The sequence below is a fragment of the Pseudomonas sp. SDO55104_S430 genome (assembly GCF_054070595.1).
This window is the reverse complement of the sequence record NZ_JBSVXG010000021.1, coordinates 1-48,436: the sequence shown is the minus strand read 5'-3', so window position 1 is coordinate 48,436 and position 48,436 is coordinate 1. Positions and strand designations below refer to the sequence as shown.

Annotated in this window: 40 protein-coding genes; 20 read left to right on the top strand and 20 right to left on the bottom strand. The window is 61.2% G+C overall.

Annotated elements, in window-relative coordinates; all coding sequences use genetic code 11:
• The first annotated feature begins 246 nt into the window (after positions 1-246).
• The 3 genes from ACW9JE_RS06795 to ACW9JE_RS06785 all read left to right on the top strand — a co-directional run bounded on the left by ACW9JE_RS06795 (position 247) and on the right by ACW9JE_RS06785 (position 3,172).
• Positions 247-1,566: an MFS transporter gene (locus ACW9JE_RS06795; RefSeq protein ID WP_224536318.1), complete on the top strand. Its 1,320-nt coding sequence runs from the start codon at positions 247-249 to the stop codon at positions 1,564-1,566.
• A gap of 322 nt (positions 1,567-1,888) precedes the next feature.
• On the top strand, positions 1,889-2,299 hold the full coding sequence (locus ACW9JE_RS06790) for a heme utilization protein (RefSeq protein ID WP_457432301.1): 411 nt from the start codon (positions 1,889-1,891) through the stop codon (positions 2,297-2,299).
• A 243-nt stretch (positions 2,300-2,542) separates the two neighbouring features.
• The gene (locus tag ACW9JE_RS06785) at positions 2,543-3,172 is read left to right on the top strand and encodes a flavin reductase family protein (RefSeq protein ID WP_457432300.1); all 630 of its coding nucleotides are present in this window, start codon (positions 2,543-2,545) and stop codon (positions 3,170-3,172) included.
• Here ACW9JE_RS06785 and ACW9JE_RS06780 read toward each other — a convergent pair whose 3' ends face one another.
• Together ACW9JE_RS06780 and ACW9JE_RS06775 are read right to left on the bottom strand one after the other, a co-directional pair.
• Positions 3,173-3,403 (bottom strand): hypothetical protein, encoded by a 231-nt coding sequence (locus ACW9JE_RS06780; RefSeq protein ID WP_224536323.1) that lies wholly within the window; start codon positions 3,401-3,403, stop codon positions 3,173-3,175.
• Positions 3,404-3,443: 40 nt separating this feature from the next.
• Positions 3,444-3,797: an antibiotic biosynthesis monooxygenase family protein gene (locus ACW9JE_RS06775; RefSeq protein ID WP_457432299.1), complete on the bottom strand. Its 354-nt coding sequence runs from the start codon at positions 3,795-3,797 to the stop codon at positions 3,444-3,446.
• A 336-nt stretch (positions 3,798-4,133) separates the two neighbouring features.
• On the opposite strand from ACW9JE_RS06775, the gene ACW9JE_RS06770 reads away from it, so the two are divergent.
• Positions 4,134-5,066 (top strand): AraC family transcriptional regulator, encoded by a 933-nt coding sequence (locus ACW9JE_RS06770; RefSeq protein ID WP_457432298.1) that lies wholly within the window; start codon positions 4,134-4,136, stop codon positions 5,064-5,066.
• 125 nt (positions 5,067-5,191) lie between these two features.
• Here the strand turns inward: ACW9JE_RS06770 and ACW9JE_RS06765 are convergent, their stop codons facing one another.
• From ACW9JE_RS06765 to ACW9JE_RS06740, 6 genes are all read right to left on the bottom strand, one after another.
• Positions 5,192-6,247: an ABC transporter ATP-binding protein gene (locus ACW9JE_RS06765; RefSeq protein ID WP_224536328.1), complete on the bottom strand. Its 1,056-nt coding sequence runs from the start codon at positions 6,245-6,247 to the stop codon at positions 5,192-5,194.
• Positions 6,248-6,265: 18 nt separating this feature from the next.
• On the bottom strand, positions 6,266-7,114 hold the full coding sequence (locus tag ACW9JE_RS06760; RefSeq protein ID WP_224536330.1) for an ABC transporter permease: 849 nt from the start codon (positions 7,112-7,114) through the stop codon (positions 6,266-6,268).
• Positions 7,111-8,019: an ABC transporter permease gene (locus ACW9JE_RS06755; protein ID WP_457432297.1), complete on the bottom strand. Its 909-nt coding sequence runs from the start codon at positions 8,017-8,019 to the stop codon at positions 7,111-7,113. The genes ACW9JE_RS06760 and ACW9JE_RS06755 overlap by 4 nt, the downstream gene beginning before the upstream one ends.
• A gap of 193 nt (positions 8,020-8,212) precedes the next feature.
• On the bottom strand, positions 8,213-9,316 hold the full coding sequence (locus ACW9JE_RS06750; RefSeq protein WP_224536335.1) for an ABC transporter substrate-binding protein: 1,104 nt from the start codon (positions 9,314-9,316) through the stop codon (positions 8,213-8,215).
• 202 nt (positions 9,317-9,518) lie between these two features.
• A complete protein-coding gene (locus tag ACW9JE_RS06745; RefSeq protein ID WP_457432296.1) occupies positions 9,519-10,967 on the bottom strand; it encodes an aldehyde dehydrogenase family protein in 1,449 nt (482 codons plus the stop codon).
• Positions 10,964-12,601, bottom strand: a complete 1,638-nt coding sequence (locus ACW9JE_RS06740) for a 5-guanidino-2-oxopentanoate decarboxylase (RefSeq protein WP_457432295.1) — start codon at positions 12,599-12,601, stop codon at positions 10,964-10,966. The genes ACW9JE_RS06745 and ACW9JE_RS06740 overlap by 4 nt, the downstream gene beginning before the upstream one ends.
• Before the next feature lie 158 nt (positions 12,602-12,759).
• Between ACW9JE_RS06740 and ACW9JE_RS06735 the strand changes: the two genes are divergently transcribed.
• A complete protein-coding gene (locus ACW9JE_RS06735; protein ID WP_457432294.1) occupies positions 12,760-13,641 on the top strand; it encodes a LysR substrate-binding domain-containing protein in 882 nt (293 codons plus the stop codon).
• A gap of 164 nt (positions 13,642-13,805) precedes the next feature.
• Here ACW9JE_RS06735 and ACW9JE_RS06730 read toward each other — a convergent pair whose 3' ends face one another.
• Complete coding sequence (locus tag ACW9JE_RS06730; protein ID WP_457432293.1) at positions 13,806-14,420, bottom strand: NAD(P)-dependent oxidoreductase; 615 nt, start codon at positions 14,418-14,420, stop codon at positions 13,806-13,808.
• A gap of 84 nt (positions 14,421-14,504) precedes the next feature.
• Positions 14,505-15,383, bottom strand: a complete 879-nt coding sequence (locus ACW9JE_RS06725) for an MBL fold metallo-hydrolase (RefSeq protein ID WP_457432292.1) — start codon at positions 15,381-15,383, stop codon at positions 14,505-14,507.
• 227 nt (positions 15,384-15,610) lie between these two features.
• On the opposite strand from ACW9JE_RS06725, the gene ACW9JE_RS06720 reads away from it, so the two are divergent.
• Together ACW9JE_RS06720 and ACW9JE_RS06715 are read left to right on the top strand one after the other, a co-directional pair.
• Positions 15,611-16,516: a LysR family transcriptional regulator gene (locus tag ACW9JE_RS06720; RefSeq protein ID WP_224536347.1), complete on the top strand. Its 906-nt coding sequence runs from the start codon at positions 15,611-15,613 to the stop codon at positions 16,514-16,516.
• A 249-nt stretch (positions 16,517-16,765) separates the two neighbouring features.
• Positions 16,766-16,942 (top strand): hypothetical protein, encoded by a 177-nt coding sequence (locus tag ACW9JE_RS06715; protein WP_170948630.1) that lies wholly within the window; start codon positions 16,766-16,768, stop codon positions 16,940-16,942.
• A 20-nt stretch (positions 16,943-16,962) separates the two neighbouring features.
• On the opposite strand, the gene ACW9JE_RS06710 is transcribed toward ACW9JE_RS06715, so the two are convergent.
• Positions 16,963-17,859: a helix-turn-helix domain-containing protein gene (locus tag ACW9JE_RS06710; RefSeq protein WP_224536348.1), complete on the bottom strand. Its 897-nt coding sequence runs from the start codon at positions 17,857-17,859 to the stop codon at positions 16,963-16,965.
• Between the two features lie 190 nt (positions 17,860-18,049).
• Here ACW9JE_RS06710 and pobA point away from each other — a divergent pair, with 190 nt between their 5' ends.
• Together pobA and ACW9JE_RS06700 are read left to right on the top strand one after the other, a co-directional pair.
• On the top strand, positions 18,050-19,234 hold the full coding sequence (gene pobA / locus ACW9JE_RS06705) for a 4-hydroxybenzoate 3-monooxygenase (RefSeq protein ID WP_457432302.1): 1,185 nt from the start codon (positions 18,050-18,052) through the stop codon (positions 19,232-19,234).
• Positions 19,235-19,313: 79 nt separating this feature from the next.
• Complete coding sequence (locus ACW9JE_RS06700; protein WP_457432291.1) at positions 19,314-20,831, top strand: MDR family MFS transporter; 1,518 nt, start codon at positions 19,314-19,316, stop codon at positions 20,829-20,831.
• A 122-nt stretch (positions 20,832-20,953) separates the two neighbouring features.
• On the opposite strand, the gene ACW9JE_RS06695 is transcribed toward ACW9JE_RS06700, so the two are convergent.
• The 3 genes from ACW9JE_RS06695 to ACW9JE_RS06685 form a co-directional block, all read right to left on the bottom strand.
• On the bottom strand, positions 20,954-21,829 hold the full coding sequence (locus ACW9JE_RS06695; RefSeq protein WP_224536377.1) for an ATPase: 876 nt from the start codon (positions 21,827-21,829) through the stop codon (positions 20,954-20,956).
• 105 nt (positions 21,830-21,934) lie between these two features.
• Positions 21,935-22,927: an NAD-dependent epimerase/dehydratase family protein gene (locus ACW9JE_RS06690; RefSeq protein WP_224536351.1), complete on the bottom strand. Its 993-nt coding sequence runs from the start codon at positions 22,925-22,927 to the stop codon at positions 21,935-21,937.
• An 88-nt stretch (positions 22,928-23,015) separates the two neighbouring features.
• Positions 23,016-23,915, bottom strand: a complete 900-nt coding sequence (locus tag ACW9JE_RS06685) for a LysR family transcriptional regulator ArgP (protein ID WP_224536353.1) — start codon at positions 23,913-23,915, stop codon at positions 23,016-23,018.
• Between the two features lie 96 nt (positions 23,916-24,011).
• On the opposite strand from ACW9JE_RS06685, the gene ACW9JE_RS06680 reads away from it, so the two are divergent.
• The 5 genes from ACW9JE_RS06680 (at position 24,012) to ACW9JE_RS06660 (ending at position 30,324) form a co-directional block, all read left to right on the top strand.
• Positions 24,012-24,413, top strand: coding sequence for an ACT domain-containing protein (locus tag ACW9JE_RS06680; protein ID WP_224536354.1), 402 nt, complete (start codon positions 24,012-24,014; stop codon positions 24,411-24,413).
• A gap of 5 nt (positions 24,414-24,418) precedes the next feature.
• On the top strand, positions 24,419-25,021 hold the full coding sequence (locus ACW9JE_RS06675) for a LysE/ArgO family amino acid transporter (RefSeq protein WP_224536356.1): 603 nt from the start codon (positions 24,419-24,421) through the stop codon (positions 25,019-25,021).
• A 210-nt stretch (positions 25,022-25,231) separates the two neighbouring features.
• Positions 25,232-25,828: a superoxide dismutase gene (locus ACW9JE_RS06670; protein ID WP_224536357.1), complete on the top strand. Its 597-nt coding sequence runs from the start codon at positions 25,232-25,234 to the stop codon at positions 25,826-25,828.
• A gap of 847 nt (positions 25,829-26,675) precedes the next feature.
• Entirely contained in the window at positions 26,676-28,727 is a 2,052-nt protein-coding gene (locus tag ACW9JE_RS06665; protein WP_224536359.1) for a putative bifunctional diguanylate cyclase/phosphodiesterase, read from the top strand.
• 241 nt (positions 28,728-28,968) lie between these two features.
• Positions 28,969-30,324 carry an imelysin family protein gene (locus ACW9JE_RS06660; RefSeq protein WP_224536361.1) on the top strand — a complete coding sequence of 452 codons (1,356 nt, stop codon included), beginning with the start codon at positions 28,969-28,971 and terminating at the stop codon, positions 30,322-30,324.
• Positions 30,325-30,411: 87 nt separating this feature from the next.
• Here ACW9JE_RS06660 and ACW9JE_RS06655 read toward each other — a convergent pair whose 3' ends face one another.
• Complete coding sequence (locus tag ACW9JE_RS06655) at positions 30,412-34,587, bottom strand: dermonecrotic toxin domain-containing protein (protein ID WP_457432290.1); 4,176 nt, start codon at positions 34,585-34,587, stop codon at positions 30,412-30,414.
• 199 nt (positions 34,588-34,786) lie between these two features.
• On the opposite strand from ACW9JE_RS06655, the gene ACW9JE_RS06650 reads away from it, so the two are divergent.
• The 5 genes from ACW9JE_RS06650 (at position 34,787) to ACW9JE_RS06630 (ending at position 42,860) form a co-directional block, all read left to right on the top strand.
• Positions 34,787-36,214, top strand: coding sequence for a di-heme oxidoreductase family protein (locus tag ACW9JE_RS06650; RefSeq protein ID WP_457432289.1), 1,428 nt, complete (start codon positions 34,787-34,789; stop codon positions 36,212-36,214).
• 24 nt (positions 36,215-36,238) lie between these two features.
• Complete coding sequence (locus tag ACW9JE_RS06645) at positions 36,239-37,303, top strand: imelysin family protein (RefSeq protein ID WP_224536368.1); 1,065 nt, start codon at positions 36,239-36,241, stop codon at positions 37,301-37,303.
• Between the two features lie 14 nt (positions 37,304-37,317).
• Positions 37,318-38,418, top strand: coding sequence for a DUF1513 domain-containing protein (locus tag ACW9JE_RS06640; protein WP_457432288.1), 1,101 nt, complete (start codon positions 37,318-37,320; stop codon positions 38,416-38,418).
• Positions 38,419-38,619: 201 nt separating this feature from the next.
• Complete coding sequence (locus ACW9JE_RS06635; RefSeq protein WP_224536371.1) at positions 38,620-39,768, top strand: efflux RND transporter periplasmic adaptor subunit; 1,149 nt, start codon at positions 38,620-38,622, stop codon at positions 39,766-39,768.
• 14 nt (positions 39,769-39,782) lie between these two features.
• On the top strand, positions 39,783-42,860 hold the full coding sequence (locus ACW9JE_RS06630) for a multidrug efflux RND transporter permease subunit (RefSeq protein WP_457432287.1): 3,078 nt from the start codon (positions 39,783-39,785) through the stop codon (positions 42,858-42,860).
• 784 nt (positions 42,861-43,644) lie between these two features.
• Here the strand turns inward: ACW9JE_RS06630 and ACW9JE_RS06625 are convergent.
• The 5 genes from ACW9JE_RS06625 to colR all read right to left on the bottom strand — a co-directional run bounded on the left by ACW9JE_RS06625 (position 43,645) and on the right by colR (position 47,362).
• The gene (locus tag ACW9JE_RS06625; RefSeq protein ID WP_224542008.1) at positions 43,645-43,863 is read right to left on the bottom strand and encodes a hypothetical protein; all 219 of its coding nucleotides are present in this window, start codon (positions 43,861-43,863) and stop codon (positions 43,645-43,647) included.
• A 2-nt stretch (positions 43,864-43,865) separates the two neighbouring features.
• The gene (locus ACW9JE_RS06620; RefSeq protein ID WP_457432286.1) at positions 43,866-44,579 is read right to left on the bottom strand and encodes a lipopolysaccharide kinase InaA family protein; all 714 of its coding nucleotides are present in this window, start codon (positions 44,577-44,579) and stop codon (positions 43,866-43,868) included.
• 4 nt (positions 44,580-44,583) lie between these two features.
• Entirely contained in the window at positions 44,584-45,252 is a 669-nt protein-coding gene (locus tag ACW9JE_RS06615) for a class I SAM-dependent methyltransferase (protein ID WP_224542004.1), read from the bottom strand.
• Between the two features lie 150 nt (positions 45,253-45,402).
• Entirely contained in the window at positions 45,403-46,689 is a 1,287-nt protein-coding gene (locus ACW9JE_RS06610; RefSeq protein ID WP_457432285.1) for a sensor histidine kinase, read from the bottom strand.
• Positions 46,679-47,362: a two-component system response regulator ColR gene (colR, locus tag ACW9JE_RS06605; protein ID WP_224541999.1), complete on the bottom strand. Its 684-nt coding sequence runs from the start codon at positions 47,360-47,362 to the stop codon at positions 46,679-46,681. The genes ACW9JE_RS06610 and colR overlap by 11 nt, the downstream gene beginning before the upstream one ends.
• A 217-nt stretch (positions 47,363-47,579) precedes the next feature.
• Here colR and ACW9JE_RS06600 point away from each other — a divergent pair, with 217 nt between their 5' ends.
• Entirely contained in the window at positions 47,580-48,323 is a 744-nt protein-coding gene (locus ACW9JE_RS06600; RefSeq protein ID WP_457432284.1) for a phosphatase PAP2 family protein, read from the top strand.
• The last annotated feature ends 113 nt before the right edge of the window (positions 48,324-48,436 follow it).

Below are 48,436 nucleotides of genomic sequence, written 5' to 3'. Positions count from 1 at the left end.
GACCGAGTTGCCGCTGAACCTGTGGGAGCGGGCTTGCCCGCGATGAGGCCAGTTCAGGCACAAAAAAACCAAATGGAATGAGCAATTTTCCGCTCACCCTCCCTCCAATATAAGCGGATTTCCGCTCATCAAATCTCCCCACCCCCTCTAAACCGGCCCTCTCCCCCTTGGCACAGCTCCTGCTATAGCCCCTGCAGGCCGCGTTCGCACGCGCTCCACAAAAACAACTAAACGAAGGATCCTTCAATGGATAACTCCAATACCCTGCCCCTTGGGTCGGCCGCCGCGCCGGTCAAAGAAAGGACCACTGCCAGTCGCATCAAATCGATCTTCAGCGGTTCCGTCGGCAACATGGTCGAGTGGTATGACTGGTACGTCTACGCCGCCTTCTCGCTGTACTTTGCCAAGACCTTTTTCCCTGCCGGTTCCTCAACCGCACAGCTGATGAACACCGCTGCGATTTTCGCCGTGGGCTTTTTGATGCGTCCGATCGGTGGCTGGCTGATGGGCCTGTACGCTGACCGTGCCGGTCGCAAAAAAGCGCTGATGGCGTCGGTGTACCTGATGTGCTTCGGTTCGCTGCTGATCGCCCTGAGCCCTGGCTATGAGAGCATCGGCATCGGCGCGCCGATCCTGCTGATTTTCGCCCGCCTGCTGCAGGGCCTGTCGGTCGGCGGCGAATACGGCACCTCCGCCACTTATCTGAGCGAGATGGCGACCAAGGAGCGTCGCGGCTTCTACTCCAGCTTCCAGTACGTGACCCTGATTTCCGGTCAGCTCATCGCGCTGGCGGTGCTGATCATCCTGCAACAGGTTCTGACCACCGAAGAGCTGTACGCCTGGGGCTGGCGCATTCCGTTTGCCATCGGCGCACTGTGCGCAGTCGTTGCGCTCTATCTGCGTCGCGGCATGGAAGAAACCGAGTCGTTCGTGAAGAAAGACAAAGCCAAGGAAAGCGCGATGCGCACCTTGCTGCGCCATCCGAAGGAACTGCTGACCGTTGTCGGTCTGACCATGGGCGGTACGCTGGCGTTCTACACCTACACCACTTACATGCAGAAATACCTGGTGAACACCGTCGGCATGAGCATCTCCGACTCCACCACCATTTCCGCCGCCACGCTGTTCCTGTTCATGTGCCTGCAACCGATCATCGGCGGCCTGTCGGACAAGATCGGCCGTCGTCCGATCCTGATCGCCTTCGGCGTGCTGGGAACGATCTTCACCGTACCGATCCTGATGACCCTGCACACCATCCAGACCTGGTGGGGTGCGTTCTTCCTGATCATGGCCGCGCTGATCATCGTCAGCGGCTACACCTCGATCAACGCTGTAGTGAAAGCTGAACTGTTCCCTACCGAAATCCGTGCCCTGGGCGTCGGCCTGCCGTACGCACTGACCGTATCGATCTTCGGCGGCACCGCTGAATACATCGCCCTGTGGTTCAAGAGCATCGGTATGGAAACCGGCTACTACTGGTACGTCACCGGCTGTATCGCCATTTCGTTGCTGGTGTACGTCACCATGAAGGACACCCAGAAGCATTCGCGGATCGTGACGGACTAAGTCCAGCCGCGCTTCACCAAATGGGGCAGACCGTCGGGGGTCTGCCCCTTTTTCGTGTCTGGAACGCCTGTATGAAAATTCCTTCATCCCCATGGAAGTCGGATTAATCACGAGTTAATGCCCGCCCTCCATCCTTGATCCTGCCTGATCGATTAATTGCCCTTCGCTCACTCAATGTTTGAAAGCGAAAAAGGCCAACGGCCTTAATATCTAATTAATCGATTGTTACTACCATTATTTTGCGCTTTTTAATCAGTTTAATTGGCGTAGCATGAAACCCATGCCCAAGACAAAAAACGCCAAAGAATCTGGAGAAATGAAAATGAAAACCAAACTGTTCCTCGCCATCGCCCTGTCCGTACTCGCCGCCAACACCTTCGCCGCCGACGGTTTCGACCGCACAGGCTCCGCCGTTGCAGCGGATGGCTATGACCGCACCGGTTCTGCCACTGTTGCTGCTGACGGCTACGATCGCACCGGTTCGGCTACCGTTGCCGAAGACGGTTACGACCGCACCAATGGCGCCACCGTTGCCGAAGACGGTTACGATCGCACCAACGGCGCTACCGTCGCCGAAGACGGTTACGATCGCACCAACGGCGCTACCGTCGCTGAAGATGGTTACGATCGCACCAACGGCGCTACCGTTGCCGAAGATGGTTACGATCGCACCAACGGCGCTACCGTTGCCGAAGATGGTTACGACCGCACAGGTGGCGCGTCCATCAGCTGATTCACCTCGTGTGACAGCAAGCCCGGCTTCGGCCGGGCTTGGTCGTTTCTGGAGGGCTGAAAAAAGGACCTGTAGGAGCGAGCATGCTCGCGATGGACGTTAACGATGACGCGGGCTGCCTGAAACCCCGCGGTGCCCTTGCATCCATCGCGAGCATGCTCGCTCCTACAGGGGGATTTGATCGCTGGAAAAATGTCGTGCGGCCTTGCACCATGGGCGACTTGTGAACTCAAGGATTGCCCCATGCCCGACGACATCCACTTCTACGAACCCGCCCACGGCCACGGCCTGCCTCACGATCCGTTCAATGCGATCGTCGGCCCGCGCCCCATTGGCTGGATCTCTTCACAGGATGCCGAAGGCCGGTTGAACCTGGCGCCTTACAGCTTCTTCAACGCCTTCAACTACATTCCGCCGATCATTGGTTTTTCCAGCATCGGGCGCAAAGACAGCCTGAACAACATCGAGCAGACCGGCGAATTCGCCTGGAATCTGGCGACCCGGCCGCTGGCCGAGCAGATGAACCAGAGCTGCGCCAACGTCGGTCCCGAAGTCGACGAGTTCGAGCTGTCGGGCTTGACCCCGGTGGCCTCGAAAATCATTTCGGTGCCACGGGTCGCCGAAACCCCGGTGTCCTTCGAGTGCAAGGTCACGCAGATCATTCAGTTGCAGCGCGCGGACGGGAACGTGGTGCCGAGCTGGCTGATCCTCGGCGAAGTGGTCGCCGTGCATATAGCCAAATGGCTATTGAAGGATGGGATATACGACACCGCCGCGGCAGAACCGATTCTGCGCGGCGGTGGCCCGGCGGATTACTTCCAGTTGGGACCTGAGGCGTTATTCAAAATGTATCGCCCCGGGGCGAAGCGATGATTACCAGATCAGTCCGCCATCTTCGCTGACGCCCTTGAGGTGAGTCAGTTGCAAAGCCGCCGCTTCGTCGGCAGCCATGGCGGTCTTGAAGGTCTGCTCTTCCAGCAGCTTGTTGAAACGAGGCGCACCGGAGCCGTCGATGGCTTTGGTGGCGATTGCCGCGTAATACCCGCCTTCGCGAGGGACTACAGCCGATACGGCTTCGAAGTGTTCAAAGGCTTTGCGTGCCATGTCGCGCATCCTGGCTGATTGAGAATGCGCCATTAAACCCTCAACCAGCCAGTTTGTGTACCGCCGCCCCGGATTGACGCAGGGCCTGCGCCTCCGACACTTCCCTGAAGGTATGGAAATCCAGGCTGTTGACCACCAGGTCCTGCACCAGCTCGGCAAACACCTCCATGGCCGGGGTGCTGAAATACGCGGTCATGCTCTGTTGATTGGTCCAGAAGCCGGACACCAGCCACAGGTCCGGATCACCTTGCGAGTGCTGCAGGGCGAAACTCAGGCAGCCCGATGCCGCGCGGGACGGTTCGATCAGCGCGCTCAGGCGCACACCCAGCTCTTGCGAACGCCCGGCGCGTGCCCGGACAAAAGCCATATGACTGACGGGGATCTGCTTCGACATGTTCAATCCTCCCGGGGAGTTGCGTGGCAGCCGTGGGACGGGCTGCGACAGGATCAAAGGTTAAGGGGTGCTGCACCTGCGTCGTTAGTCGATTCCTGCCGCTGCATTGCACGATCCTGCGAGCGTGTCGGGGCAACCTGTAAAAATATGTAAAACTCGGTCACGGTTCCGTCACACGAGTTTCAAGCAAGTTTCGCCCTCTACGCCCTGCCATGTCCGGGCCGATTTACAACCCCGTGCAGAATCAGGCAAGCATGAGGCAGGATGTGTCTACCGCTCTCGCTTGCACAAACTTATTCTCGGCCCATTACCGACGCGTTAACGAGGATGCCAGGCATGTCGTCATTCGATCAGTTTCAAGCCCCGCCACCGGATGCCGAGATGGAAAAGCAGCGCGCGGAATTGGCGGCGATCATCCGGAGTCACACCGCCGAAGACGGCAATTACGCCACCGCTATCGGTTCGCTGTTCATGTCGCGCCACAGTCAGAACCACGAGTTCGCCCCGGTGCTCGCGCAACCGGCGCTGTGCATCATGGCCCAGGGCCGAAAGGAAGTGCGACTGGCGGACGAGTACTTCAATTACGATCCACTCAATTACCTGGTGGTCTCGGTGTCGATGCCGCTCAGCGGGCGGGTGGTCAATGTCACCGCCGACGAACCCATCCTCGCCGTAAGGCTGGACATCGACCCGGCGGAAATCACCGCATTGATCGCCGATGCAGGCCCCATGGGCGTCCCGGCGAGGCCGACCGGTCGCGGGCTGTATGTGGAGCGCCTGGACAGCGCGATGCTCGATGCGGTGCTGCGCCTGGCGCGCCTGCTCGACACACCGAAAGACATCGCCATGCTCGCGCCGCTGATTCGCCGGGAAATTCTCTATCGCCTGCTGCGCAGCCAACAGGGCCACCGGCTGTATGAAATCGCCATCGCCAACAGTCAGAGCCATCGCATCAGCCAGGCGATCAAATGGCTTAATGGCAATTACGAACAGCCGTTGCGCATCGATGATCTGGCCAAGGAAGTGAACCTGAGCGTGTCGACTCTGCACCACCGCTTCAAGGCGATGACGGCGATGAGTCCGTTGCAGTATCAGAAGCAACTGCGCTTGCAGGAGGCGCGGCGGCTGATGTTGGCCGAAGGACTGGAGGCTTCGGCGGCGGGGTATCGGGTCGGCTATGAAAGCCCTTCGCAGTTCAGCCGGGAGTACAGCCGGTTGTTTGGTGCGCCGCCGTTGCGGGATTTGGCGCGGTTGCGGTTGTCGGTCTAACGGATTGCCTCCCCCTTGTAGGAGCGAGGCTTGCCCGCGAAGGCTATTTCGGATTCAACATTGATGTTGGCCGATATGACGCTTTCGCGGGCAAGCCTCGCTCCTACAAGGGGAGGTGGCGAGCATTACGCCCCAAGCACCCGACAAGCCCCAGCCGGCAAGGTCACCGACACCGGATGTCCAACGCCCAAACCAACCCCCTGATTCGGTGTACTCAGCGCCGTAAAGGTCACCCCGGAACATTCGACGGTGGTCTCGATGGTCGCGCCGATATCCCGCACAAACGTCACCTTGCCCAGCAACCTATTCCCCGCCGAAGCCTGCGGCGCGGACAGTTGCAGATCCTCAGGGCGAATCAGCATCTTCACCTTCTCCCCCACCACAATGCTGCTGCAGATCGGCACCTGCAGAGCGTCGCCGCCCGGCAGACTGACCTTGCCGTCGCCCAGCGCGGTGGCCGGGAAGATGTTGCCGGAGCCGATGAAGTCGGCGACGAATTCGTTGGCCGGGTGCCGGTAAATCTCGATCGGTGTGCCCACCTGCTGCACCCGATGCTCACCCAATACCACCACGATATCGGCCATGGTCATGGCCTCGCGCTGGTCGTGGGTGACCATGATGGTGGTGATGTTCAGGCGTTGTTGCAGCTGACGGATTTCCACCTGCATCGATTCACGCAGCTTGGCGTCCAGCGCCGACAGCGGCTCGTCGAGCAGAAGAATTTTCGGGTGCGAAGCAATCGCCCGGGCAATCGCCACGCGCTGGCGTTGGCCGCCGGACAGCTTGGCCACCGGGCGATCGATCATCGGCTTGAGCTGGATCAGTTCCAGCAACTCCACCACCCGCTTGTGCTGATCCGCCTTGCTGACGCCGCGCAGCTTCAGCGGATAGGCGATGTTCTCCCCCACCGTCATGTGCGGGAACAGCGCCAGGGATTGAAAGACCATGCCGAAATTGCGCAGGTGCGCCGGGGTGTGGCCGATGTCTTCACCGTCCAGACGGATCTCGCCGCCGGTCAGGGATTCCAGCCCGGCGATCATCCGCAGCAAGGTGGTTTTGCCGCAGCCCGAAGGACCGAGGAAACACACCAGCTTGCCCTCGGGCAAATGCAGGTTCACATCGGTTACCGCGCAGGCCGAGCCGTAATGTTTCTCGACGTTTTCCAGAATCAGACCAGACATAAGAACTACCTCAAGAAATCAGAACGAAACGCCACCTTCACCGACCAGCTTCTCCAGCGCCCAGATCAGGACGAAGTCGATCAGCACGATCAGCACGGCAAACGAAAATACGGTGGGATCCAGGGACGACACGGTGCGGCTGTACATCCAGATCGGCACGGTCATGACGTCGATGGTGTAGAGGAAATAGGTCACGGTGAATTCGTTGAACGAGACGATGAACGCCAGCAGCATGCCCGCCAGAATCCCCGACTTCATCAACGGCACCACCACATCGACAATCGCCCGCATGGGCGAGGCACCGAGCATCTGCGCGGCTTCTTCCACTTCGGTGCCGATGGAGAGCATGGCCGCCGTGCAGTTCTTCACAACGAAAGGCAATGCGAGGATCACGTGGGCGATCACCAGCCGCGAGGTGGTCATGTGGAACGGCAGGCTGTCGAACACCAGCAGCAGGGCCAGGCCCAACACCACCATCGGGAACACCAGCGGCAACGACATCAGTTGCAGCGCCACGGCCTTGCCACGGAACTCGCAGCGGGTCAGCGCATAGGCAGCCGGCACCGCGATCAGCGTGGCGAAGATCATGGTCAGGCACGACACCAGCAGGCTGGTGGCCATGGCCTGGCCGAGACTCAGCACATCGCTGGCGTCTGGCGAGACAAAGGTGTGCCAGGCGGCCTTGTACCACTGCAGGCTGTAGCTGGCGGGCGGGAAGTCGAGGTTCGACGAACCGCTGAACGACATGACGATCATGGTCAGGATCGGCAGCACCGCCAGCAGCAGGATGAAACCCGACAGGGTGCCGGCGAACTTGCCGGTCTCGCCCGGCAGCAGCGACTGGCGCTTTTTGATCAGGGTACTCATTGCGAAGCCTCCAGCATGCGCCGACGACGGCCAGTGATGTATTCGGACAGCGTCATGATCACCAGGGTGGTGACGATCAGCACCACACCGGCGGCGGACGCGGCGGGCCAGTTCATCAACGGGGCGATCTGGTCATGCACCATCACCGCCAGCATCGGCACGCGACGGCCACCGAGTAGCAGCGGCACCACGAAACTGCTGGCGTTGTAGGCGAACACCAGGGTCGCGCCGGTGATAATCCCCGGCAGGCTCATCGGCAATACCACCTGGCGGAACACCTGAAAGCGACTGGCGCCCAAGGTGGCAGCGGCTTCTTCGTAACTGCGGGCGACGCCGCGCATGGCGCTGGCAATCGGCAGTACGGCCAGCGGGAAGGCGGTCTGCACCAGGCCCATCAATACGCCGTTCTGGTTGTACAGCAGCATGATCGGTCGCTTGATCAGGCCCAGGCCCATCAGCGCCTGGTTGAGCATCCCGCCCGGGCCAAGAATCACCAGCCAGCCGTAGCTTTGCAGCAGCAGGTTGACCAGCAGCGGCAGCAGCACGGCGGCGAGGAAGATCCGCCGCACGAAGGGCGAAGTCAGGCGCGACATGGTGTAGGCCACCGGGATCGCCAGGACTACGGCGATCACCGCGCTGATCAGCGCCAGACGCAGGGTCAGCAGCAGGGATTTGAGGTAGTAGGGTTCGAGCAGTTGGGCGTAACTGGCCAGGCTGAACCCGGACCATTCCGCGCCCTTGGTGCCCACGCTCATGCGCAGTACCAGAAGGCTCGCGGCAATCAGCACACCCAGAAACAGCATCGACGGCGTGAGGAAAAACCAGGCACGGGCCGTCGGCGAAACACCGCGAGCGGCGCGCACGGGAGCGGCACTCACCGGATGGGTCAGAGGTTGGTGTTCCATAGCAAGGGTCTCGTCAATGGAAAGCAATGGCTGACACAAGACTCGAAACCACATCGTCCCCGTGTGGGAGCGGGCTTGCTCGCGAAGAGGCCGTGTCAGTCGACATCAATGTTGAATGTCATACCGCATTCGCGAGCAAGCCCGCTCCCACATTGGATTTGTGGCGATAACAAGGCTTGTGTTCGTCACTCGATCAGGAAGAAAAGATTTCCGTGTAACGACGAATCCATTGGTCATGCACGGTCGCCAGGAAGGCGTTGTCATGCATGATCGCCTTCTCGGAGATCTGTTCAGGCGTGAGGATGAACGGACTCTTGCGCGCTTCGGCGGAGATGATCGCCTTGGCGTTGACCGGGCCGTTGTAGATGTCTTCGGCCATCTTGCCCTGCACCAGCGGGTCCAGAGAGTGGTTGATGAAGGCATAGGCCAGATCGGTGTCGCCCGGACGGTTTTTCGGCATCACCGAGAGCATCAGGTCGGTGTAGAAACCTTCCTTCATGCCGAAGGTGGCGCCCAGGCCGTAGTTCGGGTCGCGGATCTGTTTCGGGAAGAAGGCCGGTGCGTACAGGCCGCCCATGTCCAGGGAACCGGTGCGGAACAGCTCGGCGATCTGGTTCGGGTTTTCGCCCAGGGTCACCACACGATCCTTGAGCTCGGCGAGCTTCTTGAAGCCAGGCTCGATGTTGTGCTCGTCACCACCGGCCAGCTTGGCGGCGATAATGATCAGGTCCATGGCCTCGGTCCAGTTCGGCGGCGGCAGGAAAATGTTCGGCGAAAGCTCGGCGTCCCACAGGGCAGCGTAGCTGTCCGGCGTCTCTTTGATGGTGCGGGTGCTGTAGACCAGGCTGTTGCACCAGAGCAGGTAACCGATGCCGTGGCCATTGGCGCCGGTGCGGTATTTCTCCGGTACATCGACCAGGTTGGGAATGCGGTTGAGGTCGGGTTTTTCCAGCAGGTCGGCGGCGGCCAGACCTTCGGCGCCGACACCGGCCAGGGTGATGATGTCGTACTGCGGACGATCACCGCCGGCCTTGAGCTTGGCGACCATTTCCGAAGTGCTGCCGGTGCGGTCGGCGACGACCTTGCAGCCGTACTTGTCTTCGAAAGTCGCGGCGATGTTGCGCAGTGCGGCCAGGCCCGTGTCATCGGACCAGGTCAGCAGGCGCAGGGTCTTGCCGGCAAAGCGGGTATCGCTGGCGCTGGCCTTGATGAACGGCATGCTCATGGCGGCCGCGGCAACCGAGGCGACGCCTACGGTTTTGATGAATTGACGTCTGTTCAGATCGTGCTCGCCCATTACGGACTCCCATTATTTTTGTAAGTATGAGACTGGTAGCAACCGTGCATCTGTGCGTCGGATCAGCCTCTTCAGCCCCAGTTCATGGGGGCTGTGGCTGAGCCGGCGGGTTCATCCTGAGGTCGTGCAAAACACCTGACTATCGATAAAAACTCATTGGAGCCATGACTACAGTGCATGCCTGTGGGAGCGAGAGGCGCCGTCAGACGGCGCGCACCACGTGCTTGATCTCCTGGAACGCCTGCAAGCCCCACGGCCCCAATTCGCGGCCGATGCTGCTCTGCTTGTAACCACCCCAGGCGGTCTGCGGGAAGATCACCTGCGGTGCGTTGATCCACACCAGGCCCGCCTGCAAGGCATTGGCGACGCGATCGGCCGTCTCTGCATTGCCGCTGACCACACTGGCGACCAGACCGAACTCGCTGTCGTTGGCCAGAGCAATCGCCTCGGCTTCGGAGCTGAAACGGCGCACGCAAATCACCGGGCCGAAGATCTCTTCGCACCACAGCGCACTGTCCAGAGGCACGTCGGTGAAGACCGTCGGCTGCAAAAAATATCCGCGCGGCAAATCCACGGGACGGTTGCCGCCGCATATCAGTTTCGCCCCGGCACTCAGGCCGAGATCGATGTGACCGAGCACCCGCTGGTACTGCGCCTGGTTCACCAGCGCGCCCATCTCCACGTTCGGATCGAACGGGTCGGCCACGCGAATCGCTTCGGCGCGGGCCTTCAGACGGGTCATGAATTCATCGGCCAATTCATCGGCGACCAGTACGCGGCTGGTGGCGGAACACATCTGCCCGGCGTTGAAAAAACCGCCACCGCAGGCCACTTCCACCGCCAGTTCGATATCGGCATCGGCCAACACCAGCAGCGAGGATTTACCGCCCAATTCCAGGCTCACGCCCTTGACGGTTTCCGCTGCGCGCTGCATCACCTGCACGCCCACCGCGTTGCTGCCGGTGAAGGAAATCTTGGCAAGGCGCGGGTCCGCTGACAGCGGCGCGCCCACGGCCAGGCCAGTACCGCAGACCAGGTTGAAGACACCGGCAGGCAAACCGGCTTGCGCGATGATCCTTGCCAGTTCCAGCTCCGGCAGCGGCGTCACTTCCGAAGGCTTGAGTACCACGCAGCAGCCGGCGGCGAGGGCCGGGGCAAGTTTCCAGGCGGTGGTGACCATCGGAAAATTCCACGGCACGATCAGGCCGACCACACCGCAAGGTTCGCGGCGCAGGCGGGCGCTGAAGTCATCGCTCGGCAGTTCGACGTTGCTGTCCTGTTTCGCATCCAGCCCTTCGGCCAGACCTGCGTAGTACTCGAAGGTGGCGATCACGTCATCGACGTCGATGGCCGCTTCGAATTGCGGTTTGCCGTTGTTGCACGACTGCAGGTGCATCAACTGTTCGCGATTGGCCGCAACACCCGCGGCGATCTTGCGCAGGATCGCGCCGCGCTCGGCACCTGTGGTTTTCGACCAGCCGGCAAAAGCCCGGGTCGCCGCGCTGACGGCCTGCTCGACCGCTTGTTCATCACCGCCGACGACGGTGGTCAACAGCGCTTCGGTGGCCGGATTGATCACCCGCAGGTGTTCGCTGCCGGCGGACCATTTGCCGTCGATGTACAGGCCATCCAGCGTCGTAGGAAAACTCATTTCGACACCGCCTGGGTCCAGGTCGCCTGGTCGATTTCGATCAGGGTCGGGCCCTGGCGATCAGTGGCGGCACGCAGGGCGCTGCGCAACGTGTCGACGCTGCCGACCGCTTCTGCGGCGCACCCCAATGCCTTGGCCACACCGATGAAATCCGGGGTGTAGATGTCGACGCCCACCGGCTCGATGGCGCGGTTGACCATGTACTTCTTGATCTCTTCGTAGCCCTGGTTATTCCACAGCAGGACGATCACCGGGGTGCGGGCTTCGACGGCGCTGGCCAGTTCCGGCAGGGTAAATTGCAGGCCGCCGTCACCGATCAGGCAGACCACCGGTGGACGCGCGCCGTTTTCAACGCTGCCGCCGAGCCAGGCACCAATCGCCGCCGGCAAGGCGTAGCCCAGGGTGCCGTAGCCGGTGGACGAGTTGAACCAGCGGCGCGGACGCTCCGGGTTGAAGGTCAGGTTGCCGGTGTACACCGGTTGAGTCGAATCGCCGACGAAGACCGCGTCCGGCAATTCGTGCAAGACGGTTTCCAGAAAACGGGTCTGGGCCAGGGTCGGCGCATCCCAGTTGGCGGCCAGTTCGTCACGCAGACGGGCGGCGCGTACCTGGCCCCAATCGTTGCGGCGTTCGGCCAGGGATTTGTGCGACAAAGCGCTGAGCAAGGCCTGGGCGGCGTTGCGCGAATCGGCGACCAACGCGACGTGCGGCGGGTAGTTGCGCACGGTCTGGTCCGGGTCGATGTCGATGCGCAGCAGCTTGCCGGGAATCTCGAAACCGCCGGCGAAGGTCACGTCGTAATCGGTCTCGGCCAGCTCGGTGCCGATGGCCAGGACCACGTCGGCTTCGGCCACCAGCGCGCGGGTCGCGACCAGGCTCTGGGTGGAGCCGATCAGCAGCGGGTGAGCGGATTCGAGCATGCCCTTGGCGTTGATGGTCAGTGCCACCGGAGCGTCCAGCAGCTCGGCCAGTTCGGTCAGCTCGGCCGCCGCATCGATGGCACCGCCACCGGCGAGGATCAGGGGACGCTGAGCGCCGGCCAGTAGCTCGGTCATGCGGCTCACGGCAGATGGCGCGGCACCGGCGCGGTCGATGTTGACCGGCAGGCTGTCCAGCAGGTCGTCGGCCTCCTCAACCAGCACGTCCAGTGGAATCTCGATGTGCACCGGACGCGGACGACCGGCCTGGAACAGGGCGAAGGCGCGGGCCAGCACACCCGGCAGTTCCGAGGCCGACATCAGGGTGTGGGAGAACGCGGCGACACCGGCACACAGTGCGCTCTGGTTCGGCAGTTCGTGCAGCTTGCCGCGACCGCCGCCCAATTGATTGCGCGTCTGCACGCTGGAGATCACCAGCATCGGGATCGAGTCGGCGTAGGCCTGACCCATCGCGGTGGTGATGTTGGTCATGCCAGGGCCGGTGATGATGAAGCACACACCCGGCTTGCCACTGGTGCGGGCATAACCGTCGGCCATGAAGCCGGCGCCCTGTTCGTGACGCGGGGTGACGTGGTTGATGCTCGAACGGGCCAGCCCGCGGTACAGCTCGACGGTATGCACACCCGGAATGCCGAACACCTGCTCGACTCCGTAACCTTCGAGTAACTTGACCAATACTTCGCCGCACGTCGCCATCTGTATGCCCTTCTTGTTCGTTTGAGACGCCGGACCTGCGCAGTGTTTATGATGAATTGGCAGGTCCAGGGATGGCCTCATTGAACGGGCGGCACGTAGCCCTAACAATGGATAAAAAGTCATACTAGCCATGTCCTCACGTCATACCTTGGATACCAATGAAACGACTGCCTCCCCTGCCGGCGCTGCACACCTTTCTGATTACCGCGCAGTGCTGCAACTTCACCCGGGCCGCCGAACAGCTGCACATCACCCAGGGCGCAGTGAGCCGACAAATCGCCGGGCTGGAAGATTTTCTCGGTTATGAATTGTTCGTTCGTCAGGCCCGTGGACTGGACCTGACCGCCGAAGGCAAGGATTGGCTACCGCGGGTACAGCAGATTTTCGGCCTGATCGACGAGGCCGTGGAACAGGTCGGCGAGAAGCGCGAAACCCTGCAACTCAAGGCCCCAACCTGCGTCATGCGCTGGCTGTTGCCGCGCTTGCTGCAATGGCAAAAGGAGCGGCCGGACGTGCCGGTGGAACTGACCACCACGGTCAAGCACGGGGTCGATTTTCATCGCGAGCAATTCGATGCTGCGGTGATGTATGGCGCCCCGCCCGACAGTGCGCTGGAGTCGCAACTGCTGTTCGATGAGCAACTGACGCCCGTGTGCTCGCGGCCGATGCTCGAAGGGTCGCTCGCCTTGCAGACGCCGGATGACTTGCAACAGCACCTGCTGCTGCACCCCACTCGCGATGAACGGGACTGGAAGGCCTGGCTCAAGGCGGCGGATGTACACCTGACCAACGTCAGCAAGGGTCAGCATTTCGAAACCCTGGACCTGGCCATGTCGATGGCGTCCCAGGGCACCGGCGTGGCGATTGGCGACTGGTCGCTGATCGGCGATGACCTGAGTGCCGGGCGGCTGGTCATGCCTTTCGATTTGAAGGTGAAAACCGGATTGGCGTATTACCTGGTCTTCCCGGAAAAACCTGCACCGTCGCCGAAATTGCGGGAATTGATGGGGTGGTTGGTGGAGCAGGCTCAGGCACGGTGAATGGTGCTTTGCCTGTCAGGCCGTCATCGCGGGCAAGCCCGCTCCCACAGGTTTTGCGCCGGTCACACATTTTTCATTCGACACAAAACCTTGTGGGAGCGTGGCTTGCCCGCGATGGTCTTTAACGATGACACGGGGTATCAGATGCGCCCTGTCCGGTGTTTTCAGTAACCGACAGTGAAACGCTGACGCGAGTGCTTCGGCGCTTCGATTTCATCCAGCATCGCGATCGCATAATCGGCAAAAGTGATCCAGCTGCGCCCTTGGCTGCTCACCAGCAAATCATCCTTCCCGACCCGGAATGTCCCGGTGCGTTCACCCTCGACAAACTCCGCCGACGGCGACACAAAGGTCCAGTCCAGATCCCTTTCCTGACGCAGGTTCTCCAGGAACACCGCCCCCGCGCCCGCCTCGGCCTTGTAGGCCTCGGGGAAGCCTTCGCTGTCGATCACCCGCGTGCCGTCGGGCAGCAACAGTGACCCGGCACCGCCCACCACCAGCAGGCGTTTGACCCCGGCGGCCTTCACCGGCCCGATCACGGCGCTGGCGGGCAGCGTGGCGAAATGCGCTGCGCTGATGACCACGTCATGCCCGGCGACGGCTGCTTGCAACGCGGCGCCATCCAGCGCATCGACCGCCTTGCTGACCACGCCTGCACGCTGACCGATCTTCGACGGATCACGGGCGATGGCGGTGACACTGTGACCGCGACGCAGGGCTTCTTCCAGCAGTTGGCTGCCGGCACGGCCGGTGGCACCGATGATTGCGATTTTGCTCATGACTCTCTCCAGTGGATTGAACATCGATTGCTTGTGTAGGAGCTGCCGAAGGCTGCTTCTACACAGATCAAGGGCAACAGCGGGTTACCACTTCATCTCGCCCTTCGCGACTTTGGCGCTCAGCTCCAGAGAGCTTTCTTCGCCCAATTTCGGATAGCGCTTTTTCATGGCCGCGATCAGCGCCGCGGAATCCTTGGCCTTGGCAGTTTCTTCATCGAACGCCTTGATGTAATCCGCGGTGAACTGCACGGCCACCAGGGAACGGGCGCTGTTACCGAGGTAATGACCGGGCACGACGGTTGTCGGCTTCAGGGTTTCGATGGAATGCAGCGTAGCCAACCAGTCGACATGGGACTGCGGTGTCTGGGTGTCGGCCATCCACACGTGGATGTTTTCTGCCACCACCACACCGCCGAGCACCGCCTTGATCGACGGAATCCACACGAAGCTGCGATCCGGCTGTTTGCCCTCGAGCCCCACCACCTGCAACTTCTGCCCTTCGAGCATCAGGCTGTCGCCCTCGAGCACCTCGGGCACGATGGTTTTGGTCGGCACATCGGCGCCCATTTTCGGCCCCCAGAACGCCAGCTTGCCGTCGACGGTGTGCTTGATGTGGTCGACGGTCGGCTGCGAGGCCAGCACCTTGGCCTTGGGGAATGCGGCGGTCAGGGTGTCGAGGCCGAAGTAGTAATCGGGATCGCCATGGCTGATGTAGATGGTGGTCAGTTGCTTGCCGCTGGCGCGGATTCTCTCCACCAACTGCTCGGCCTGGGATTTGCCGAATTGCGCGTCCACCAGGATCGCGTCCTTGTCGCCGCTGACTAGCACCGAGGTCACCGGGAAGATCGCCTTTTCGCCGGGGTTATAGACGTCCAGGGTCAGCGTCGATGCGCTGGCGTGGGCGGCGAAAGCCAGGGCCGCTGCAGTCAGCAAAATACGCTTGATAGAAGAGATTCCGATCATTTGTTGCTCCGTAGTCCAAGAAGATCGCCACTCCCCCTGTAGGAGCGAGCATGCTCGCGATGCACCCGAGAACACCGCTGGGTGTCAGGCTGCCAGCGTCATCGTTCACGACCTTCGCGAGCGTGCTCGCTCCTACAGGATCGGGGAATGAGGCAGAGCTTAGTTGCCCGGATCGATACAAAAAATGCGATGCTCAGACATAGTTTATTTCTGAAATCGGGCAAATCATGGATCGTCTACAAGCAATGCGGGTGTTCGTCACGGTGGTCGACCTGGGTAGCCAGTCGGCCGCCGCCGAGCATCTGGAGCTGTCTCGGCCGGTGGTGTCTCGCTATCTGGCGGAGCTGGAAGACTGGGTCGGCGCACGCCTGATGCATCGCACTACGCGCAAGTTGAGCCTGACCGCCGCCGGCAGCGAAACCCTGCCCCGTTGCCGGCAGATGCTGGAGTTGTGCAACGATTTGCAGGCTGCGGTCAGCGAACCGGAGGATGCGCCGCGCGGCCAGTTGCGCATCAGCGTCAGCACCTCGTTCGGCCAGGCGCAACTGGCCGATGCCATGGCTGCTTATGTGAAGCGTTATCCCGGTGTCAGCATCGACATGCAGATGATCGATCGCACGGTGAACCTGGTGGATGAGCGCATCGATCTGGCGATTCGCACCAGCACCGAACTGGACCCCAACCTGATCGCCCGGCGCCTGACCGTGTGTCGTTCGGTGATCTGCGCCTCACCCGCCTACCTGCGCGAGCACCCGGCACTGCAAAGGGTCGAGGACCTGAGTAGGCACAACTGCCTGACCCATTCCTACTTCGGCAAGAGCCTGTGGCATTTCGAACAGGACGGCGAGCAGGTTTCGGTGCCGGTGCAGGGCAACATCAGCGCCAACGAAGCCAGCACCCTGCTGCGCGCGGCGATGGCCGGGGCCGGCGTGGCGATGCTGCCGACCTATCAGGCCGGGGTGCATATCCACAGCGGCGAACTGGTGCGCCTGCTGCCGCAAGCCGAACCACGGCAGATGAACGTGTATGCGGTGTATGCCTCGCGCAAGCACATGCCGGCGGCGTTGCGCAGCTTGCTGGATTTTCTGGTGGAGAGATTTCCCGAAGAGCCTGCTTGGGATGCCGGCCTGTAAACACATCCGCCTGTGGGAACACATCCCCTGTGGGAGCGGGTTTGCCCGAGGTGGCGGCATGACATTCAACCTTTTTGTTGACTGACCCACCGCATTCGCGAGCAAGCCCGCTCCCACAAAGTGGTCCCACAGGGTTCATCAGTGTTCTGAATACCGCGTCACATGCACACCCCCAACACACTGGCAACTCGCCGCCCCTGACCTATGCTCAAGGTAATACCCAAGGGTATTCGTTCAGAGGTCTACGCCATGAACATCAGAACAAGAAGGTACCTCGCCATTTTCATCACCTGCGCGGTCACGCTCGGGCTTTATGGCGCGGCAGCCTGGCGCGTCGAGCAGTTGCGCAACCTGCCCCGTGACTACGCCAGCTGCAATTTCGAGCGTTGCATTCCCCACAACGCCACCCTTAACGCCCTGCGCTGAACGATCTTTCGAAGATCGCTTCAGCTCGGGTTGTCCTGATCGGCCTTCAAGCGGTCGCGGAATGCTTTGGGCGAGATACCGACACGGCGCCGGAACAGGCGCGTGAAGTTGGTCGGATCGGAAAAGCCCAACAGGTCGGACATTTCATAGATCGTCATGCTGGTGTAGGTAAGCAAGCGCTTGGCCTCCAGCAATTGCCGTTCGTGCATGATCTGCAAGGCCGGCTGCCCCGCCAGTTCGCGACACGTGCCATTGAGGTGCGACACGGAAATACCCAGTCGATGGGCCAGATCCTCGACCTTGACGTGTTGACGGTAAGTCTCTTCCACCAGTTGAATGAAACCGTTGAGGTATTCCCTCGCCCGCTGCGGACGCTGGTTGGCGGTATGGCGCTGGATCACCTGGCGGCTGACCCAGACCATGATTACGCTGACCAGAGAATGCATGAGCATGTCCCGCGCCGGCTGATGGCTGGTGTACTCGGCTTGCAGGGCGGCGAACAGGCTATGCAGGTAATCGGCGTCCTGCGCGGCCGGATAGCTCTCGGCATGGGCCAGCGCATTCACCGAATGCCCGAGCTGCGCCTGCAGGTGAGCGATCAGGGGCGCGGCCAGGGTCACCACAAAACCTTCGACGTCTTCTGAAAAACGGAATCCGTGCACCGACAGCGGTGGCAGGATCTGGATCGCCGGTTCCGTCAGATGCGTACGTTTGCCTTCGATTTCAAGCTCTGCCTGACCTTTGAATACGAAGAGCAACTGGCACAAATCGGCGTGGCGGTGAGGTTTGATTTCCCATTGATGTTCGCGGCTGCGTTTGGAGATGGTTTCACAGTGCAGCAAGTCGGGGGTCGGCCAATCCAGGCTTTCACCGTAGAGCTTGAACACTGGAATCGAAGGCAGGTCAGGCTTGTTCATCACTTCAATCCAGGCCTCGGAGTTGATGACGGGCGATAATCGCACCGATTGGCAGAATGTACAGGTATCGGCTCAGTTTTCACCTTCAATTGACAGACTCGCAAGTGAAAAATGCAAGCACTCGATCCACAAAAAACACTCACCGACCCAGGTGGTGTAAAGCTTGCGAGACATAAAAATAATGAAAACGCTGAAAACTCAAGTTGTCATTATCGGCGCCGGTCCATCCGGACTTCTGCTCGGTCAGTTGCTGCACAACGCCGGCATCGACACCCTGATCCTCGAACGCCAGACACCCGACTATGTACTCGGTCGCATCCGTGCCGGGGTCCTCGAACAGGGCATGGTAGAGCTGTTGCGTGAGGCTCGTGTGAGTCAGCGCATGGACGCCGAAGGACTGGTCCACGGCGGCTTCGAACTGGCCCTCGATGGTCGTCGCGTACACATCGATCTGCAAGCACTCACCGACGGCAGGACCGTGATGATCTACGGCCAGACCGAAGTCACCCGGGACCTGATGGCCGCTCGTCGGGAGGCCGGCGCGAAGACGATTTACCAGGCCGCCAACGTCGTGCCCCATGGCATGAAAACCGAAGAACCTTTCGTCACCTTCGAGAAGGACGGCGAGTTGTATCGCCTGGATTGCGACTACATCGCCGGCTGCGACGGTTTCCACGGCGTGGCGCGGCAGTCGATTCCCGCCGAGTGCCTGAAGGTCTTCGAACGGGTCTACCCCTTTGGCTGGCTGGGGATTCTGGCTGACACCCCGCCGGTCCACGACGAACTGGTCTACGCCCGCCACGAACGGGGTTTCGCACTGTGCAGCATGCGTTCGGCCACACGCACCCGTTACTACCTGCAAGTCCCTGCCGAGGAGAAGGCCGAAGACTGGTCCGATCAGCGCTTCTGGGATGAACTCAAGACCCGCCTGCCGCAACCGCTGGCGGACAATCTGGTGACCGGACCGTCCATCGAAAAAAGCATCGCGCCGCTGCGCAGCTTTGTGGTCGAGCCCATGCAGTACGGGCGCATGTTCCTGGTCGGCGACGCCGCGCACATTGTCCCGCCCACGGGTGCCAAGGGCTTGAACCTGGCGGCGAGCGACGTCAGCACGCTGTTCAATATCCTGTTGAAGGTTTACCGCGAAGGCCGTGTCGATCTGCTCGAGAAATACTCTGAAATCTGCCTGCGCCGAGTGTGGAAAGCTGAACGGTTTTCCTGGTGGATGACCTCGATGTTGCACCGCTTCGAGGAGCACGACGCCTTCAGCCAGCGCATTGCCGAGTCGGAACTGGAATACTTCATCGACTCCGAAGCCGGCAGAAAAACTATTGCAGAAAATTACGTCGGGCTTCCTTATGAGGCTATCGAATAGCCTGCTACCGACTTACACTGGCGAGCATCCCCGCTCGCCCGTGCCCCGTGCGGGACTCTCACTGCCCGCAGGTTCTCCCGTGACCAATCTCAACCACCCCGAAACGCCCAAGCCCGCCATCCGCAGTGTGTTGATCGCGCTGATGATGGCGATTTTTCTCGGTGCCCTGGACCAGACCATCGTCGCCGTGTCGATGCCGGCCATTTCCGCGCAGTTCAAGGATGTCAGCCTGCTGGCCTGGGTGATTTCCGGCTACATGGTGGCGATGACGGTGGCGGTGCCGATCTACGGCAAGCTGGGCGACCTGTACGGGCGGCGCAAGTTGATGCTGTTCGGCATGGGCCTGTTCACCCTGGCCTCGTTGTTCTGTGGCCTGGCTCAGAACATGGAGCAACTGGTGCTGGCGCGGATATTCCAGGGTATCGGCGCCGGCGGGATGATTTCCGTCAGCCAGGCGATCATCGGCGACATCGTGCCACCGCGGGAACGGGGTCGCTATCAGGGTTATTTCAGCAGCATGTACGCAGTGGCCAGTGTGGCCGGGCCGGTCCTGGGCGGCTACATGACCGAATACCTGTCCTGGCGCTGGGTGTTTCTGATCAACCTGCCGCTGGGGCTGGGTGCGTATTGGGTGGCGCGACGCAATCTGGTGGGTCTGCCGATTCCACAGCGCAAACCGATCATCGATTACCTCGGCACGCTGCTGATGATCATTGGCCTGACCGCCCTGCTGCTCGGTATCACTCAAGTCGGACAGGGGCATTCATGGCGCAGCAGTGAAGTGCTGGGGCTGTTTGCCTGTGCGGTGGTGGTGCTGGCTGTTTTCGTCAGGCATGAGCGTCGAGCACGGGAGCCGTTGCTGCCGATGCACTTGTTCGCCAATAGCAACGCCCTTCTATGCTGGTGCACGATTTTCTTCACCAGTTTCCAGGCGATTTCGTTGATCGTGTTGATGCCACTGCGCTTTCAGAGCGTCACCGGCGCCGGTGCCGACAGTGCGGCCCTGCATCTGCTGCCGCTGGCGATGGGACTGCCGATCGGTGCTTATTTCGCCGGGCGTCGAACTTCCGTGACCGGTCGCTACAAGCCGCAGATTCTCGCCGGAGCGATCCTGATGCCAATCTCGATCCTGGGCATGGCCTTCAGCCCGCCCCAGGCTTTTTTGCTGAGCAGTCTGTTCATGCTGCTCAGCGGAATTTCTTCGGGCATGCAATTTCCCACCTCGCTGGTGGGTGCGCAGAACTCAGTGGATCAACGGGACATCGGCGTGGCGACCAGCACCACCAACCTGTTCCGCTCTCTGGGCGGTGCAGTGGGCGTGGCGTTGATGTCGGCGCTGTTGCTGGCGTTGCTGCAGGATTCGAGCTTCGCCCACCTGACCGGCTCGGCGCTGGTCGGTGAAGGACACTCGGGCAATGTCCTGCTGGACGGCCTGAACGCAGCGCCGGGTGATGCGCAGGATGCCTTGCGCGGCGAACTGCTGCTGACCTTCCGGCATTTGCTGATGGTCAGTGCGGGGGTGGCGTTGCTGGGGTTGGCGGCGGCGGTGGCGATGCCGAACAGGATGTTGCGGGGGCGGGAAGACAAGGTTCGATAGTTAAAGCGAGTCGCCTGCATTCGCGAGCAAGCCCGCTCCCACATTTGACCGCGCTCTTACATGGAAACGGAGTCGAAGGTGGGAGCGGGCTTGCTCGCGAAAGCGATTGATCGCAGATCAGCCTACTGCCGGGCGCGCAGCTGCTGCTGCAGATTCTGAATCTGCGCCTGAAGGGTGTTGATGTTGCGGGTCACCTGGCCACGGAAAGCGTCGAACTCAGCCGTGTTGGTCGAGCCCTGAGGCGTCGCCGGGCGGTTGTCCTGCTCGCTCTTGAGCACCACGATTTCCTGCTCCAGGCGCTCGATGGCCGCGCTTGGATTACCCTGCTTTTTCAGAGCGGTGATATCCGCGCCAAGGCTCTTGAGCTGGGCATCGAATTTATCGGTCTCCGCCGGGGCATTTTTCAGTGCGGTCAGTTCGCTGGTCACGGTTTTGAGCTGGGCCTGCAATTGCGCATTGGCGGCCTGCTGTTCGGCGTTCTGCGCGGCGGCCTGGGCCAGGCGCTTGTCCAGCTCGCTGGTCTGCGCGCTCATCTGCGCCAGTCTCTTGTCCAGATCCGAGGCCTGACCGGCCACGCCCTGTTGCTGCTGCCCTTGATCACGCAGTCTGGTTTCCAGCTGTTTGATCTGCAGCTTGAACGCTTCGCTATCAGTGGTGACGTTGGTCTGGCTGGCGACCACCTTGCCGGAAATGTCCTGCAAGCGCCCCGCCGCTTCCTCGCTGATCCGCGCGAAACTTTCCTGGGTCGCGACCAGTTGCTGCTCCATCAGCGAGATCTGCTGAAAGCTCCACCAGGCCAGGCCCGCGAAGGCAAAGAACAAGGCGCCGACCAGCGCCCACAGCGGCCCGGTGCTCGCGCCCTTGACCTTTACGACCGGTGCCGGCCGTGAGTGCACGGAATTGCGCGCGGTAACCGGATAATCATCATCGTCATCGAGGCTGTCGGCACGCAGGCTCGGTACATCGAAGTCGTCGTTGGCATCATTACGCATGGCTATTGAGTCAACCTCTATGAATCGGTGATGGCGTTGTGATGTGAGTATACCCCGCAACCGCCGCAACGATTGACCCTCAACCCCCAAGTCGGTTCAGTGTCGGGCCGATCAGCGGAACGCCTGGGCTTTCCACCAGGCGCAGAACTCGTCGAGGGCAGTCCACAGGCTGACCTTCGGGTCGTAGTCCAGATAATGCCGGGCGCGGCTGATGTCGAGGGTGAAATTTTTGTTCATCACCTGCATGCCCAGGCGCGACAGCGTCGGCTCCGGGCGCCCCGGCCACAGCTTGCAGGCGCCTTCATTGAGCGCCGCCACGGAGTAGGCCAGGCCGTAGGAGCGATAGCGCGTGACCTGCGGCACTTCCATCGCTCGCATCACGTAATTGACCACGTCCCACAGCGGAATCGGCGTGCCGTTGCTGATGTTGTAGGCACGGCCCAGGGCCGAGCCGCTGGCCAGCAGACTGCTGAGCAGGGCTTCGTTGAGGTTTTGCACGCTGGTGAAATCGACCTTGTTCAGGCCGTTGCCGACGATCGACAGGCGCCCTTTGCGCTGCATCTTCAGCAAGCGAGGGAAGATGCTCATGTCGCCGGCGCCGGTGACGAAGCGCGGACGCAGGGCGAGGGTTTCCAGACCGAACTCCTGAGCACCGAAGACCTTCTGCTCGGCCAGGTATTTGGTCGCGGCATAGGGATGCTTGAAGCGCTTGGGCACCTGCTCTTCGGTCAGGCCCAGATGATCGCGACCGTCGAAATAGATCGACGGCGAGGACAGATGCACCAGCCGCCGGACCCGCTGCTTCAGGCAGGCTTCGACCACGTTTTCGGTGACCTCGACATTGCTCTGGTGAAAATCCTGATAACGCCCCCACACCCCTACGGCTCCTGCGCAATGCACCACGGCCTCGACGTCGGCACACAGCTCGCGGGTAAACCCCGGATCGCTCAGATCGCCCTGGACGAAATCGGCGCCACGGCGCACCAGATGCTCCACCGCTTCGGCCCGGCGTCCGTTGACCCGCACATCCAGCCCCTGCTCCAGGGCGAAACGCGCAAAGCGTCCGCCGATGAAGCCGCTTGCGCCGGTGACCAGAATTTTCATGGACGATTCCTTGGGATACGGAAACAGCTACAAGCTGCAAATTGAATGATGATGCGCAGGCCTTCACTTGCCGCTTGCAGCTTGACGCTCACAGCTGCCCGTAGGGCACCAACCATTGCTTTGTCGCGCGCAGCAATTGATCGGTGAGTAACCCGAGCAACTGCCCGCCATTGCGCCAATGATGCCAGTACAGCGGCACATCGATCGGTTTATCTGGCAACAGCTCGCGCAAGATGCCGCTTTTCAGTTGGTCGCGAACCTGCAACTCGGGCACCAGTCCCCAGCCGAGTCCGGCTTCGGCCAGACGCAAAAAGCCTTCGGACGAGGGACATAAATGGTGTTCGAAACCGCCATCGACGCCGAGGGAGGCCAGGTAGCGATGCTGTAGAAAATCATCCGGGCCGTAAACCACCGCCGGGGTTCGCGCCAGTTGCTCGGCCCGCACGCCGTCCGGAAAATGCCGCTCGATAAAGGCCGGGCTAGCCAGTGCGCGGTAACGCATCGCCCCCAGCAACACGCTACGTGCGCCGGCCACCGGGCGCTCGCTGGCACACAGGCAGGCCGCCACTTCACCGGCGCGCATGCGCTTGAGGCCAACGGTCTGGTCTTCCACGACCAGGTCGAGCAACACATGCTGGTCGGCGCAAAAGTCGCCCATGGCTTGCGCCCACCAGGTCGCCAGGCTGTCGGCGTTCAGCGCGATGCGCAAGCGCTCGGGCAGCCCTTCTTCATCCAGCGCCGGCACCAGGCTTTGCAGATCCCGTTCGAGCAGGCGCACCTGCTGCACGTGGTTGAGCAGGCGCCGGCCGATTTCCGTCGGCGATGGCGGCGTGCCCCGCACCAGCACCGGTTGCCCGACCCGCGCTTCGAGCAATTTGATCCGCTGGGAAATCGCCGACTGCGACAACCCCAGCACCTGCGCGGCCCGTTCGAAACCCGCCTGCTCGACCACGGCGGCGAGGGCGGAGAGCAATTTATAGTCGAACATCAGTTTTCCTAATGAGCGATCAGCAGTATTGGTTTTTCTTATACAGCCTTGTACCGGAGAATGGCCAGCAAGAACTCTCGAACAGGAAACACCCAAATGGCTGGCGAAACTTCATTGGCAACGCTGCTGCGCAGCATGAGCCCGCAACTCAATGCCGGCGAATACGTGTTCTGCACCGTGAGCGACGGGCAGTTGCCGGCGGGTCTGGAAATCATCGGCAGCTTTCGCGAGCAGGAAGGTTTGACGGTCATTCTCGAACGCTCACTGGCAGAACAGGCCGGCTTGAGCTTCGACTACGTCGCGGCCTGGATCACCCTGAACGTGCACTCGGCCCTGGAAGCCGTGGGCCTGACCGCCGCATTCGCCACGGCGCTGGGCCAGGCCGGCATCAGTTGCAACGTGATCGCCGGGTATTACCACGACCATCTGTTCGTCGGCCAGGCCGACGCCGAACGCGCCGTGGACGTGCTGCGCAAACTGGCAGCGAATGCGGAGTAATTATCATGTGGCAAAGCTATGTAAACGGCCTCCTGGTGGCCTTCGGCCTGATCATGGCGATCGGCACGCAGAACGCCTTCGTGCTGGCGCAAAGCCTGCGCCGTGAGCATCACTTGCCGGTGGCGGCGTTGTGCGTGATGTGCGATGCGATTCTGGTGGCCGCCGGGGTGTTCGGATTGGCCACGGTGCTGGCGCAGAACCCGACTTTGCTGGCGGTCGCCCGTTGGGGTGGCGCGGTGTTTTTGATCTGGTACGGCAGCCAGGCGCTGCGAAGGGCCTTTTCCAGGCAAAGCCTGCACCAGGGTGAAAACCAGACAGTGCGCTCCCTGCGGGCGGTGATGCTCAGCGCGTTGGCCGTGACCCTGCTCAACCCGCATGTCTATCTGGATACGGTGCTGCTGATCGGCTCTCTAGGGGCGCAACAGTCGGTGCCCGGGGCTTACGTGGTCGGCGCCGCAACTGCTTCGTTGCTGTGGTTCTTCACCCTGGCACTGGGCGCCGCGTGGCTGGCACCGTGGCTGGCCCGGCCGAGTACCTGGCGCATTCTCGACCTGTTGGTGGCGGTCATGATGTTCGCGGTCGCGTTGCAGCTGATCACGGCGGGCTGATTTATTTCCAACGTCTCTTTATTCCAAACCACTCTTTATTCCAAACAGCTCTGGAACCTCTATTCCACACAGTTGTTGCGTGGTTATGCCGCACCCCCGGTGCTATGATCCGACCCTGCGCCGCAAAGAGTACAAAACTCCCCGGCGCTAGTCTGGCCGCCCGTGATCGGCCTTGCGCTCACCGCACCTGACCTGATTAGGAGATCCACCATGGCTTTCGAATTGCCGCCACTGCCTTACGCTCACGATGCACTGCAGCCGCACATCTCCAAGGAAACTCTGGAATTCCACCACGACAAGCACCACAACACCTACGTCGTGAACCTGAACAACCTGGTGCCAGGCACCGAGTTCGAAGGCAAGACCCTGGAAGAAATCGTCAAGACTTCCTCGGGCGGTATCTTCAACAACGCCGCTCAGGTCTGGAACCACACTTTCTACTGGAACTGCCTGGCACCAAACGCCGGCGGTCAACCAACCGGCGCACTGGCTGAAGCCATCAACGCCGCTTTCGGTTCCTTCGACAAGTTCAAGGAAGAATTCAGCAAGACCTCCATCGGCACCTTCGGCTCCGGCTGGGGCTGGCTGGTGAAGAAAGCTGACGGCTCCCTGGGCCTGGCCAGCACCATCGGCGCCGGCAACCCGCTGACCAACGGCGACACCCCGCTGCTGACCTGCGACGTCTGGGAACACGCCTACTACATCGACTACCGCAACGTTCGTCCGAAGTACGTCGAAGCGTTCTGGAACCTGGTCAACTGGAAATTCGTGGCTGAGCAGTTCGAAGGCAAAACCTTCACGGCCTAAGCTTGAATGCCAGATGAAGAACCCGGCTTTTATGCCGGGTTTTTTTATGGCTGGAAGTGATCTGCTATCTGACCGGCCGCCATCGCGAGCAGGCTCGCTCCCACAGGGGAGCCCGAGGTACATCCGAAAGATTGAGGTCGTCTTTCAGGACGCCTTCGCGAGCAAGCCCGCTCCCACAGGGGTTTGGTGTACATCCGCGAGATCAGGTCGGCTACCAGGCCGCCATCGCTGGCAAGCCAGCTCCCACAGGTTCGTGCAGTAGAACGCGGAAAACCAACAGGTCGAGTGTCAGCTCGCCTCGAGCGCTTTTGATTTTGATCCACCCGCCCTTCGGCAGGCTGAGTGGAGGCGTTTATCCGGGGGTCAGGCGCGCAGCGCCGTGCGGCGAAGCCGCACACATCGAGAGGAGGTGCAGCGAAGCAAACCGGAGGCGATGCCCCCGGATGAATGCCGGAGCGAAGGGATCCCGAGCCTCAGCGAGGGACCGAACGTCGGGGCGAGACCTTTTGGTTCCTTTTGGGGCGTTTGCCAAAAGGGACTCGACCGTCAGGGCGAAACCGAAAGCGGCCGTTACCGAAGCATCGGATATACACCCAATTCAAAGAACACAACAAAACACACCCGAGCCCCAGACCCGTCTACCATCAACCTAAAGGAAATTATCTCCCCGCCCCCTCAAGTTGAAGGACTCGACAACCGACACAGTACCCATCGAACCAATAATCCAGCATATCGGCCAAGCTGCAGGCAAAATCCCGCAAGGATGATTGACCCTTTGACTGCCATCTCGGGATTGCCAATACTCATGGCAACTTGATGCTACCCGCACGGAACAAGGAATTACCCTTTGAAGCTGGAACTCAAAAACAGCTTGTCGGTGAAGTTGCTCCGGGTCGTGCTCCTGTCGGCATTGATCGTCGGCGTGGTCTTGAGCTGCGCGCAGATCGTCTTCGATGCCTATAAAACACGCCAGGCCGTCGCCAACGATGCCGAACGGATCCTCGACATGTTTCGCGACCCGTCGACTCAGGCCGTCTATAGCCTGGACCGGGAAATGGGCATGCAGGTGATCGAAGGCCTGTTCCAGGACGACGCCGTGCGCCAGGCCTCCATCGGCCATCCCAACGAAGCCATGCTCGCGCAGAAATCCCGCGACCTGCAGCACTCCAACAGCCGCTGGCTGACCGACCTGATCCTCGGCCAGGAACGCACCTTCACCACCCAACTGGTGGGCCGCGGGCCTTACAGCGAATATTACGGCGACTTGAGCATCACCCTCGACACCGCCACCTATGGCCAGGGTTTCATCGTCAGCTCGGTGATCATCTTCATTTCCGGCGTCCTGCGCGCCATGGCGATGGGCCTGGTGCTGTATCTGGTGTATCACTGGCTGCTGACCAAACCGCTGTCGCGGATCATCGAGCACCTGACCGAAATCAACCCCGATCGCCCCAGCGAACACAAGATTCCGCAGCTCAAAGGCCACGAAAAGAACGAACTGGGCATCTGGATCAACACCGCCAATCAGTTGCTCGAATCCATCGAACGCAACACCCACCTGCGCCACGAAGCGGAAAACAGCCTGCTGCGCATGGCCCAGTACGATTTTCTGACCGGTCTGCCGAACCGCCAGCAATTGCAGACGCAGCTGGACAAGATCCTCGTCGACGCCGGCAAGCTGCAACGCCGGGTTGCGGTGCTGTGCGTGGGCCTGGATGACTTCAAGGGCATCAACGAACAGTTCAGCTACCAGACCGGCGACCAATTGCTGCTGGCCTTGGCCGATCGCCTGCGGGCGCACAGCGGACGCCTCGGCGCCCTCGCCCGTCTGGGTGGCGACCAGTTCGCCCTGGTCCAGGCCGATATCGAACAGCCTTACGAAGCGGCGGAACTGGCACAGAGCATTCTCGATGACCTGGAAGCGGCCTTCGCCCTCGATCACCAGGAAATCCGCCTGCGCGCCACCATCGGCATCACCCTGTTCCCCGAAGACGGCGACAGCACCGAGAAGCTGCTACAAAAGGCCGAGCAGACCATGACCCTGGCCAAGACCCGCTCGCGCAACCGTTATCAGTTCTATATCGCCAGCGTCGACACCGAAATGCGCCGTCGTCGCGAACTGGAAAAAGACCTGCGCGATGCCCTGACCCGCGATCAGTTCTACCTCGTCTACCAGCCGCAGATCAGCTACCGCGACAACCGCGTAGTGGGCGTCGAGGCACTGATTCGCTGGCAGCATCCCGAACACGGGCTGGTGCCGCCGGATCTGTTCATCCCGCTGGCCGAGCAGAACGGCACCATCATCGCCATCGGCGAGTGGGTGCTGGACCAGGCCTGCAAGCAGTTGCGCGACTGGCATGACCAGGGCTTCAGCGACCTGCGCATGGCGGTGAACCTGTCCACCGTGCAACTGCACCACGCCGAGCTGCCCCGGGTGGTCAACAACCTGCTGCAGATGTACCGCCTGCCGCCGCGCAGCCTGGAGCTGGAAGTCACCGAAACCGGCCTGATGGAAGACATCAGCACCGCCGCCCAGCACCTGCTCAGCCTGCGCCGCTCCGGCGCGCTGATCGCGATCGACGACTTCGGGACGGGCTATTCGTCACTGAGCTATCTGAAAAGCCTGCCGCTGGACAAGATCAAAATCGACAAGAGCTTCGTCCAGGACCTGCTCGATGACGACGATGACGCGACCATCGTTCGCGCCATCATCCAGCTGGGCAAGAGCCTGGGCATGCAGGTGATCGCCGAAGGCGTGGAAACCGCCGAGCAGGAGGCCTACATCATCTCCGAGGGCTGCCACGAAGGTCAGGGCTATCACTACAGCAAACCGCTGTCCTCGCGGGAGCTGAGCCTCTACCTCAAGCAGGCGCAGCGCAGTAATGCCGCGATCTGGTAAATCCGCCCCGCCCCCTGTAGGAGCGAGCATGCTCGCGATGAACCCAAGGACACCGCGGGGCTTCAGGTTCCCAGCGTTATCGTTGACCACCATCGCGAGCATGCTCGCTCCTACAGATCGGTCTGAATAGGAAATATTTCCAAGAACAACTCTTTACACATAATGCGAAAGATTTGCATTATGTCGCAGTTTTGCGCACCGAACGCGCCACACCACCCCCTCTCGAAGCAGGATGTTCGCCATGATTCGTATGCCTCTGGCTACCGCCAGTCTGTTGGCCATCGCAATTTCCCTCGCCGGTTGCGGTGAAGGCAAAGACAAAGAAAAAGCTGCCGCACCTGCACCTGCTGCCAGCACCGCTGCTGCCCCGGCTGCTCCAGCCGCCGCGCCTGCCGCTGCCGGCAAAGTCGATGAAGCCGCCGCCAAAGCCGTTGTCGCCCACTACGCCGACATGGTTTTCGCCGTCTACAGCGATGCCGAATCCACCGCGAAGACCCTGCAAACCGCCGTCGACGCGTTCCTGGCCAAGCCGAACGCCGACACCCTGAAAGCGGCCCGCGAAGCCTGGATCGCCTCCCGCGTTCCTTACCTGCAGAGCGAAGTGTTCCGCTTCGGCAACACCATCATCGACGACTGGGAAGGTCAGGTGAACGCCTGGCCACTGGACGAAGGCCTGATCGACTACGTCGACAAATCCTACGAGCACGCACTGGGTAACCCGGGCGCCACCGCCAACATCATCGCCAACACCGAAATTCAGGTCGGCGAAGACAAGATCGACGTGAAAGAGATCACCCCGGAAAAACTCGCCAGCCTGAACGAGCTGGGCGGTTCCGAGGCCAACGTCGCCACCGGCTACCACGCCATCGAATTCCTGCTCTGGGGCCAGGACCTGAACGGCACCGGCCCTGGCGCCGGCAACCGTCCTGCTTCGGACTACCTGGAAGGCGCCGGCGCCACCGGCGGTCACAACGAGCGTCGTCGCGCTTACCTCAAAGCCGTGACCCAACTGCTGGTCAGCGACCTGGAAGAAATGGTCGGTAACTGGAAGCCGAACGTGGCCGACAACTACCGCGCCACCCTGGAAGCCGAGCCAGGCGAAAGCGGCCTGCGCAAAATGCTGTTCGGCATGGGCAGCCTGTCTCTGGGCGAACTGGCGGGCGAGCGCATGAAGGTTTCCCTGGAAGCCAACTCCCCTGAAGACGAACACGACTGCTTCAGCGACAACACCCATAACTCGCAGTTTTACGATGCCAAGGGCATTCGTAACGTCTACCTGGGCGAGTACACCCGCGTCGACGGCACCAAGATGACCGGTGCCAGCCTGTCGTCCCTGGTCGCGAAAATCGACCCGGCCACCGACACCGCGCTGAAGGCCGACCTGGCCAACACCGAAGCCAAGATGCAGGTCATCGTCGATCACGCCAACAAGGGTGAGCACTATGACCAGCTGATCGCCGCCGGCAACACCGCTGGCAACCAGATCGTGCGTGACGCCATCGCGTCCCTGGTCAAGCAGACCGGTTCGATCGAAGCCGCTGCCGGCAAACTGGGTATCGCCGACCTGAACCCGGACAACGCTGATCACGAGTTCTGATCAAACGCCGGTTTCAACGCCCCATGAAAAAGCCCCGACGAGTCGGGGCTTTTTTTATATCGATATTTTTACCCTGCTATCAGGGCTTCATGCCTTGAACACAAAGATTTCGAGCGCCGTACCTGCGCTGGGTAAACGAACGCCTCCCACCAACGCCACAAGATCGTTACTGGCCTGAGCCCTCGTGACCAGCGCCCGAGTGGCCGTGTCCATCAGCTCGACGCGAGGCGCGACGTAAGCACTGCCATCGACCACGTGCCCGCGGACTCTGCGCAATGACAGCCAGAACAATTGAGGACGCCCGGGACGCCTGAACAGCAACTCGGAACCCAGACGGTAGCCCGAAAGCATTTCGTATCCGCTGCCGACCAGGCGCTCGGACATCAGCACCCGTATCGACTCCTCGGTCCCGGAACTCATCACCGCGTGCAACAGCATGTCGACGCCTTCGGTGCGCAATTGCACCCGATTATAGAGCGTCGAATATTCCCCAAGCAGCCACTGGCCCGTCGAGTTCTTTGGCGTCGCCGGCAGCAGGGATAGCGGGTCACCCACGATGCCACCCAACGCCGCATCAGGGGTGGAGCGATTGCGCCAGGTCTTCAGGGTGCGGTGAAGCCTGGCCAATCCCGAAGCGGTCAGGCCGTTGGGATTCGTCAGCCCGAACAGTGTTTGCGCGGCCTGCTGCTGACTGCTGGAGCTGAACGTCGGGAACGCATCGGCCACGTAAGTGCTGATGGTTTTCTCGAAAGGTAAAGAGGCCGAAGTGACCCAGAGTTTGTCTTCGGAGGCAAAAAACACCGGACGCGGCTGACTGAAGGGATCCGCCCAGATCAGGTGCTCGAACTGGGCAAAATGCCTGACATCTATCCGATCGTCGAACCTGAACGCCAGATGGGGTGAGGCGATACTTCCCGCCGGCAGGATCGGGTAATAGTGGTCGTCGATCTTGATGTAGTCACGCCCCACCAAAGACGGGTCGCCGCCTGTGCGCCGGTAAAGACCCAACTCGGCGTTTTGCAGTTGCACATCCGCAGCGTCGATGACCTGCCCCCACTCCATGAATCGTTCATGGGCCGGTCGAACGCGAGTCGGGGGCAATGGCGCGGGCGCCCTGCTCGCTCCGCTACCCGACGCAGACGGTTCGCGAACCACACCCCCACCGGTAAAACCAGCCGGCACGCCATGCCCCAGCAGACGCATGCGCAGGATCTGGTCGCTGACCAGCAGATACTGACCGAACGCATCCAGTGCAGCCCCCGAACGCAGATGCTGCACAAAGCTCAACCCCAACTCGACTTCACGCCCCCGGGGAAACGCGAAGGACTCGAACACTCGCTCGACCTGCCGCTCATCAAGAAACGGATACAGGTCGCGAAGTGCACTCTGCGGTGAGTTGCCGCCCAGCAATCTCGGTGCATTGCCAGCGTTGCCGATCTCCCATCCCCCTCGCGGATTCTGGCGGATCGGGCTGTAGTAGATCTGATACGCCTTGCGTGCATCGCGGATTCGCCAGGTCTGTTCAAACCCCTCGTTGATGAGCGAATACCAGCGTTTGCGCTCATGGAGAAAATACTGTCTGGCGCTGAATTCGTTGGCCGGCTTGTAGTAGATGCCCTTGCCTTCCCAGCCCTTGAGTTCGAGCAGTCCGCCCGGCTTTTTGCGCAGGGCCGTCTGTGGATCCAGGGCCCGGCTTCCCGCTTCGACCTTGACCGCAGGCTTGCCCCGCAGCAGTGCCGCGCCCATGACGCTATCGATCAGCACCCCGGTGAATTCCGCCAACGCGCGGACGATGTGATGGGCAGCCCCCGTACGATCGCCGATCTGCGCCGTATCCACGGCGTTGAAGATGGAAATCAGACTCCTGGCCACCCCCACGGGCAGCGTGACATGCACCGGCAGTACCAGCGTCAGGACATCGATCACCGTGGTGACGACGAATAGGCCCGTCTCGACATTGGTCTGGCGGGTGGTGGTGACCTGGGCCGTCGCGTCATTGATCGCGAAATTGGCCTCGACCTCGTAGGCGTCTTCGAAAATGTTTTTGGCGATGTTGGCCATGTGCACGGTCGAGACATCGCCCCGGCCCTTCAAGGTGGCCTGGACCTGCGCCTGGCTAGCCCGATCCACGCGTCCCACCAGATAGTCGCGCCAGGAACTGTTGTGGACAAAGTCGGCGATCAGGCGCTCTTTCACGTATTCATGGAACACGCGCCCGTCCGGCGCCCCCGGCGTGTAGGCCACGACCGAGCTGGTTCCGGCCGAAGCCGTCGCGAACAACAGCACGCCGCGCACCCTTTGCCCGCGTAATTGCAGGCTCTGGACAATAATCCGATGACCTTCAACGGTTTTGCGTTGATCGCTGTCCTCCGGGGCATCGAGGACCGCTTGCACCCAATTGAAGCCACGCTCCAGGCGGTCGGGAAGAAAGTCGCCGTTGATCCGGGCTTCGATGGCATCGAGCCGGATCTGCCGCTCGAACAGGCCGGCGAAGGATTGCTTGCGTGCCAATGCCGCCGGCGAGCTGACCAGACTGGACTTGAGGAAATCCTGATAGCTCTGGCCGACATTGACCGAACGCACCAGTTCCTTGACCTGCTCGAGGGTCAGGCCGTCGTAGGACGCTTCGGTGGTTTTCAGGCTCAACCTGGAGTAGCGGGTGAAGTTGTGGTCGATTCCGGAAAGGTTATCCAGCGCCAGCTCGGTCAGGGTTCGCTGGCGATGCTTGAACTTGAAATCCCCCGGCTCACGGATAGAGGTACCGGGGGCGCCGGAAGGAATCGAATTGCTTGGCAGTTCCGGCTCCTTGGTGTGCACCACGATATCGTCCGGATTCACCGTCAGGCCGTGCTCGACTTCCAGCGCTGCGCGCAATTGACGGTTGCTGTAGGCCAACAGTTGTCGCCGGTCGCTGAACTGGGCCAACGATGGCAAGCCCTCGTACTCCGACAGACTGGCCAACGCCTCGGTGTAGTTCGTGAAAGCCTTGGCCCAGGCCTCCTGATCGGCACGGGAAGCGCCTTGCAGAAACGCGATCAGGCGGGCCTTGCACTGTTTGCGCAGCCGGGCTTGCAGAATCGGCTGGATGGCGAAGGCGCGCCGCAGGTCGGTCACCCGGTCGATGGCGCCGGGCAGGTTCGCCATGTCCGCATGCACGCCCTGCTTTACGTAACGGGCGAGGGTCGACTCGAGGTTTTTCTCGATCAGTCGGCATTGCGATTCGATGCCGTGTTCAAAGGGAGAGTCCAGGCGCTCCAGGTATTTCAGCGAGTCGCGTTCCGGTGCCTTGCCTTGCAGCGCCAGCACTCGCGGCTGCTCGGTGTCGGTGACCAGTGCGCTCAAGGTTGCGAACTCCATGGCGTGGCTCAGGCGACGGTGCAGTTCGCGATCAAGAGTGGCTAGGGACTCGAACTCTTCCAGGCCATTGTTCGGTGTGAACAGCAACACTGTGCCGACATTGGCGCTTGGATCGACGGGCCGCACCACCGGAGCGGTCACTTCGCTTTCCCAGCGCACCTCGCCGTCCTGCGGGTCTCGCGAGGTCAGAATGAAGGCTCCATGCAGCGTCATCGCATTCGCCTCGGCGTCCTGGAGGGCAACGGCGTAAACGCATGGGCGATAGTCTTCCAGCGTCTGCCGGGCCATTGCATCCGGATAACGCAGGATCTTGTCGAACAGGGTCGCGGCAGTGGCGCTGAACAGACCATCGCTTTTGAGCAGAGCGACTTCGGCCTTCAACTGATCGATGCGTGTCGCCACCAGCCACTGTTTGTAGGTGCGCACATCCGTCGGGCTGCAGGCCGTGGTCCAGTAGCGCTGCAGGTGCTGCGTGTATTGCGCCGGCAGGTCTGCGGTCAACTTGTCGAGAAAGGCATCGAACGCCTCGGGTGTCAGTGCGGTGTAGGGCGCGGGCTCTGCGCCCGTGTCGGTGGCTCGGAGGAACACGGCCTTGCGTTCGGCCAGATCCGAAGCCTTGCCGCTGACTATGCGCCGCACCACGGCGTCCATCAGGCTGGGTTCGGTCGTCTGCCGAGTGTCGTCATGGCTGATGAAAGTCAGCGATAAATCGGGTGCGGGGCTCAGGGTGGGGAATTGTTTTTCGAATGCCTGCCGGACGAACTCATGAAAATGAGGCTGGGCGGCAAATCGCTCGGCCAGTCGAATGTCCACTTCCGACAGCCGTTCTTGCAGGGTGATCTGGGCCGGGGTAGCCCGGGCGATGGACAACGCGGTCCGCACGGTTGATTGGGCTTGATGAGGCATGGCGCATAACTCCGGTTGAAAGAGGACCGGCATCCTGTCCGCGCGCCAAATGCACGGGGCGGTACATATCTATGAGAAAGCGGGTCTACACGGCCTCAGGCGCCGCTTTGCGTGCAAGCAAACAATAATTCCTCTTATTCAAACTCCCCTGCCCTGTTAGACTTTGCGCCTTTGTTTTGCCCGTCTTGCAGGATCTCTGATGCCCCCGCTGCTTCTTCGCTTGTCCGCACTGGTTCTGGCCCTGGGCCTGAGTGCCTGCGATGACGCCCCGCGTTTTACCAAGGCAGAGCCCGGTGAAGCCCGCTCCGGGGGCAGCGCGACCGTGCGCAAGACTGATCAGAACGCCTTTTCGCTGCCCTCCGCCAACCTGCCGCCCTCGCGGCGCGTGGACTTCAGCGTCGGCAACAGCTTCTTTCGCAACCCCTGGGTGATCGCGCCGGCGACCACCACCGCCCGCGACGGCCTCGGCCCGCTGTTCAATACCAACGCCTGCCAGAACTGCCACGTCAAGGACGGCCGCGGTCATCCGCCGGGGCCGGATGCGACCAGCGCCGTGTCGATGCTGGTGCGCCTGTCAATTCCCGATGACCCGGCCTACGCGAAAATCATCGAGCAACAGGGCGTCGTGCCCGAGCCGGTCTACGGCGGACAGTTCCAGGACATGGCCATTCCCGGCGTCGTTCCGGAGGGCAAGGTGCGGGTCGATTACACGCCGGTGTCGGTGCGTTTCAAGGACGGCACTGAAGTCGAGCTACGCAAGCCGACCCTGAACATCACTCAGTTGGGTTATGGCCCGATGCACCCCGACACTCGTTTCTCGGCCCGGATCGCCCCGCCGATGATCGGCCTGGGCCTGCTCGAAGCCATTCCCGACGAGGCCATCCTGGCCAACGCCGAGGCTCAGGCGAAGGAGAACAAGGGCATCGCAGGCCGCCCGAACCGGGTCTGGGATGACGCCCAGCAGAAAACCGTTCTCGGCCGGTTTGGCTGGAAAGCCGGACAACCGAACCTCAATCAACAAAATGTTCACGCGTTTTCTGGTGATATGGGCCTCACCACCAGCCTGAGACCCTTTGATGACTGCACGGACGCGCAAACCACCTGCAAGCAGGCCCCGAACGGCAATGGCCCGCAGGGCGAGCCTGAAGTCAGCGACAACATCCTGCGTCTGGTGCTGTTCTACAGCCGCAACCTCGCCGTACCGGCGCGCCGCGATGTCGGCGCGCCTGAAGTGCTGGCCGGCAAGAACCTGTTTTATCAGGCTGGCTGCCAGTCCTGTCACACCCCCAAGTACACCACCGCCGCCAACGCCGCCGAACCTGAACTGGCCAATCAAGTGATTCGCCCTTACAGCGATCTGCTGCTGCACGACATGGGCGACGGCCTGGCCGACAACCGCACTGAATTCAAGGCCGGTGGCCGCGACTGGCGCACACCGCCGTTGTGGGGTATCGGTCTGACCGAAGCGGTCGGCGGCCACACCCAGTTCCTGCATGACGGCCGCGCCCGCAATCTGCTCGAAGCCGTGCTCTGGCATGGCGGCGAAGCGAAAAAGGCGCAGCAACAGGTTTTGACTTTCGATGCCGAGCAGCGCGCTGCGTTGCTGGCGTTCCTGAATTCCCTTTAATACCCATTCCCGCGGGAGCCCGACATGTTCCGTCCCAAACTGTTGTTCACCAGCCTTGCCGCGCTTGCCCTGGGCGCCTGCTCGCCCCAGGACCCGCAAGCCGTCACCTCGGCGGCCATCGCCAAATCGGTGATCCTGCCGACCTACACCCGCTGGGTCGAAGCCGACCGTCAGTTGGCCGTCAGCGCCCTGGCCTACTGCGAAGGCAAGGAAACCCTGGAAACCGCCCGTGCCGACTTCCTTCACGCGCAAAAAGCCTGGGCCGAGTTGCAACCGCTGCTGATCGGGCCGCTGGCCGAGGGCAACCGTTCGTGGCAGGTGCAGTTCTGGCCGGACAAGAAAAACCTCGTCGGCCGTCAGGTCGAGCAACTGGTCACCGCCCAGCCGCAGATCAATGCCGCTGAACTGGCCAAGTCCAGCGTTGTGGTCCAGGGCCTGTCGGCCTACGAATACATCCTGTTCGACAGCAAGCCCGATGTGGCCAATGCCGAACAGAAAGCCAAGTACTGCCCGCTGCTGATCGCCATCGGCGAGCGCCAGAAGCAACTGGCTGAGGAGATCCTGAAAACCTGGAACAACACTGACGGCATGCTCGCGCAAATGAGCAAGTTCCCGAACCAGCGTTACGCCGACTCCCACGAAGCGATCGCCGATCTGCTGCGCGTACAGGTCACCGCACTGGACAGCCTGAAGAAGAAACTCGGCACGCCGATGGGCCGCCAGACCAAGGGCGTACCGCAGCCGTTCCAGGCCGATGCCTGGCGCAGCCAGTCGTCCCTGACCAGCATGGAAGCCAGCCTCGCCGCCGCCAAGACCGTCTGGGAAGGCGTCGACAACAAAGGCCTGCGCGGCCTGTTGCCGAGCGAGCAGAAAGCCCTGGCCGACAAGATCGATGCCGCCTATGCCGCCTCGCTCAAGCTGTTCGCCAGCAACCAGCGCTCGCTGACCGAAATGCTCAACGACGACGCAGGTCGCCAGCAACTCAACGATATCTACGACAGCCTGAACGTCGTCCACCGCCTGCACGAAGGCGAACTGGCCAAGGCGCTGGGCATCCAACTGGGCTTCAACGCCAACGACGGTGACTGATGAGGACAAGTGCCATGCTGCGACGTCAGGCTCTGACTTTAGGTAGTTTGCTGCTGGGAGCAGTGACACTGGGCGGCTGGACGCTGTTCAAGCGCAAGGATCAGAGCCCGCTGCTGCTGTCGGCACGGGACGATACCGACGGCCGGCACTACGCCGCCGGGTATCGGCTGGACGGCACCCGGGTGTTCGCCACCCAGGTCGGTCAGCGCTGTCACGACATCATCAATCACCCGACGCAGCCCATCGCCCTGTTCGTCGCTAGGCGCCCGGGCACCGAGAGCTACCTGATCGACTTGCGTGACGGCACGCTGCTGCAAACCATCACCTCGCAACCGAATCGGCATTTCTATGGCCATGCGGTGATTCACCAGAGTGGCGACTGGCTGTACGCCACCGAGAACGACACCACCGATCCGGGTCGCGGCCTGCTCGGTGTGTACAAGTTCGAAGGCGAGCGGCTGGTGCACAGCGGCGAGATTTCCACCCACGGCCTGGGCCCGCATCAGGTGTCCTGGATGCCGGATGGCGAAACCCTGGTGGTGGCCAACGGCGGCATTCGCACCGAAGCGGAAAGCCGTGTCGACATGAACCTCGACGCCATGGAGCCGAGCCTGGTGCTGATGCAGCGCGACGGCACCCTGCTGAGCAAGGAAACCCTGGCCCAGCAGATGAACAGCGTGAGGCATCTGGGGATCGCCAGCGACGGCACCATCGTCGCCGGCCAGCAATTCATGGGCGCCTCCCACGAGCGTTCGGAGCTGCTGGCGATCAAGCGCCCGGGCAAGCCGTTCGTGGCGTTCCCGGTGCCCGAGCACCAGTTGCAGGCCATGGGGCACTACACCGCCAGCGTCGCGGTGCACAGTGACCTGCGCTTGGTGGCGTTGACCGCGCCACGGGGCAACCGTTTTTTCATCTGGGACCTGGACAGCGGCGAAGTACGCCTCGACGCGCCGCTTCCCGATTGCGCAGGCGTGGGCGCCGTGGCCGACGGCTTCGTCGTGACCTCCGGCCAGGGCCGCTGCCGCTACTACGATTGCCGCCAGACAAACCTTGTTGCAAAACCACTGGAGCTGCCCGCGGGGCTCTGGGACAACCATCTGCATTTGATGGCGTAAATCCTGCGAAAAAGATCGCAACCTTCGCCAACTCCCGCTCGGGCATGATGTCCACCCTGTAGGAGCTGTCGAAGGCTGCGATCTTTCCCCTCCGCAACCTGCCACGCGCTCAAGCCTTGACGACCCGCAGTTGGAATCCCCTTCCCACTCGCGGTAATGTGCCTTCCTGTCTCACCTGATTTTCTCCAAGGAACTGGAAATATGCTGCGTCGCCGCATGCTGATCATGTTGGGTGTTGTGCTGCTGATCGTGCTGGTACTGGCCGGGTACAAAGCCTTCTCCATCTATACGATGATCCAGGGCTTCTCCGCGCCCAAGCCGCCCATCAGCGTCGCCGTGGCCACGGCCGCCGAAAAGCCATGGCAGGCCCGTCTGCCGACGGTCGGCACGCTCAAGGCATTGCAGGGCGTGGACCTGAGCCTGGAGACCGACGGCACGGTCGTCGATCTGCAGTTCGAGTCAGGGCAAAAGGTAAAAGCCGGTCAACCGCTGCTGCGACTCGACAGCGCCGTGGAAACCGCCTTGCTGGAAACCGCCCAGGCCGACCTCGGGCTGGCCCAGCTGGACTTTGGCCGAGGCAGCCAATTGGTCGGCAGCCAGGCGATTTCCAAGGGTGAATTCGACCGCCTCTCCGCCGTGCTGAAAAAGAGCAAGGCCACGGTCAATCAGCTCAAGGCCGCCCTGGGCAAAAAGAGCATCGTCGCCCCTTTCAGCGGCACCATCGGTATTCGTCAGGTGGACATCGGCGACTACCTTGCCAGCGGCACCAAGATCGCCACCCTGCAAGACCTCAGCAGCCTCTATGTGGACTTCTTCGTGCCCGAGCAGTCGGTGCCGAAAATCGCCCTCGGCCAGCCGGTTGAAATAATCGTTGCGGCCTATCCCACCCAGTCCTTCCCCGGCACCATCAGCGCGATCAACCCGAAACTGGAAAACAGCACGCGCAACATGCAGGTGCGCGCGACCCTGGCCAACCCCGACGGCAAGTTGCTGCCGGGGATGTTCGCCAGCCTCGAGGTGATGTTGCCCAATCCCCAGCCGCGCATCGTCGTACCGGAAAGCGCGATCACCTACACCCTCTATGGCAACTCGCTGTATGTCGCCGCGCAGAAGAAAGCCGAAGACGGCAGCGTCGAGAAGGACGACAAGGGCCAGCCGATCCTGGTGGCCGAACGACGTTTCGTCGAAACCGGCGAACGTCGCGACGGCATGGTGATGATCACCAAAGGCGTGCAGAACGGCGAAACCGTCGTCACCGCCGGGCAGATCAAACTGGATAACGGTGCACACATCGCCATCAGCGATGACAAGACTCTGGCCGAGAAGAACAGCCAGCCACGCGCTGACTGATCAAGGAACTCCCAATGGCTTTTACCGATCCGTTCATCCGCCGCCCGGTCCTCGCGACCGTGGTGAGCCTGCTGATTGTGCTGCTGGGCTTCCAGGCCTGGAGCAAGCTGCCGCTGCGCCAATACCCGCAAATGGAAAACGCTCTGATCACGGTCACCACCGCCTACCCCGGGGCCAACGCCGAAACCATCCAGGGCTACATCACCCAGCCGATGCAACAGAGCCTGGCGAGTGCCGAGGGCATCGACTACATGACCTCGGTCAGTCGCCAGAACTTCTCGGTGATTTCGATCTACGCCCGCATCGGCGCCAACAGCGACCGGCTGTTCACGGAATTGCTGGCCAAGGCCAACGAGGTCAAGAACCAACTGCCCCAGGACGCCGAAGACCCGGTCCTGAGCAAGGAAGCGGCAGACGCCTCGGCGCTGATGTACATCAGTTTCTTCAGCAAGGAACTGAGTAACCCGCAGATCACCGACTACCTGTCGCGGGTCATCCAGCCGAAGCTGGCGACCCTGCCCGGCATGGCCGAAGCCGAGATTCTCGGCAACCAGGTGTTCGCCATGCGCCTGTGGCTGGACCCGGTGAAGCTCGCCGGTTTCGGCCTGACGGCAAGCGATGTGACCAATGCGGTGCGCCAGTACAACTTCCTCTCCGCCGCCGGCGAGGTCAAAGGCGAGTACGTGGTCACCAGCATCAACGCCAGCACGGAACTCAAATCCGCCGAGGCCTTCTCCGCCATCCCGCTCAAGGTCGACGGCGACAGCCGGGTGTTGTTGCGCGATGTCGCGCGGGTGGAGATGGGCGCGGAAAACTACGACACCATCAGTTCCTTCGGCGGCACCCCGTCTGTGTACATCGGCATCAAGGCCACGCCCGGCGCCAACCCGCTCGACGTGATCAAGGAAGTGCGCAAGATCATGCCGGACCTCGAGGCCCAGCTTCCGCCCAACCTCAAGGCCGAAATCGCCTATGACGCCACGCTGTTCATTCAGGCGTCGATCGATGAAGTGGTGAAAACCCTGTTCGAAGCGGTGCTGATCGTGATCGTGGTGGTGTTCCTGTTCCTCGGCGCGCTGCGTTCGGTGGTGATCCCGGTGGTGACCATCCCGCTGTCGATGATCGGCGTGATGTTCTTCATGCAGATGATGGGTTACTCGATCAACCTGCTGACCCTGCTGGCGATGGTGTTGGCCATCGGTCTGGTGGTGGACGACGCCATCGTGGTGGTGGAGAACATTCACCGGCATATCGAGGAGGGCAAGACGCCGTTTGACGCCGCCCTCGAAGGCGCGCGGGAAATTGCCATGCCGGTGGTCTCGATGACCATCACCCTGGCGGCGGTGTACGCGCCGATCGGCTTCCTGACGGGGCTGACCGGCGCATTGTTCAAGGAGTTCGCCCTGACCCTGGCCGGAGCGGTGGTGATCTCCGGCGTCGTCGCCCTGACGTTGTCACCGATGATGTGCGCCTACCTGCTGCGCCACGACGAAAACCCCACCGGCTTGGCGCACCGCCTCGACCTGATTTTCGAAAGCCTCAAACGTCGTTATCAGAGCATGTTGCATGGCACCCTCAACACCCGGCCGGTGGTGCTGGTCTTTGCCGTGATCGTGCTGTGCCTGATTCCGGTGTTGCTCAAGTTCACCAAGTCGGAACTGGCACCGGACGAGGACCAAGGCATCATCTTCATGATTGCCAGCGCCCCGCAACCGACCAACCTCGACTATCTCAATGCCTACACCGACGAATTCATTTCGATCTTCAAGGCCTTCCCCGAGTACTACTCCTCATTCCAGATCAACGGCTTCAACGGCGTGCAATCGGGCATCGGCGGCTTCCTGCTCAAGCCCTGGAACGACCGGGACCGGACCCAGATGCAGATCCTGCCCGATGTTCAGGCCAAGCTCGAAGGCATCGCGGGCCTGCAGATTTTCGGTTTCAACCTGCCCTCTTTGCCGGGCACCGGCGAGGGGCTGCCGTTCCAGTTCGTCATCAACACCGCCAACGATTACGAGTTGCTGCTACAAGTGGTCGACCGGGTGAAGAAGCGTGCAATCGAATCCGGCAAGTTCGCCTTCGTCGACGTCGACCTGGCCTTCGACAAGCCGGAAGTGGTGGTGGACATCGACCGCGCCAAGGCCGCACAGATGGGCGTGTCGATGCAGGAACTGGGGGGAACGCTGGCGACCTTGCTGGGCGAGGCGGAAATCAACCGTTTCACCATCGAGGGCCGCAGTTACAAGGTCATCGCCCAGGTCGAGCGACCGTTTCGGGACAACCCGGACTGGCTGAACAACTACTACGTCAGGAACAACAACAATGAACTGCTGGCCCTCTCGACCCTGATCACGGTGAAGGACCGGGCCCGACCGAGACAGCTGAACCAGTTCCAGCAACTCAACTCGGCGATCCTCTCCGGCGTTCCCCTGGTCAGCATGGGCGAAGCCATCGACACCGTGCGCCAGATCGCCCGGGAAGAAGCCCCCGCAGGTTTCGCCGTCGACTATGCCGGCGCCTCGCGGCAATACGTGCAGGAAGGCAGTGCACTGTGGGTCACCTTCGCCCTGGCACTGGCCATCATCTTCCTGGTCCTGGCCGCACAATTCGAAAGCTTCCGCGACCCGCTGGTGATCCTGGTGACCGTGCCGCTGTCGATCTGCGGTGCCTTGCTGCCGCTGTTCCTCGGCTGGTCCAGCATGAACATCTACACCCAGGTCGGGCTGGTGACTTTGATCGGCCTGATCAGCAAACACGGGATCCTGATCGTCGAATTCGCCAACCAGTTGCGCAAGGAAAAAGGCCTGACCGCCCGCGAAGCCGTAGAAGAAGCCGCCTCCATCCGCCTGCGCCCAGTCCTCATGACCACCGCCGCCATGGTCTTCGGCATGGTCCCACTGATCATCGCCACCGGCGCGGGCGCGGTCAGCCGATTCGACATCGGTACGGTGATCGCGACGGGGATGTCGATTGGCACGTTGTTCACGCTGTTCGTACTGCCCTGCGTCTACACCCTGCTGGCCAAACCCGACAAGCCTGCAACCCCCGTAGGCGTGGGGCTTGCTCGCGAAGGCGGTGGATCAGATACATAGATGTCGACTGCCCCGCCGAATTCGCGAGCAAGCCCGCTCCCACAGGTTCTGTGGTGGATGCAAAATCTGTGGCCGACGCCGGACACTGTAGGAGCGAGCATGCTCGCGATGGTGGTCAACGATAACGCGGGGCGCCTGCACGCGGTGTCTGGGAATTCATCGCGAGCAGGCTCGCTCCCACAATGGGATTGGGTACATTTACAGAATCAGCGTCGTCTGTGGTGACGAATTCGCGGGCAAGCCTCGCTCCTACAGGTTTTGTGGTGGACGCAGGATCTGTGGGTGACCCGGATCACTGTAGGAGCTGTCGAGTGGAACGAGGCTGCGATCTTTCAAGATCAAAAGATCGCAGCCTTCGGCAGCTCCTACACGGACCAATCCCGATCAGGCCGGCCGGTAGGCCGCCTCGCTTTTGATTTTGATCCACCCGCCCCGTCGGCAGGCTGAGTGGAGGCGTTCATCCGGGGGTCAGGCGCGCAGCGCCGTGCGGCGAAGCCGCACACATCGAGAGGAGGTGCAGCGAAGCAAACCGGAGGCGATGCCCCCGGATGAATGCCGGAGCGAAGGGATCCCGAGCCTTGGCGAGGGACCGAACGTTGGGGCGAGACCTTTTGGTTACTTTTGGGGCGTTTGCCAAAAGTGACCCGACCGTCAGGGCGGAACAGACAGCAGCCGCGCCCGCAGCAATGGATATGTATCCAACCAAAAGAGCATCGCCACAAAGCCAATAAAAAGGCCCCGCATTCAGCGAGGCCTTTTTTGTTGGCTTCAATCATTCCAAACCCTAGGGTTTCAATCCCTGCGACATCCCAAACACAAACAACAACAAATCATGATCCGGCTGACTCGCCGATACCGCTTTGACCACCCGCGGCAATGGACAACTTTCACCATTAACCGAACTGAGAACTTGCGTGCGGGGCTGCTCCCAGGCAGCCACCGCCAGTGAAGCAACTGCCAAGGCTCCTACTAGAAACAAACCTCGCGCAACTTCGAGTTTCATCGCTATAAACCTTTGATAGCGCTGCCAAACGCCGTCTTGTAAAAGTAGACGAGCTTTCCCCAATCCGCCGGATTGAACGACGAGTGGCGACGCAGCTGCTTCATGTCATGAGCCGCCGCTTGCCCCGCGGTCATCCGCTGCCGGCACTTCTCCAGATCGATCAGCGCCACCTCGACCTTGGCCGCCTCACCTTCGCCCGTCACACGCAAAAACACATGCTTGATATACAAGCAACTGTGCTGCCAACGCCCCTTGTGCATGCGCGCCAGGTTCTCGGCAAGATCCTTCAGCACGCGATCATGCACCACCTCGCCGTAACGCTCCCGGCCACCTGCCGCGTACCAGTTTTCGATTTCATCGAAACCATCCAGGGATTTGGTGACCAGCAATGCGCGCCATTTGTGCACAGGGTCGCGCTGTGCGCCGCAGTAAACGATCTGCGGCACACGAACACCGAGTTTGCCCACACCATTGAGGGCATCACGCTCGCGCAGAACCGTCGGCCGGCCGAACGGGTGCAGCAGCGAGCGATGGATATGCCCGGTCTGGCGCTTCACATAAAGCAGCTGACCATCACTGCCCATGACCCGTTGCACGCCACTTTCTCCACCACGACGGACATTGGGCTCTTCTACCCAGTCACCGCGCTGATTCCAGAAATGGTCGAAACGGTCCTCGGAACCCATACCCGATCCCTCTGCATACTGCACTGCCATCCTGTTACCTCTTGCGTAATACGTAAACTCGCCACATGGCATAGAGCGGTATAAAGTCCAGACGTTCCTGAATTCGGAACCCAGCCTGCTCAAATTCCTTCTCCACCGTAGCAGCAGGTAACACAAATCGATTTTGGTAACCTTCCTGCCCACGGGTTTTCTCTGCGCGCTTGCGTTTCCAGGCCTTGAAATTGCCATCCACCCACAGCGAAAGGATCACGCTGTCACGGCTGACGCGCTCGAATTCGCGCAAAATAGCCAGCCGATGCTCGGCCTCACCGATGTGATGAAGCAAACGCATACAGAATATGCTGTCGACGGCGTTATCTGGTAAGCCGATGTCGAATGCAGACGTGTGCAAGGGTTGTACCCGTTTTACCACTTCGGCCGGTTGCGACTGGGTGGCGATCTTGATCATGGATTCGGAGTTGTCGGCGCCGATGATCACGCGGTTCGGTTTTTCCGCCAGCATCGGCCAGAAGCGTCCCGCGCCGCAGGGCAGATCAAGTACCAGGCCCGGCTCACCGACCGCCGTCAGGGCCTTTCGGGCCATTTGAACGTCACGCCAGTGCGACAGCCGACGGCCCAGACCATCCTTGTGCTTGCGCAGATAGCGCTTGGCATGTTCGTCGTCATATTTCTGGGAAAAATCAAGTTTGATCGGGCCGGCCATCACAAAGGTCTCCTGTACTTTCGAATGGCAACCACCTTAGGCAGCCCAATGTCGACGTCAGGTCATGCGATTGTGAAAAATTTGTCATGTAAAACCTCGAAGTATTTCGAGGTTTTACAGGGCCTGCCGCCTGTCAGGATTACTCGTGTTTCAGCCTTTCTGGTCAGGCGTGTGCAGATCCACCTGAAAACGACAACCATTGGGTTCCATGGTGGTCAGGCTGACCGTCCAGCCCTGGTTTTCACAGATTCGCTGTACCAGCGAAAGCCCAAGCCCCAACCCGTCGCCGCGCTTTTCCGTGCCCCGCACGAACGGCTCGAACATCGCTTCGCGTTTTTCCTCGGGGATGCCGACGCCGCTGTCTTCCACAATGAAACCGTTGTCAGTCAGCGTCAGGCGAATGAAGCCCTGCTCGGTGTAATGCAAGGCGTTGCGCAACAGGTTGCCCATCACCGCGTGCAGTAGTGTCGCGTTGTAACGCGCGTCCTGCGGCTCGCCAGGTTCAAAAATGAGCCGCAAACCCTTGGCTTCGATCGGCTCGCGCCACAGATTGAGCAGACCATCGGCCACCTGAGCGAGCGACTGATGCGGCGACATGCCGGCATCTTCGCGCTTGGCACGGGCCAGCATCAAAAAGGTTTGCACCAATTCACGCATTTCTTCACTGGCACGGGCAATTCGTTCGACCTGAGCCCGGCCGCGCTGATCGATCCCGGGGTTTTCCAGCAGCAGTTCACAGGAACTGGCGAGCACCATCAAAGGCGTACGGAGTTCGTGGCTGACGTCGCTGGTGAACAAGCGCTCGCGGGTTAATGCCTGGCGCAGGCGTCCAAGGGTTGCGTCGAAAGCAACCGCCAGTTCACCGACCTCGTCCGCTGCATAGTCCGGAGCCAAGGGCGGCGCCAGCCCCAGCAACTGATCGCGGTGACGCACCTGGCGGGCCAGTCGCACGACCGGCGCCATGACCTTGCGCGCCAGGACCCAGCCGAGGAAAACCGCCAGTGCAAGACTCAGTACGAAACCCACCAGCACCACGGCGAACAGCACCCGCTCACGCTCTTCGAAGTCACTCTGATCCTGCAGCAACACATAGCGCCGTCCGTCGACGATTTCGACCATCGCGTGATAAGACAGCTGCTCGCGAAATACCTCGTGAAACCCCGAATCCAGATGCCGCAAATCCTTGGGCAGCTCGAAATCCCCCGGCCCGCCACTGAAATAAAACAGCTGGTCCGGCTCGGGACGATGGCTCCAGTCGGAGACGTTATCCATCAACAACAGGCGCTGAAGGTCGCCGCCCAGCCCCGCCGAGATCAGCTTTTCTTCCACCAGGTGCACCGTCGCCACGATGCCCATGGCAAAGGCGCCGGCCACCAGTGCGCTCATCAGCGCAAAGGCGATGATGATCCGCTGGGCAAGGCTCTGTTTAAACTCCATCACGCCCCTCTGCCAGGCGATAACCCACACCGTGCACGGTATGCAGCAGGGGTTTGGCAAAGGGTTTGTCGATCACCTGGCGCAATTGATGGACATGGCTGCGCAGGCTGTCGCTGTCCGGGCAGTCATCGCCCCAGAGGGCTTCTTCGAGAATTTCCCGGCGCAGAACGTGTGGGCTTTTCTGCATCAACACCGCCAGCAGCTTCAGGCCGACGGGGTTGAGTTTGAGCAAGCGGCCTTCGCGGCTGACTTCCAGGGTGTCCAGGTCATAGCTCAGGTCGGCAACCTGCAGGGTGCGGCGACCGCCGCCCTGGGAGCGACGCATGACTGCTTCGACCCGCGCCGCCAGTTCCGACAGGGCGAATGGTTTGATCAGATAATCGTCGGCACCGGACTTGAAGCCCTGAAGGCGGTCGTCCAGTTGATCGCGAGCGGTCAGCATGATCACCGGGGTGTCCCGACGGGCATCTTCGCGCAGGCGTTTGCACAGGGTGTAGCCGTCGATGCCGGGCAACATGATGTCGAGCACGATCAAATCGTAATGCTCGGTGGCCGCCAGATGCAGGCCCGACAGACCGTCCTGAGCGCAATCCACGGTGTAGCCTTTGAGCCCCAGATAATCAGCCAAATTGGCCAGGATATCGCGGTTGTCTTCAACCAAAAGAATTCGCATGGGTATCTCTCCGTACACAGTAACGGCCGTCTTGGCCCGCGCAGCTTACGGCCAAGTCTGGCTCACTGCCAGACTTGCGTGCAGTTGCCAATCTTGTGCGAAAAAAGCGCGAATCTTAACGATTTTTTCACTATCGATTCACAAGCAGACCACGGGATCGGGTTCATAATCCGCGCGGTTGCGCCTCTCAGATCACTTCACCGCCCCAGGAACTGCCATGGTTTCGACCGTTACTCGCCCCGCCTCACGCCCGCTCAATTTCTGGATCTGCCTGGGGATTCCCGCCGTCACCGCGATCATTCTGGTGTTGCTCGAATTGACTTCACTGGACATGAACCTGGCCAATCTGTTCTACGATCCAGTCGCCGGCGACTTCATCGGCCGGCACAGTTACTTCCTCGAAGACATCCTGCATGACCGCGCCAAGCAGGTCGTCATCGCCTTCTCGGTATTGGCCATCTTCGGCTACATGGGTTCATTTTTTGTCGAGCGGCTGAAACCTTACAAGCGCGAGTTGGGCTGCCTGGTGTTGTCCTTGGGGCTGGCGACTTCCTTTGTCACACCGATGAAAGCGGTGACTGCGGTGCAGTGCCCGTGGAGTCTTGAGCAGTTCGGCGGTCATGAAAAGTACAGCGAATTGCTGAGCCCTCGTCCGCAGACCGAAAAACCCGGGCGGTGCTGGCCTGGCGGTCATGCCGCCACCGGGTTCACGCTGTTTGCGCTGTTCTTCGTGCTGCGCGACCGTCGACCACGGCTGGCTCGCGCGGCGTTTGTCTTCGCTTTCGCTTTGGGGTCGGTGTTTTCCATCGGGCGGATGATGCAGGGTGCGCACTTTTTCTCGCACAACGTTTGGACGGCGGTGTTTTGCTGGCTGATTTGTCTGGGGTCTTATTACTGGCTGCTGTATCGGCCGGCGTCCACGGTTGAGAAGGTGAGCAAGGCCGAGGTCGTTGGCGCATGATCTGACGCCTTCTCGGGCAAGCCTGAATGCCAGTCAGTTAAGATAAACACATACCTGTGGCGAGGGGGCTTGCCCCCGTTGGACTGCGCAGCAGGCCCATTTTTTAGGGCCGC

Excerpts from the sequence above, each read along its gene's own strand:
- ACW9JE_RS06690 (WP_224536351.1), bottom strand. The coding sequence starts at position 22,927 with ATGAAAATTCTGGTCACCGGCGCAAGCGGCTTCATCGGCGGACGCTTT.
- ACW9JE_RS06750 (WP_224536335.1), bottom strand. The coding sequence starts at position 9,316 with ATGGGCGAGCACGATCTGAACAGACGTCAATTCATCAAAACCGTAGGC.
- ACW9JE_RS06720 (WP_224536347.1), top strand. The coding sequence starts at position 15,611 with ATGGATCGTCTACAAGCAATGCGGGTGTTCGTCACGGTGGTCGACCTG.
- ACW9JE_RS06675 (WP_224536356.1), top strand. The coding sequence starts at position 24,419 with ATGTGGCAAAGCTATGTAAACGGCCTCCTGGTGGCCTTCGGCCTGATC.
- ACW9JE_RS06735 (WP_457432294.1), top strand. The coding sequence starts at position 12,760 with ATGAAACGACTGCCTCCCCTGCCGGCGCTGCACACCTTTCTGATTACC.
- ACW9JE_RS06660 (WP_224536361.1), top strand. The coding sequence starts at position 28,969 with ATGATTCGTATGCCTCTGGCTACCGCCAGTCTGTTGGCCATCGCAATT.
- ACW9JE_RS06620 (WP_457432286.1), bottom strand. The coding sequence starts at position 44,579 with ATGGCAGTGCAGTATGCAGAGGGATCGGGTATGGGTTCCGAGGACCGT.
- ACW9JE_RS06785 (WP_457432300.1), top strand. The coding sequence starts at position 2,543 with ATGCCCGACGACATCCACTTCTACGAACCCGCCCACGGCCACGGCCTG.
- ACW9JE_RS06610 (WP_457432285.1), bottom strand. The coding sequence starts at position 46,689 with ATGGAGTTTAAACAGAGCCTTGCCCAGCGGATCATCATCGCCTTTGCG.
- ACW9JE_RS06640 (WP_457432288.1), top strand. The coding sequence starts at position 37,318 with ATGCTGCGACGTCAGGCTCTGACTTTAGGTAGTTTGCTGCTGGGAGCA.
- ACW9JE_RS06760 (WP_224536330.1), bottom strand. The coding sequence starts at position 7,114 with ATGAGTACCCTGATCAAAAAGCGCCAGTCGCTGCTGCCGGGCGAGACC.
- ACW9JE_RS06790 (WP_457432301.1), top strand. The coding sequence starts at position 1,889 with ATGAAAACCAAACTGTTCCTCGCCATCGCCCTGTCCGTACTCGCCGCC.
- ACW9JE_RS06615 (WP_224542004.1), bottom strand. The coding sequence starts at position 45,252 with ATGGCCGGCCCGATCAAACTTGATTTTTCCCAGAAATATGACGACGAA.
- colR (WP_224541999.1), bottom strand. The coding sequence starts at position 47,362 with ATGCGAATTCTTTTGGTTGAAGACAACCGCGATATCCTGGCCAATTTG.
- ACW9JE_RS06745 (WP_457432296.1), bottom strand. The coding sequence starts at position 10,967 with ATGAGTTTTCCTACGACGCTGGATGGCCTGTACATCGACGGCAAATGG.
- ACW9JE_RS06670 (WP_224536357.1), top strand. The coding sequence starts at position 25,232 with ATGGCTTTCGAATTGCCGCCACTGCCTTACGCTCACGATGCACTGCAG.
- ACW9JE_RS06630 (WP_457432287.1), top strand. The coding sequence starts at position 39,783 with ATGGCTTTTACCGATCCGTTCATCCGCCGCCCGGTCCTCGCGACCGTG.
- ACW9JE_RS06685 (WP_224536353.1), bottom strand. The coding sequence starts at position 23,915 with ATGTTCGACTATAAATTGCTCTCCGCCCTCGCCGCCGTGGTCGAGCAG.
- ACW9JE_RS06740 (WP_457432295.1), bottom strand. The coding sequence starts at position 12,601 with ATGGCGACGTGCGGCGAAGTATTGGTCAAGTTACTCGAAGGTTACGGA.
- ACW9JE_RS06715 (WP_170948630.1), top strand. The coding sequence starts at position 16,766 with ATGAACATCAGAACAAGAAGGTACCTCGCCATTTTCATCACCTGCGCG.
- ACW9JE_RS06680 (WP_224536354.1), top strand. The coding sequence starts at position 24,012 with ATGGCTGGCGAAACTTCATTGGCAACGCTGCTGCGCAGCATGAGCCCG.
- ACW9JE_RS06645 (WP_224536368.1), top strand. The coding sequence starts at position 36,239 with ATGTTCCGTCCCAAACTGTTGTTCACCAGCCTTGCCGCGCTTGCCCTG.
- ACW9JE_RS06650 (WP_457432289.1), top strand. The coding sequence starts at position 34,787 with ATGCCCCCGCTGCTTCTTCGCTTGTCCGCACTGGTTCTGGCCCTGGGC.
- ACW9JE_RS06710 (WP_224536348.1), bottom strand. The coding sequence starts at position 17,859 with ATGAACAAGCCTGACCTGCCTTCGATTCCAGTGTTCAAGCTCTACGGT.
- ACW9JE_RS06625 (WP_224542008.1), bottom strand. The coding sequence starts at position 43,863 with ATGAAACTCGAAGTTGCGCGAGGTTTGTTTCTAGTAGGAGCCTTGGCA.
- ACW9JE_RS06730 (WP_457432293.1), bottom strand. The coding sequence starts at position 14,420 with ATGAGCAAAATCGCAATCATCGGTGCCACCGGCCGTGCCGGCAGCCAA.
- ACW9JE_RS06655 (WP_457432290.1), bottom strand. The coding sequence starts at position 34,587 with ATGCCTCATCAAGCCCAATCAACCGTGCGGACCGCGTTGTCCATCGCC.
- ACW9JE_RS06765 (WP_224536328.1), bottom strand. The coding sequence starts at position 6,247 with ATGTCTGGTCTGATTCTGGAAAACGTCGAGAAACATTACGGCTCGGCC.
- ACW9JE_RS06725 (WP_457432292.1), bottom strand. The coding sequence starts at position 15,383 with ATGATCGGAATCTCTTCTATCAAGCGTATTTTGCTGACTGCAGCGGCC.
- ACW9JE_RS06755 (WP_457432297.1), bottom strand. The coding sequence starts at position 8,019 with ATGGAACACCAACCTCTGACCCATCCGGTGAGTGCCGCTCCCGTGCGC.
- ACW9JE_RS06775 (WP_457432299.1), bottom strand. The coding sequence starts at position 3,797 with ATGTCGAAGCAGATCCCCGTCAGTCATATGGCTTTTGTCCGGGCACGC.
- ACW9JE_RS06795 (WP_224536318.1), top strand. The coding sequence starts at position 247 with ATGGATAACTCCAATACCCTGCCCCTTGGGTCGGCCGCCGCGCCGGTC.
- ACW9JE_RS06635 (WP_224536371.1), top strand. The coding sequence starts at position 38,620 with ATGCTGCGTCGCCGCATGCTGATCATGTTGGGTGTTGTGCTGCTGATC.
- ACW9JE_RS06770 (WP_457432298.1), top strand. The coding sequence starts at position 4,134 with ATGTCGTCATTCGATCAGTTTCAAGCCCCGCCACCGGATGCCGAGATG.
- ACW9JE_RS06780 (WP_224536323.1), bottom strand. The coding sequence starts at position 3,403 with ATGGCACGCAAAGCCTTTGAACACTTCGAAGCCGTATCGGCTGTAGTC.
- ACW9JE_RS06600 (WP_457432284.1), top strand. The coding sequence starts at position 47,580 with ATGGTTTCGACCGTTACTCGCCCCGCCTCACGCCCGCTCAATTTCTGG.